The sequence below is a fragment of the Anaerolineales bacterium genome, from assembly GCA_015075625.1.
In the GTDB taxonomy this organism is placed as follows: Bacteria; Chloroflexota; Anaerolineae; order Aggregatilineales; family UBA2796; genus UBA2796.
Window position 1 is genome coordinate 57,672 of sequence record JABTTZ010000003.1, and the last position, 57,671, is coordinate 115,342.

Annotated in this window: 56 protein-coding genes, 1 tRNA gene and 2 pseudogenes (1 of these 59 only partly in view); 35 read left to right on the forward strand and 24 right to left on the reverse strand. The window is 56.0% G+C overall.

Annotated elements, in window-relative coordinates; translation table 11 throughout:
• Positions 1-166: 166 nt before the first annotated feature.
• The 4 genes from HS103_14440 to HS103_14455 form a co-directional block, all read right to left on the reverse strand.
• Positions 167-1,795 carry a M23 family metallopeptidase gene (locus tag HS103_14440; GenBank protein MBE7513998.1) on the reverse strand — a complete coding sequence of 543 codons (1,629 nt, stop codon included), beginning with the start codon at positions 1,793-1,795 and terminating at the stop codon, positions 167-169.
• 183 nt (positions 1,796-1,978) lie between these two features.
• Positions 1,979-2,488 carry an FKBP-type peptidyl-prolyl cis-trans isomerase gene (locus HS103_14445; GenBank protein ID MBE7513999.1) on the reverse strand — a complete coding sequence of 170 codons (510 nt, stop codon included), beginning with the start codon at positions 2,486-2,488 and terminating at the stop codon, positions 1,979-1,981.
• Positions 2,449-3,996 carry a glycosyltransferase family 39 protein gene (locus HS103_14450; protein ID MBE7514000.1) on the reverse strand — a complete coding sequence of 516 codons (1,548 nt, stop codon included), beginning with the start codon at positions 3,994-3,996 and terminating at the stop codon, positions 2,449-2,451. The genes HS103_14445 and HS103_14450 overlap by 40 nt, the downstream gene beginning before the upstream one ends.
• Complete coding sequence (locus HS103_14455) at positions 3,993-5,201, reverse strand: hypothetical protein (protein MBE7514001.1); 1,209 nt, start codon at positions 5,199-5,201, stop codon at positions 3,993-3,995. Before HS103_14455 ends, HS103_14450 begins: the two co-directional genes overlap by 4 nt.
• A 135-nt stretch (positions 5,202-5,336) precedes the next feature.
• On the opposite strand from HS103_14455, the gene HS103_14460 reads away from it, so the two are divergent.
• Together HS103_14460 and HS103_14465 are read left to right on the forward strand one after the other, a co-directional pair.
• Positions 5,337-6,134, forward strand: a complete 798-nt coding sequence (locus HS103_14460; GenBank protein MBE7514002.1) for a metallophosphoesterase — start codon at positions 5,337-5,339, stop codon at positions 6,132-6,134.
• A gap of 51 nt (positions 6,135-6,185) precedes the next feature.
• On the forward strand, positions 6,186-7,571 hold the full coding sequence (locus HS103_14465; protein ID MBE7514003.1) for a hypothetical protein: 1,386 nt from the start codon (positions 6,186-6,188) through the stop codon (positions 7,569-7,571).
• A gap of 89 nt (positions 7,572-7,660) precedes the next feature.
• Here HS103_14465 and hpt read toward each other — a convergent pair whose 3' ends face one another.
• From hpt to HS103_14490, 5 genes are read right to left on the reverse strand one after another with little or no spacing between them, the layout of a single operon-like run.
• The gene (gene hpt, locus HS103_14470; GenBank protein ID MBE7514004.1) at positions 7,661-8,203 is read right to left on the reverse strand and encodes a hypoxanthine phosphoribosyltransferase; all 543 of its coding nucleotides are present in this window, start codon (positions 8,201-8,203) and stop codon (positions 7,661-7,663) included.
• 2 nt (positions 8,204-8,205) lie between these two features.
• The gene (locus HS103_14475; protein MBE7514005.1) at positions 8,206-8,565 is read right to left on the reverse strand and encodes a DUF971 domain-containing protein; all 360 of its coding nucleotides are present in this window, start codon (positions 8,563-8,565) and stop codon (positions 8,206-8,208) included.
• 12 nt (positions 8,566-8,577) lie between these two features.
• Entirely contained in the window at positions 8,578-9,372 is a 795-nt protein-coding gene (locus HS103_14480) for a hypothetical protein (GenBank protein MBE7514006.1), read from the reverse strand.
• A gap of 3 nt (positions 9,373-9,375) precedes the next feature.
• Entirely contained in the window at positions 9,376-9,939 is a 564-nt protein-coding gene (locus tag HS103_14485; GenBank protein ID MBE7514007.1) for a dCTP deaminase, read from the reverse strand.
• A gap of 6 nt (positions 9,940-9,945) precedes the next feature.
• The gene (locus tag HS103_14490; protein ID MBE7514008.1) at positions 9,946-11,709 is read right to left on the reverse strand and encodes an arginine--tRNA ligase; all 1,764 of its coding nucleotides are present in this window, start codon (positions 11,707-11,709) and stop codon (positions 9,946-9,948) included.
• A gap of 83 nt (positions 11,710-11,792) precedes the next feature.
• Between HS103_14490 and HS103_14495 the strand changes: the two genes are divergently transcribed.
• The 10 genes from HS103_14495 (at position 11,793) to HS103_14540 (ending at position 19,420) form a co-directional block, all read left to right on the forward strand.
• Complete coding sequence (locus tag HS103_14495) at positions 11,793-12,308, forward strand: diacylglycerol kinase family protein (GenBank protein ID MBE7514009.1); 516 nt, start codon at positions 11,793-11,795, stop codon at positions 12,306-12,308.
• A gap of 133 nt (positions 12,309-12,441) precedes the next feature.
• On the forward strand, positions 12,442-13,092 hold the full coding sequence (locus HS103_14500) for a translation initiation factor IF-3 (GenBank protein ID MBE7514010.1): 651 nt from the start codon (positions 12,442-12,444) through the stop codon (positions 13,090-13,092).
• Positions 13,093-13,263: 171 nt separating this feature from the next.
• Positions 13,264-13,449, forward strand: a complete 186-nt coding sequence (locus HS103_14505) for a 50S ribosomal protein L35 (GenBank protein MBE7514011.1) — start codon at positions 13,264-13,266, stop codon at positions 13,447-13,449.
• A 55-nt stretch (positions 13,450-13,504) separates the two neighbouring features.
• Positions 13,505-13,858, forward strand: coding sequence for a 50S ribosomal protein L20 (gene rplT / locus HS103_14510; protein MBE7514012.1), 354 nt, complete (start codon positions 13,505-13,507; stop codon positions 13,856-13,858).
• A 59-nt stretch (positions 13,859-13,917) separates the two neighbouring features.
• Positions 13,918-14,685 carry an RNA methyltransferase gene (locus HS103_14515; protein MBE7514013.1) on the forward strand — a complete coding sequence of 256 codons (768 nt, stop codon included), beginning with the start codon at positions 13,918-13,920 and terminating at the stop codon, positions 14,683-14,685.
• A 20-nt stretch (positions 14,686-14,705) separates the two neighbouring features.
• On the forward strand, positions 14,706-15,473 hold the full coding sequence (locus HS103_14520) for an HAD family hydrolase (protein ID MBE7514014.1): 768 nt from the start codon (positions 14,706-14,708) through the stop codon (positions 15,471-15,473).
• 150 nt (positions 15,474-15,623) lie between these two features.
• On the forward strand, positions 15,624-16,307 hold the full coding sequence (locus tag HS103_14525; GenBank protein ID MBE7514015.1) for a PspA/IM30 family protein: 684 nt from the start codon (positions 15,624-15,626) through the stop codon (positions 16,305-16,307).
• Positions 16,308-16,330: 23 nt separating this feature from the next.
• On the forward strand, positions 16,331-17,065 hold the full coding sequence (locus tag HS103_14530) for a (d)CMP kinase (protein MBE7514016.1): 735 nt from the start codon (positions 16,331-16,333) through the stop codon (positions 17,063-17,065).
• Positions 17,062-18,306, forward strand: a complete 1,245-nt coding sequence (locus HS103_14535; GenBank protein MBE7514017.1) for an MBOAT family protein — start codon at positions 17,062-17,064, stop codon at positions 18,304-18,306. Before HS103_14530 ends, HS103_14535 begins: the two co-directional genes overlap by 4 nt.
• Positions 18,299-19,420 (forward strand): hypothetical protein, encoded by a 1,122-nt coding sequence (locus HS103_14540; GenBank protein ID MBE7514018.1) that lies wholly within the window; start codon positions 18,299-18,301, stop codon positions 19,418-19,420. Before HS103_14535 ends, HS103_14540 begins: the two co-directional genes overlap by 8 nt.
• A 30-nt stretch (positions 19,421-19,450) precedes the next feature.
• On the opposite strand, the gene HS103_14545 is transcribed toward HS103_14540, so the two are convergent.
• Positions 19,451-22,753 carry an AAA family ATPase gene (locus HS103_14545; GenBank protein MBE7514019.1) on the reverse strand — a complete coding sequence of 1,101 codons (3,303 nt, stop codon included), beginning with the start codon at positions 22,751-22,753 and terminating at the stop codon, positions 19,451-19,453.
• Positions 22,754-22,875: 122 nt separating this feature from the next.
• On the opposite strand from HS103_14545, the gene HS103_14550 reads away from it, so the two are divergent.
• The 4 genes from HS103_14550 to hisF all read left to right on the forward strand — a co-directional run bounded on the left by HS103_14550 (position 22,876) and on the right by hisF (position 28,047).
• Positions 22,876-24,321, forward strand: coding sequence for an FAD-dependent oxidoreductase (locus HS103_14550; protein ID MBE7514020.1), 1,446 nt, complete (start codon positions 22,876-22,878; stop codon positions 24,319-24,321).
• 118 nt (positions 24,322-24,439) lie between these two features.
• Positions 24,440-25,087: a molybdopterin-dependent oxidoreductase gene (locus tag HS103_14555; GenBank protein ID MBE7514021.1), complete on the forward strand. Its 648-nt coding sequence runs from the start codon at positions 24,440-24,442 to the stop codon at positions 25,085-25,087.
• A 29-nt stretch (positions 25,088-25,116) separates the two neighbouring features.
• Positions 25,117-27,018 (forward strand): hypothetical protein, encoded by a 1,902-nt coding sequence (locus tag HS103_14560; protein MBE7514022.1) that lies wholly within the window; start codon positions 25,117-25,119, stop codon positions 27,016-27,018.
• A gap of 273 nt (positions 27,019-27,291) precedes the next feature.
• A complete protein-coding gene (hisF, locus tag HS103_14565) occupies positions 27,292-28,047 on the forward strand; it encodes an imidazole glycerol phosphate synthase subunit HisF (protein ID MBE7514023.1) in 756 nt (251 codons plus the stop codon).
• On the opposite strand, the gene HS103_14570 is transcribed toward hisF, so the two are convergent.
• Positions 28,044-29,009 (reverse strand): MBL fold metallo-hydrolase, encoded by a 966-nt coding sequence (locus HS103_14570; protein ID MBE7514024.1) that lies wholly within the window; start codon positions 29,007-29,009, stop codon positions 28,044-28,046. The two genes, hisF and HS103_14570, sit on opposite strands and share 4 nt — an antisense overlap.
• Here HS103_14570 and HS103_14575 point away from each other — a divergent pair.
• The 3 genes from HS103_14575 (at position 29,008) to HS103_14585 (ending at position 31,565) form a co-directional block, all read left to right on the forward strand.
• A complete protein-coding gene (locus HS103_14575; protein ID MBE7514025.1) occupies positions 29,008-30,303 on the forward strand; it encodes a cytochrome P450 in 1,296 nt (431 codons plus the stop codon). The genes HS103_14570 and HS103_14575 overlap by 2 nt on opposite strands.
• A 294-nt stretch (positions 30,304-30,597) precedes the next feature.
• Positions 30,598-31,215 (forward strand): hypothetical protein, encoded by a 618-nt coding sequence (locus tag HS103_14580; protein MBE7514026.1) that lies wholly within the window; start codon positions 30,598-30,600, stop codon positions 31,213-31,215.
• Positions 31,216-31,253: 38 nt separating this feature from the next.
• The gene (locus HS103_14585; protein ID MBE7514027.1) at positions 31,254-31,565 is read left to right on the forward strand and encodes a hypothetical protein; all 312 of its coding nucleotides are present in this window, start codon (positions 31,254-31,256) and stop codon (positions 31,563-31,565) included.
• A 118-nt stretch (positions 31,566-31,683) separates the two neighbouring features.
• Here HS103_14585 and HS103_14590 read toward each other — a convergent pair whose 3' ends face one another.
• Entirely contained in the window at positions 31,684-32,475 is a 792-nt protein-coding gene (locus HS103_14590) for an SDR family oxidoreductase (protein ID MBE7514028.1), read from the reverse strand.
• Positions 32,476-32,591: 116 nt separating this feature from the next.
• Here HS103_14590 and HS103_14595 point away from each other — a divergent pair.
• From HS103_14595 to HS103_14605, 3 genes are all read left to right on the forward strand, one after another.
• A tRNA-Gln gene (locus HS103_14595) sits at positions 32,592-32,663 on the forward strand.
• Between the two features lie 128 nt (positions 32,664-32,791).
• Positions 32,792-33,241: a cupin domain-containing protein gene (locus HS103_14600; protein ID MBE7514029.1), complete on the forward strand. Its 450-nt coding sequence runs from the start codon at positions 32,792-32,794 to the stop codon at positions 33,239-33,241.
• A gap of 24 nt (positions 33,242-33,265) precedes the next feature.
• Complete coding sequence (locus HS103_14605) at positions 33,266-34,288, forward strand: Ldh family oxidoreductase (GenBank protein MBE7514030.1); 1,023 nt, start codon at positions 33,266-33,268, stop codon at positions 34,286-34,288.
• A gap of 11 nt (positions 34,289-34,299) precedes the next feature.
• Here the strand turns inward: HS103_14605 and HS103_14610 are convergent, their stop codons facing one another.
• Together HS103_14610 and HS103_14615 are read right to left on the reverse strand one after the other, a co-directional pair.
• A complete protein-coding gene (locus HS103_14610; protein ID MBE7514031.1) occupies positions 34,300-35,373 on the reverse strand; it encodes a hypothetical protein in 1,074 nt (357 codons plus the stop codon).
• A 36-nt stretch (positions 35,374-35,409) separates the two neighbouring features.
• Complete coding sequence (locus HS103_14615) at positions 35,410-35,955, reverse strand: cytochrome c maturation protein CcmE (GenBank protein ID MBE7514032.1); 546 nt, start codon at positions 35,953-35,955, stop codon at positions 35,410-35,412.
• Positions 35,956-36,468: 513 nt separating this feature from the next.
• On the opposite strand from HS103_14615, the gene HS103_14620 reads away from it, so the two are divergent.
• From HS103_14620 to HS103_14635, 4 genes are all read left to right on the forward strand, one after another.
• Positions 36,469-36,765: a WXG100 family type VII secretion target gene (locus HS103_14620; GenBank protein ID MBE7514033.1), complete on the forward strand. Its 297-nt coding sequence runs from the start codon at positions 36,469-36,471 to the stop codon at positions 36,763-36,765.
• 64 nt (positions 36,766-36,829) lie between these two features.
• The gene (locus HS103_14625) at positions 36,830-37,129 is read left to right on the forward strand and encodes a WXG100 family type VII secretion target (GenBank protein ID MBE7514034.1); all 300 of its coding nucleotides are present in this window, start codon (positions 36,830-36,832) and stop codon (positions 37,127-37,129) included.
• 61 nt (positions 37,130-37,190) lie between these two features.
• Positions 37,191-37,514 (forward strand): WXG100 family type VII secretion target, encoded by a 324-nt coding sequence (locus HS103_14630; protein MBE7514035.1) that lies wholly within the window; start codon positions 37,191-37,193, stop codon positions 37,512-37,514.
• A gap of 70 nt (positions 37,515-37,584) precedes the next feature.
• Positions 37,585-37,878 (forward strand): hypothetical protein, encoded by a 294-nt coding sequence (locus HS103_14635; GenBank protein ID MBE7514036.1) that lies wholly within the window; start codon positions 37,585-37,587, stop codon positions 37,876-37,878.
• Between the two features lie 368 nt (positions 37,879-38,246).
• Here the strand turns inward: HS103_14635 and HS103_14640 are convergent, their stop codons facing one another.
• Positions 38,247-39,476, reverse strand: a complete 1,230-nt coding sequence (locus tag HS103_14640; protein ID MBE7514037.1) for an NAD(P)-binding domain-containing protein — start codon at positions 39,474-39,476, stop codon at positions 38,247-38,249.
• Positions 39,477-39,726: 250 nt separating this feature from the next.
• A complete protein-coding gene (locus HS103_14645) occupies positions 39,727-41,406 on the reverse strand; it encodes a M23 family metallopeptidase (protein MBE7514038.1) in 1,680 nt (559 codons plus the stop codon).
• Between the two features lie 177 nt (positions 41,407-41,583).
• Between HS103_14645 and HS103_14650 the strand changes: the two genes are divergently transcribed.
• The gene (locus tag HS103_14650) at positions 41,584-42,273 is read left to right on the forward strand and encodes an aquaporin (protein MBE7514039.1); all 690 of its coding nucleotides are present in this window, start codon (positions 41,584-41,586) and stop codon (positions 42,271-42,273) included.
• Positions 42,274-42,439: 166 nt separating this feature from the next.
• On the opposite strand, the gene HS103_14655 is transcribed toward HS103_14650, so the two are convergent.
• Together HS103_14655 and HS103_14660 are read right to left on the reverse strand one after the other, a co-directional pair.
• Positions 42,440-42,586, reverse strand: a complete 147-nt coding sequence (locus HS103_14655) for a pilus assembly protein (protein MBE7514040.1) — start codon at positions 42,584-42,586, stop codon at positions 42,440-42,442.
• Positions 42,587-42,740: 154 nt separating this feature from the next.
• Entirely contained in the window at positions 42,741-43,526 is a 786-nt protein-coding gene (locus tag HS103_14660) for a type III pantothenate kinase (protein MBE7514041.1), read from the reverse strand.
• Positions 43,527-43,787: 261 nt separating this feature from the next.
• Here HS103_14660 and HS103_14665 point away from each other — a divergent pair, with 261 nt between their 5' ends.
• Entirely contained in the window at positions 43,788-44,270 is a 483-nt protein-coding gene (locus HS103_14665) for a type II toxin-antitoxin system death-on-curing family toxin (GenBank protein ID MBE7514042.1), read from the forward strand.
• Entirely contained in the window at positions 44,251-44,640 is a 390-nt protein-coding gene (locus tag HS103_14670; GenBank protein MBE7514043.1) for a type II toxin-antitoxin system death-on-curing family toxin, read from the forward strand. The genes HS103_14665 and HS103_14670 overlap by 20 nt, the downstream gene beginning before the upstream one ends.
• A gap of 28 nt (positions 44,641-44,668) precedes the next feature.
• Here the strand turns inward: HS103_14670 and HS103_14675 are convergent, their stop codons facing one another.
• Both HS103_14675 and HS103_14680 read right to left on the reverse strand, forming a co-directional pair.
• Entirely contained in the window at positions 44,669-45,421 is a 753-nt protein-coding gene (locus tag HS103_14675; protein ID MBE7514044.1) for a hypothetical protein, read from the reverse strand.
• Between the two features lie 13 nt (positions 45,422-45,434).
• Positions 45,435-46,631, reverse strand: coding sequence for a protein kinase (locus HS103_14680; protein ID MBE7514045.1), 1,197 nt, complete (start codon positions 46,629-46,631; stop codon positions 45,435-45,437).
• A gap of 186 nt (positions 46,632-46,817) precedes the next feature.
• Between HS103_14680 and HS103_14685 the strand changes: the two genes are divergently transcribed.
• On the forward strand, positions 46,818-48,335 hold the full coding sequence (locus tag HS103_14685; GenBank protein MBE7514046.1) for a radical SAM protein: 1,518 nt from the start codon (positions 46,818-46,820) through the stop codon (positions 48,333-48,335).
• A gap of 166 nt (positions 48,336-48,501) precedes the next feature.
• Positions 48,502-48,645: a hypothetical protein gene (locus tag HS103_14690; protein ID MBE7514047.1), complete on the forward strand. Its 144-nt coding sequence runs from the start codon at positions 48,502-48,504 to the stop codon at positions 48,643-48,645.
• Between the two features lie 570 nt (positions 48,646-49,215).
• Here HS103_14690 and HS103_14695 read toward each other — a convergent pair.
• The gene (locus HS103_14695; protein ID MBE7514048.1) at positions 49,216-49,947 is read right to left on the reverse strand and encodes a response regulator transcription factor; all 732 of its coding nucleotides are present in this window, start codon (positions 49,945-49,947) and stop codon (positions 49,216-49,218) included.
• 309 nt (positions 49,948-50,256) lie between these two features.
• Here HS103_14695 and HS103_14700 point away from each other — a divergent pair, with 309 nt between their 5' ends.
• The 4 genes from HS103_14700 to HS103_14715 all read left to right on the forward strand — a co-directional run bounded on the left by HS103_14700 (position 50,257) and on the right by HS103_14715 (position 55,346).
• Positions 50,257-51,399, forward strand: a complete 1,143-nt coding sequence (locus HS103_14700) for an ABC transporter ATP-binding protein (GenBank protein MBE7514049.1) — start codon at positions 50,257-50,259, stop codon at positions 51,397-51,399.
• Between the two features lie 72 nt (positions 51,400-51,471).
• On the forward strand, positions 51,472-52,773 hold the full coding sequence (locus HS103_14705; GenBank protein ID MBE7514050.1) for an ABC transporter permease: 1,302 nt from the start codon (positions 51,472-51,474) through the stop codon (positions 52,771-52,773).
• Position 52,774: 1 nt separating this feature from the next.
• Positions 52,775-53,641 (forward strand): ABC transporter permease, encoded by an 867-nt coding sequence (locus tag HS103_14710; protein ID MBE7514051.1) that lies wholly within the window; start codon positions 52,775-52,777, stop codon positions 53,639-53,641.
• 7 nt (positions 53,642-53,648) lie between these two features.
• Entirely contained in the window at positions 53,649-55,346 is a 1,698-nt protein-coding gene (locus HS103_14715) for an NERD domain-containing protein (GenBank protein MBE7514052.1), read from the forward strand.
• A 531-nt stretch (positions 55,347-55,877) separates the two neighbouring features.
• Here the strand turns inward: HS103_14715 and HS103_14720 are convergent.
• From HS103_14720 to HS103_14730, 3 genes and pseudogenes are all read right to left on the reverse strand, one after another.
• Positions 55,878-56,000: pseudogene (locus tag HS103_14720) on the reverse strand (type III secretion system needle length determinant).
• 927 nt (positions 56,001-56,927) lie between these two features.
• Positions 56,928-57,263, reverse strand: a pseudogene (locus HS103_14725) (hypothetical protein).
• 200 nt (positions 57,264-57,463) lie between these two features.
• Positions 57,464-57,671, reverse strand: the 3' portion of a protein-coding gene (locus HS103_14730; GenBank protein ID MBE7514053.1) for a hypothetical protein. The gene runs 98 nt beyond the window's last position; the window shows 208 of its 306 coding nt (coding positions 99-306); its start codon lies beyond the right edge, outside the window; its stop codon occupies positions 57,464-57,466.

A 57,671-nucleotide genomic window follows, 5' to 3' on the forward strand; every position in this document is an offset into this window, starting at 1 on the left:
CGGTGACACCAGCCGAGGGAGTATTTTTCCATCCAACAATCCGCCATGAAGCCCCTAACGCTCAGCTAGGTTGTGTTGACAATTCTCTTAGGCTGCCCTCTTTGCGGACACGCCTTTCAGCCCCGCCCCTTCACTGGTTTTACAGTGTCAACACACTCTCGGCGGTCTAAACGCGCACATTGTTTTCTACCCACCCCGCCTCGCGCCATTCGCCCGCCCCTTGCAGCAGCCACGCCATGACGGGCAGCCCCACTGCCGCGCAGCGCCGATAGACATTTGCCAACTTCGTCCCGTTGTTCACAATGCCATCGGCGGGACCGCCCTCCGTGATAATGATTGAACGTCCTTGCGCCATCTGCCGCCAACGATCTGGCTTCAGGTCAATATCGTTGCCATCGCCCACGAAATAGGCGTGAACACCCACCCAGTCACTTGCGCCAATGGCTTCCACGCAGCCCGCCGCAAAGCGAAACTCATCCATCCGTAGGTTTTGCACATCGCCGCCAGGGGAGAGCGCCGGAAAGCCGATTTTCACATTAGGGAGTTCGGCGCGGTATGCCTGAAGCACCTGCATATACCAACGGCTGAACGTCGTCCCATCTTGCCATGCCGTTTTCCAGCCCTCGCGGGTGACGTTCGGCTCGTTATGGACGGCAACAACCAACGGCGACCCGCCAAGCGCCGCCTGATATTCCTTCAAGATCGGCAAAGTCCGCGTCACAAAATCCTGCGGGTTGCCCGTCACCGCCCCGTGATGAGCCGCACGGATGATGAAATGCTTGATTCCGGCATCGCGGAAGCGGGGGATGGCGAACTGCGCTTGCCCCCCTTCATAGGCGGCGATCAAGACGGATTCCGGTTTGTTGTGGCGGATCAGATCGATCTCTTGATCGGTGGGCGACCACCCTCCCGCGCTGGCATGGACGCCACGCGGGGCAACCGTCACGGTGAAGGCGGCAGCGGGCGGCGTGACCGGTGGGGTGACTGGCACTTGCGGCGGGGTGGGCTGCTGCGGCGGAAGCGGTGAAATTACAATCGGACTCGGTGTCGTGTTGGAGGGCGCAGAGGGGAGTATCTCGGTGAATGCCTCAGCGATCCAACCGCCGCTGGTCAATTCCCGCCACATAAAGCCCTCGGCGTTCAGCCGTGCGCCCGCCCGCACCTCGATGATTGTGCGGAAGGGCAAACTGTGGAGGATTTTTCCGCCCAGGCTTGGGCGGGCGCGGACATTCAAGCCAGAGGCACTGATGATCCGCAAAAATTCAGGCAAGATGCCTGTTCCAGCGGGCGTGCCGATGGGTGTCCCATCGGTGGGTTCAAAGGAAACCGTCTCGTTGAACCAATCCGTTGGGTTGATGTACTCCATCAGCAGGCGGGCTTTGTTCTTGTTGGGCCAATCAAGGGCATTGTTCGTCCGCATAACGTCGAAATGGAGATGCGGTGCGGTGGAACGTCCCGTGTTGCCCAGCGTGCCGATCACATCCCCTGCCCGTACCTGCTGCCCCTTGCTGACGCGAATCTCAGCGAGATGCCCATAGCGGCTGAATAAATTCGTCTTATGCTGAATCAAAATTAAGTTTCCAAAGCCGTTGTTGCCAGCAAACTCTGCCCATTTGACAACACCATCTTCAACGGCATGGATCGGTTCGCCACCCTGCCGCGATTTGGCAAGGTCATGTCCGGTATGCCATGCGCCAAACTGCTGGAAATAACTTTCATCGACATATTGGGTGGTGATAAACCACCCCGTGCCGGGGTAACCGGCTTTTCCGGTCACAGGGGAGACTTTTGCCATAGCCCACGCTCCATCTCTGAACACACGAGGAATCAAACCAAACACAAACTGCGTTCATCCTACACCCGTTTTCGATTCGATGCTGTGCGGTTGGGCTACGGGTTGCCTATGAGGGATAGAGTGCCTATGGGCATAGGGCGGGCGACCACATCGACAGGTCGCCCCTATGAAGATAGAGAGGGGTTACTTGATGGCGATCAGTTCGACCTCAAAGATCAAGGTGGCGTTGGGGGGAATTACCCCGCCCGCACCCCGCGCCCCGTAGCCAAGCGCCGCCGGAATGGTCAGTTGGCGCTTTCCCCCCACTTTCATCGACATAACGCCTTCATCCCATCCCTTGATCACCTGCCCAACGCCAATACGGAAGGAAAAAGGCTCCTTGCGATCTTTGGAGCTATCAAATTTGGTGCCGTTTTCCAGCGTTCCGGTGTAGTGAACAACGATGGTCTGCCCCGATTGCGGCATTGCCCCCGTCCCTTCAACGAGATCGACATAGCGCAAGCCAGAGACAGTCGTGATTGTTTTTTGCTCAGACAAGGGAGAATTCTCCTTAGGATATTCACCGTGCGGGGTACTCACGACGGTGATCGGGTTAGCCCGAACAATTGTCGCCAACTTAGGGCGGCGGCGCAATAGGGTTATATCACACCCCTTTAAGGCACAATGCGATATAGGCGATACCCTTCTGCCCATATCACAATTTGCAAAAATGGCGGGATGTCCTCCCCCCGCCACAAAGCAACCAATGGCACAGTATGGGCGGGATCGATCAGGACATGAGTCACCCCATAACGTGCGGCAATTTCCGCGATCCGCTCTGGTGGCGCGTTGGGAATAACCACTGCCGAAATGCCGCGAAAGTAGTAGAGGGCGGCGGGATCGTTAAGCATGACCACTGCTCCCGGCGGCACATCCAGCCAGCCATAGGCGCTCTCCCCGCCCCATGCGGCTGCTTTGCCCGCCGCCGTTGTATAGCTGAGGTACGCCAGCCAAACGAGCGCCGCCCCACTGAAAACCGCCTGTGCCTGCCGCACGCGCCAGCGCCGCCACTTTGCCAGCCGAGCAATCACCCCCTCCAAGCCAATGACGCCGAGCGCCGCCCAAAAGGGGACGAGCGCCGCCGCTGAGTGAAACAGTCCGCCGCGCATCCCCGAAAAAGGAAAGACGAGCGTCATCAGAAGGTGGAGGGCGGGCATGTAGAGCAGAAATCCGGCGAGGAGCGGATCACGCCGCTGCCGCCATAAGCCGATCACCATGAGCGGTGCAATGAGGATTCCCCCCTCAACGGCGAGGAACGTCTGCGCGTTCAGCGCTAACGCCTCGCCCCGCCCGCGAAGGATCGCCCCTAGACCTTGTGCGAAAAAGGCGCTTGCCTCAATGCGCGGCGGGTAGTTGAACAGATCGTCATACGTCCGCGCAAAGGCGAGATCAAGCCCACCAGCGGGAAGAATTGTCCCGGAGATGCTCAGATTGCGGGCAAACCAGGGCGTCATAATCAGAAGGTAGGAAGCAACGCCGATTATTGCCCCGCGCCATGCCCGCCCCGTCCGCCAACGTCCCCAAAGTGCGGCAATGACAAGCGCCGCCACAACGAATAGCCCATCGTTACGGGTGAGGTGTGCTAAGCCGCAGCAGACGCCCGCCCCCGCCCACGCCAGCGTTTTTTCGTGCGCCCGCCCGATCCCGCAGCCAATGAGCGCCAGCGCCGCAAAAACAGCAAAGGGAGCGAAGGTGGCGGTGGTGAACCAATAGGGAAGAAAATAGCCGCTAAGGAGTGTAACCAGCCCGCTGAGCCACCCAGTGCGGCGCGTCCCTCCCAAACGCCCGCCAAGCCACGCGCCAATGAGGGCAAGGGCGATATAGAGCGCCACAAAACCGACCTGCGCCGCTTTGAAGCCAATCCCAAAGATCGCCATCCCCACCGCCGCCACAAACGAAGGCATCGGCAGCCAATAGAGGTGGCTTGGGGCGGGGAGCGTCGTTGGATTGCCCAAGTATGTCCAAAGAACGGCGTCGGTCAGCCCTTGCCCGCCAACGAGCCGCGCCGCCGCATTGTAGTAATAATAGGCATCGGTGTAGCCCGGATTGTGCAAGGGCGCGGCGGCAGCCACCCCGATGATGAGGGCAAGGGCAGCCAGAATCAGGTAATCGCGCCGGATAAGGTGGGGGGCGTTAGGTGTGGTCATGGTGTGGGCGCTCACGGCGACTCCTGACGTAGAATCCCGAACAAAACAACGGCGAAGGCGATCAGGACACCTGTCCGCGCCAAAATCGCCATGCCAAAGAGAGGGCGGTAGGCGGCGCTGATCATTCCCTCAGCGTCCGCGCCGATGATGAAGATCAGCGGGTATTCGGCAAAACTAAAGAGGGTCAGGGCAAGGGCGAGGATCACCCCGCTGCGGGTGGGAATGGTCAGTAGGATGAGTGGAATCACGAGCGCCTGCCATTGGGTACTCCACCCTGCCGACCACAGGTAGAGAAGCGTCACCGTGATGGCGACGAAGGCAACCAGTCCGCGCTCATTGCGCCGCTGTGAGAAGGCATAAACGGCAGCGCCAATCCCGCCAAAGAATACCAACCGAAATAATGGTGGGATGCGCGGCGGGCTACCGCGTCCATCCTGAATGGCGGCGGGATCACGGCGATCACCGTTGAATGTCCCGCTCATGAAATTCCCATCGATCAACGCCCACACGGTTTGGAAAGAGGGTTTGACAAACTGTGCGGTGAGCGAAGGGACACCATAGATTGGGGCAAAGACTAAGATCGCCCCTAAGCCAAACCCCGTCAGGCTGAGGGCAATTCCCGTTGTGCGGAGTGCCAAGCGCGGGGGGCAAACGCGCCACACCGCCACCAACGCCGCCAATGGGACAAGTTTTGTCAGCGCTCCAAGCGCGATCAGGATGCCCGCTGGCGCATCCCGCTTGGCGATCAGAAGGCGCAGCGAGCCAAGCAAGAAAAACGTCACCACCCCCTCGAAATTCCAAAAACCGAGGATTAGCGGGGCAGGCATGAGGGCGTATGTCCAGGCAAGAGTATCCCCCACCGGAATGCCATAAAGCGCCTTCCCAATCCCCCGCACAAGGAGGATATTTCCTACATCAAAGGCGATCAAGACAAGAGCTAACAGATTCGCATACGAACTAAACCGCCGATCGGAGAGCGCATAAATACCCCCAGATATGAGGGGAATGAGGGGGGGGTATTCGTACCAATAATCGTGATAAGGTAAGAGTCCTTGTTGGGTGTTTTCAGCAATCCCAAAATGGTAGGCAAAATCGCCGTTGACAGTGATCCCCCGCTCAAGAACGCCCCTTGGCGTTTGGACAAACTGCGGTGGATGGGCAATGAGAAGCGTCACCCGCAGGGCAACAACGAGATAAAGCAAGGTGCGTAGATCAGGCATGGGGGGGAAACCTGAAGTGAAGGCGCGGGGGCGCAGGGTGTGTCATACTTACCAGTATAGCATGAGGGTTACAGGCGTGAACGAAGCTATTGAGAAGGCAGTGAGTTTCGTGATAGGAGCGGCGCACAGGAATCCATGATCCGGTTTATCCATATCACCGATACGCATGTGAGAGGGGCAGCGGGGTTTGAACTCTATGGGCGAAACGCTTTCGCTTACCTCGAAACCCTTGTCGATCATCTAAACAGACACACGTTTCCGATTGATTTCGTCCTCCATACCGGGGATGTCGTTGATGATCGCAGCGAGGCGGCTTACCATCTAGCGAAAACAGCCCTCTCCAAACTGCGTTACCCAATTTACTACGTGGCGGGCAACCATGATGACCCCGCAGCGCTACGCCGTGTGCTGCTGAATAACTCATCAGAGAACGATCTCGGCGGGCGGTTCGATTACAGCTTCAGTTTAAAGGGAATCACCTTTGCCGTCTTTGATTCACGCGGGGAACGCGACCCCGCTGGTTGGCTAAGTGAGGAGCAGTTGGCGGCATTGCGCACCCTTTGCACGGCGGATGGCCCGCCGCTGGTTATTGTCCTCCACCATCCGCCGCTGCCACTTGATTCGCAGTGGATCGATCATGGTGCGGCACTGGCGCTGATGCTGGTGGAAAACCACGCAGCGTTTCGGGCGGCAATCGCCCCGGCGCGGGGACGGCTGCGCGGGGTATTTTTTGGTCATATTCACCGCGCATATCAGGCATATCACGAGGGGATTCTCTACGCCAGTGCCGCCTCTGCCCTCGCCCAGTTGGAAAGCTACCCGGAACAGCCCTACCCCAACACCGCACCGGATGAGCCAGCGGGATATAGTATTGTTACGATGACGGGAGAGACAACCATCCTTCGTCATATTTTTTTGCGCCTCCCTTCATAGGGACTGTGTTCACTGGCGATCATACGCCATCTCAAAAAGGAATGCCGCACTATGTTCGAGCAGTATGTCCAGCAATTGAACCACCCAAACGCTGATAAGCGCCGAGAAGCGATTTTGTGGTTGGGAAAAAGCGGCGATCCCCGCGCTCTAAAACCGCTTGCCACCGCCTACAAAACAGACCCCGTGAACGATCTCCGCGAACTGGCGTTGAAGGCGGGGCGTTACATCCAGAAGGTGAACCAAGAGCGTGGCAGCGCGGCGCTCCCTCCCAGTGATCCGCCCACACCAAGCGCCGACAGCGAGTCTCACCTTCCCGATATTTTGAAGGCGTACACGCAGCCAGCGATGGGTGGAAGTTACGGGGAAACGCCGCCGCCACCTGTGTCAACGACACATACCAATACTAATGAAGGCAACTCGAACCTGCCTGACATCTTACGGGCGTACACCAAGCCACAGGGATCATCAGGATCGGCGGGGATGGCGCTTGCCGCCCCTAGTGGTGAAGGGCAACGCGAGCGAGCCACAGGTGGGGCGGGTGGTGGAAGCGGCGGCGGGGCAAAGGCGATCCCGGAGATTGATCTCTCGAATGCCAAAGCGGTGAACAGCGCACGGGTGAATCAGGCGAAAAGTCGCCTAAATTCTGCCTTTACCCATATGACACAGGGCAAAAAAGATGAAGCTGTTCTTGAGCTTGCCCGTGCGCTTATGATAAACCCTGGTCTAGTCGATGATCCTGGGGCGCAGGGCTTGGCAACTTCGCTCAGCGGGATGGGCGGAAAAGCCGCTTTCCAAGAGGTGCTGCGCATGGCGAACGCTGTACCACCGAAAACGACTGCCCCTTCCCATGACCGCGAATTCTGGGACATGATCCTTTCGGGGGTCATCTTGTTGATCGTGATCGCCCTGTTCAGCATTGTGTTCTTTTATGGCTCATACGTCATCCAAGCCTATGTAGAGGCGCTGGTTTATAACCAACCCCTGCCAAATATCAGAAGCCTGTTTGTCGTATTCCCCCTGAATATGGTTTTGCCGTGGGTGCTGCGGCTTGGCGCACTGACGCTTGGTTCAACCTTCTTCCAATTCACCATTGTCTATGCTGTTGCCACCCTAATGATGGGCGGGACAGGATCGATGATCCGCCATTTGCGCGTGAGCATGAACGTCGCCGTGATTGGCTACATCTCTATCATGATTGGCTTTGCCATCTTGATCGGCGCTGTGACAGGCTATGTACCAACCTCACTGGCAAATGTAGGGTTGCTTATGCTTGTTGGAAGTGGGTTGGGGACATTTATTCTGCAAGCCTTCCTCTTAGGGCGCGTCCACGAGTTTGGGGCGATTAAGGGGGCATATTCGGTGATTTTGGGGAGCATAGGGGCGGGGATCATTGCTGGACTGCTTGGGATGTTCCGTCCTCAGGAGATACGCTTTTAACCAATACGGCGCGTCTGGTTGCTGCGGGGAAATCCCTTGCAGGCTTCACCGGGGTGCTGCTCTCAGCCCGACGCTTTCGCGTCGGGCGATCAACCCGTCTTTGCCACCGCAATATAGGGCAAGTTCCGGTACAGCTCGTCCAAATCCAACCCGTAGCCAAAGACGAATGTGTCGGGGATATTGAACCCGATATAATCGACAGGAATATCAATTTTGCGGCGTTCGGGCTTGTTCAGCAAGGCGCAGATTTTCAGGCTGGCGGGAAGGCGATCCAACAAGAGTTTCCGAATGTAGGCGAGGGTGATCCCGCTGTCGATGATGTCCTCGACAATCAGCAAATGCCGTCCCTCAATACTCTGCTTCAAGTCCATATCAATGCGCACCACACCAGAGTTCGTCCGCGCCCCCGTCCCATAGGAGGACACCGCCATAAAATCAATGGCATGGGGGATATGGATGCAGCGCATGAGATCGGCAAGGAACAGGACACTCCCCTTGAGAACACTCACCAACAACAGCCCATTCACCCCCCGATAATCGACGTTGATTTGGCGTCCCAACTCGGCAATGCGGGTTTGAAGGCGGTCTTCATCGATCAGAATTGATTGAACGGGCGGGTGTGATTCAGTCACGGCTACTCCCCAGTTGGCGAGGTTGGCGAGGCGCTTTCGGGCGGGCAAAGGCGGCGCAGATACTCAAAGGTATACATACCGGTGTGGTGTCCATCATCCCAAAAGGGCTGAAGAGCGTAATTGCCAACAAGTTCGAGTTTTTCCATTGTGTAGGATCGGGCAGGGGTGAGGGCAAGAATGTGGTCGGGGTCGGTATGCCGCCCCATGTTCTCATGCCCGCCGCGACACTCCACACAGGGACACGCCTCGCGGAGGTTTGCCAGCGGGTAATGACAGGTTGCCCCATCTGCCCAGGTGATGATCAGTTCGCCGGTCGTCTTGTTTAGCGTGACGCCTGTCGGTTTGGGTGTCATGGGGTTCATCGGAAAACGCCTTTACTGCGGTCTCGCACCGAGGATAATCACATTGTCAAAGCCCACCGACGCGCCCAAATCGCCCGCCACCATACCCACGCCAATTTTGCCTTCCTCAAAGGTTGCCTCTGCCAATTGATCGCGGGTGCGCCCGCCGTTGCTGAGGCACTCGCCGCTGGTCAGGCTGCGCCATGTAGAGCGTCTGTCGTTCCCTTTGGGGCAAACAGGGAGTTGGATGCCGTTCACGTAGAATTCAAAGGTGTAGCGGCGGGCAATGATCTGAATCAGGTTTGTGGCGTTTGGCTCGGTGTGGATGGCGGGATTGATCTGCCACTGGCTGAGAGGGATTTCATCCTCGCCCTGCGCCTTCATCCCCACAAGGTAGGCGCCATCGCTGCGAATCTTGAAGGTGTAATAGTTATCGGCGTTTTGATAGCGAAAGAGGACGCCGATCTGGTCTGCTGGACTGCTGATCGTCCGCCACTCCGTTTGAACGGTCAGATCAAAATCCCTGATTTGCTGGTTCAGCAGGGAAAATGCGCCGGCGTTACTGCTATCGCTGGTAATGACCAACACCCCATCGCTGATCTCGGCGCGGATTTGCCCCGGAAAGGTAGACCAATGCTCATTGAAGGCGTCAAAGGTCGTCACGTAGATCAGCGCTCGCGGAGGGTAATCGGGGGCGCTGTCGGCGGCGCGAAGGGCAACCAAGCCCAGATTGAGCAGCCCCAAGACAAAGATCGCCCCCATGAGAACAAGCGTCAACAAACCAAAGGGACGTTTCGCCATACGGCGGATAGTGCGGATGAGGAACATAGGTTAGGACTCGCTCACTTTGGGGAGGACGATCCCCTGTTGGTTTTGATATTTTCCGGCGCGGTCAGCGTAGCTCACCTCACACCCCTCATCCGCTTCAAAAAAGAGGACTTGGGCAATGCCCTCCCACGCATAGATGCGGGCGGGAAGCGGCGTTGTGTTGGAGATTTCGAGGGTGACGTACCCCTGCCATTCAGGCTCGAAGGGAGTCACGTTTACGATCAATCCACAACGTGCATATGTACTTTTCCCTAAACAAATTGTTAATACGCTGCGCGGGATGCGAAAGTATTCGACGCTGCGGGCAAGGACGAACGAATTCGGCGGGATCACACAAATATCCCCTGTGTAATCAACAAAGGAGGAAGGGGCAAAGTTCTTCGGATCAACAACGGCAGAATGAACATTCGTGAAGATTTTGAATTCGTCTGTCACGCGCATGTCATAGCCATACGAGCTTAGCCCATAACTGATCACACCCTTTTCCTGCGTCCGTTCGGCAAAGGGGTTGATCATATCTTGTTCATGCGCCATGCGGCGAATCCAATGATCGGGTTTGAGTCCCATGTGTTGTTATTCCTCCCCTTCAGGGGTTGGAGCTGTCTGGTTTTTCGTCTCGCGGCGTTCCATAACCTCTGGGGCAGACATGCCCATGAGCGACAACAGACGAGCGAAGACGACCTTCACAGCGGCATAAAAGCGCAGCCGCGCCTTTTGAACAGCGGAGGAGAGGTCTTCCTGTTCGGAGAGAACGCGGACATTATCGTAAAGGGGATGGAACGCTCCGGCGAGTTCGAGGGCAAAAAATGCCACCCGCTGCGGCGCCATCTCTGAGATCGCAATGGCGATCCGTTCGGGAATCTCAATCACTTTGCGCAGAAAGGCGCGTTCCTCCGCGCCGAGGTGATTCAGGTCTGCACCTTCGATGGTGAGTCCCTTTTCGGCGGCTTTGCGAAGGATTCCGGCGCAGCGCACGTGGGCGCTCTGGATGCGGTAAACGGCGTTCTCGTCGCCTTGCGAACGCGCCAAGTCCAGATCAAAGTTCATGCTTGTGTTTGGGCTTTGCGCCAACATAAAGTAGCGCACAGCGTCAGCGCCAACATCGTCAAGCAGTTCGTCTAATTCGACAAAATCGCCGCGCCGTGTGGACATCCGGCGCGTTTCGCCCCCCTCCACAAGTTCCACCATCTGGTGGATGATCGTGCGCACCACAGAGGGATCATAGCCAAGTGCCCGCACGCCGAGAAGAACCTGCGGGGCGGTGGCGGCGTGATCTGCCCCAAAAACATCTACGATCAGGTCAAAGCCGCGATCCAGCTTGTTTTTGTGGTAGGCAATATCGGGAAGACGGTAGGTTGGCTCGCCCGTCCGTTTGACAATGACGCGATCTTTTTCATCGCCCAAAGCGCTTGATTTGAAGAACACCGCGCCATCCTGCTCGTAAGCGTAGCCGCGTTCGCGCAGCGCCTCAATCGTCTCTTGAACAGCGCCCTCCGTGTAGAGGCTGCTCTCGTTGAAAAACGAGTTATGGCGGATGTTCACACGGTGCATACTGTGTTTGATGCGCTCAATAATCGCCCGCGCCCCGAATTGGCGGAAGTCATCCAGGGGGGCATCGCGCAGAGAATCCCCTTTGAGGGCAAGAAGAGCGGCGGCAAGCATCCGAATGTAAAGCCCCTTGTAGCCCCCCTCAGGGTAAACAATCGGCTCACCGAGAAGTTCAAGGTAGCGGGCGCGAATGCTCTCACCGAGTTTGTTCATCTGCTGACCAGCATCGTTGAAGTAATATTCGCGGGTGACGCTGTACCCCTGTGTCTCCAGCAGATTGGCAAGGGTATCCCCCAGAACACCACCCCGAATACGGTGGACGCTGAGGGGTCCGGTGGGGTTGGCGCTGACATACTCTACTTGGGCGGTTTTTCCCGCCCCGTCGCTGGTGGTGAAGGCGCGTTCGCCCGCTCCCAAAAGGTAATCGACTTGGGCAGCCACCCACACCTCGGAGAGCCGAAGATTAACAAACCCCGGTGGGGCAACCTCTGCCGCGCTGACGAGTTCGGAAGGCGGGAGGTGGGCGACGATGATCGTGGCAATCTCTAAGGGAGGCTTTCCCGCTAGTTTTGTCACCTGTAGGGCAACGGCGGAGGCATAATCGCCCATCTCTGGGCGCTTCGGGCGCTCGATGCGCACATCGGGAATGGCAAATGAGGGCAACACGCCGGCGGTTTGGGCGGCGATGATTCCCGCCCGAATTAGCGTAGATAGTTGGTGCGGAAGAAGGCTCACGGTGTTCAGCGGACTCCTAGTGACGGTGCGGAGTGCGATTGTAGCAGGCTTCACAAAGAGGATCAACCAAAAATGAAGAAAAAGGGGAGAAATGGGCAATCGCCGCTATACTTGATGGTGAAAAGGTGCGCTAAAAAATGACAGCCATGCTCGACAACATAAATCCAGACTCTCCGTCGCCCCGTCCCACCCGTCCTCTGCTCCGTTGGCATCCCGATACGCTAGAGACGCTTGGCACACAACCGGAACACTATAGTCCAATGACCAGCACCAGCCGCCTAAAAAGCCTCCGCTATGCGCTGGCGGGGTGGCTGTATATGCTGAAGTACCAAAAAAACACCCGTATTCAGGCGGTGGTATCAATCATCGTGTTTGGGGCAGGGCTGTGGCTGGCGCTGCCGCCTTTTGAGTGGGCAATCCTCATTTTGATCATCACTATCAACTGGATGGCGGAATTTGTCAACGCCGCCATTGAAGCGGCGGTAAACCTTGCCAGCCCTGACCTGCACCCTATGGCGCGGGTGGGGAAGGACGTTGGGGCGGCGGCGGTACTGCTGACCTCTGTTGCGGCGGTGATCATCGGAGCGCTCATTTTGGGTCCGCCGCTGCTGGCAAAACTTGAGCCGCTGATCATTGATCTGCTGCGGCGCTGAGCGAAAGAGAATAAGTCACCCTCCGGCAACCGATCACAATTGACTCCGCCTGTCTCTTGTGCTAGGATAATCTTTCAATCATGTTTAAGGTTTGCGATTCAGTGGCGCACGGCGCTTGAGAAGGTAGGTTCGTATCAGTACGGAAGAATATCGCGTTAACGAACAAATTCGGGGTGTGCAGCGTGTGCGCCTGATCGTCACCGGCGCGGATGGCGCGAATGAGAACGTTGGGTTGGTGACATTCCGTGAGGCAATGACCATTGCCCAAGAACGCGGATTGGATTTGGTAGAAGTTGCCCCGAACGCGGACCCGCCTGTGTGCCGTGTCATGGATTACAGCAAATTTCTTTACGAACAGTCAAAGAAGCAACGCGAGGCACGCAAGGCGCAAAAAGTCATTGAGGTCAAGGAAATTCGCCTTCAGATGAAGACGAATGACTATCACCTCGGCTTTAAATTGCGCGATGCGCGGCGGTGGCTTGGGGAAGGGATGAAGGTAAAGGTGAAGCTCGTCTTTCACGGGCGGGAGATCACCTATGCCGATATTGCTCGTAACCAGATGAACGAGATCGTCAAGGAACTTTCCGATGTTGCCATTGTGGAACAGTATCCGACGATGGAAGGGCGGGCGATGTTCATGCTATTTGCCCCTAACGCCAATGCCGAAAAAGCGGAAAAAGCTGAACGGGCTGAGAAAGTGGCGAAGAAATCTGCCGAAGCTGCTGGCGCGAAACAACCAGCAATGCCGCCCACCGAAGGGGATAGCAAACCGCCCAAAGCTTAACCTGCTCCACGTTGCTGTTTAGGCAAAGGCAATGGGTGAGGTCAAGACAAACCGTAAGTCGTCTATGTACACACCGCATGGGTCTACCTGCGGTGTTGCCATGCTAGGAGAGAGAAGACCGTGACGAAGTTCAAGCTGAAAACGCATAAGGCGACGGCAAAGCGCTTTCGCATGACGGGTTCTGGGAAACTCGTCCGCACGAAGGGTGGCAAAAGCCATTTGCGCCGTCGCACCACTAAACGCACGAAACGCTTGTTCCAGCGGATGTTGGAGGTTTCCAACAAGGCGGAACGCCGTCGTGTCCGTCGTCTTGCCCCTTATTTGGGCAAGCACAAAGCAAACCCGCCGCGTGGCTGATCGCTAAGCCGGCACCCTACCCTGTTACTGAGTATAAGACGAGAGAGAATAGCCAATGGCGCGTACAAAAGGCGGTTACGTTACCCGCCGCAGTCATAAGAAAATTTTGAAGTTGACCAAAGGGCAGTGGGGCAGCAAACATTTGCTATTCCGCCGCGCCAACGAAGCGATGATGCAAAGCCTGTGGTATGCCTACCGTGACCGCCGCCAGCGCCGCCGCCAGCTGCGCCGCCTGTGGATCGCCCGCATCAACGCGGCAGCACGACTCTACGGCACAAGCTACAGCCGGCTGATCAACGCCTTGAAGAAGGCGGACATCATCCTTGACCGGAAGATTCTTGCCGACCTTGCTGTGCGTGATATTGACACCTTTCAGAAGATTGTCAGCGCCGCGCTGAAATCCGCCTAAAAGCCTCCACCGCGCCGCCTCTCCACAAGAGGGTTGGCGTTTCGGGGGAAATGGGTCACATGATCAGCAGCCCGCACAACGAGCGCCTCAAGTATATTCGCGCCCTCCAAAGCAAGCCGCGCCTCCGTCGGGAGGATGGACGGGCTGTTTTGGAGGGTGTTCGTTTGATTAGCGATGCGTTGGCGGCGGGCATTCGCCCCGAATTTGTCGTCTACAGCGCAGAGGCAACCCAAGAAGGCAAGGGAGGGGCGGCACTCTTGAACACCCTCAACGCCCACCATGTGCTATGCCTTGAGACCACAGCGGCGCTTCTTACCCAAGCAGCGGAGACGACCACCCCACAAGGGGTCATTGCCGTTGTCCCGCTGCCGCACCTTGCCCTGCCGCACCCCTTACGCCGCGCTCTGATTTTGGATGCCATAAGCGACCCAGGCAACCTCGGTACAATCTTGCGAACGGCGGCGGCGGCGGGCGTGGATGCCGTCTTTTTGGCGCCGGGCTGCGCTGATCCTTACAGCGGCAAGGCACTGCGGGCAGGGATGGGGGCGCATTTTCGTATTCCAGCAAGCCCCACCGGATGGGCGATGATTCAGGAAACATGTGGGGGATTGACGGTTTACCTTGCCGATGCCGAAGGAGAACGATCCTACCGAGCGGTGGATTGGGCGCAGCCTCATGGCGTGATCATTGGCGGCGAGGCACGCGGCGCGGGTGACGCGGCACGGGCGCTGGCGACAGGGCGCATCCGCATCCCAATGGCGAACGATGCGGAGTCCCTCAATGCAGCGGCAGCGGCGGCAGTCATTTTATTCGCCGCGCAGGGCTGATCAGGCTATAATAGGCGCTTATGAGTTCTCTAAAAGCTGTCCTTTTTGATATGGATGACACGCTTCTCGATTGGTCGCGGCGAAGCGGCGATTGGGCAAGCCATGAACGCGCCCACCTTCAGCACGTCTTTGATTACGTTGTGGAGACCATCCAGCCCATTTTTTCCCCCGTCGCAGACTTTTTCGATGAGGTGCGGCGTATTTCTCGGCAGGCGTGGTTGGACGCCGAATACACCTATCACGCCCCTCACTATGGGGAGGCGCTGCTCATGGCGTTTGATCTGATGGGCGTCCCCCGCGCCAAATTGGATATCAATGTCTGTCTGCGGCGCTATGATTGGCAGGTTGCCTCCGGTGTCACCTGTTTCCCCGATGTGCCAGAGGCGCTGGCAGCCCTACAACAGCAAGGAATTGCGATGGGTGTGGTGACGAATGCCAGTGTTCCGATGTGGATGCGTGATCAGGAATTGGCAGCTTTCAACCTCCTCAATTACTTTGGAGCGTGCCGCTTCGCCGCCGCCGATGTGGGCTTCATCAAGCCGCACCAAGCCATTTTCCGCGCAGCCCTCGATTGTTTAGGCGTTTCTCCCTCAGAGGTCGTCTTTGTGGGCGATAACCCCGTTGCTGATGTTGCCGGAGCGCAAAAGATGGGAATGCGTGCAGTCTTGCGTCTTTTGGATCACCGTCCGCCGATGGTGGCGCTAGGGGAGATCGTCCCCGATGGAGAGATCAAGACGCTTCTCGATCTGCTGCCGCTGTTCGATGACTGGTATCCAGGGTGGCGGTAGTCCGTCCTTCAGCGTCAGCCAGAGTTCTTGAGGGGATGCTTGATTCTTTCCTCGGAATCGTTTCCCCTGCCAACCTATGTTACAATGCTCTGCGGTGAGATCATTTTGGTTTGGGTAAGCTAGAGATATAGACAGGGAAAGGGCAAATCTGTGGCGCAGTCAATTCTTGAAAAAATCCAAATCGCCATCTCCGCTAGCCTTCACAGCATTGTGGATAAGGCGCTTGAATCGAATTCGATCAAAGTCATGGATGAATACATCCGCCGCGCCGAGCGCGACCTTGATCAGTTGGAGACGGCAATTGTCACCGTTGGTGGGAGCGTTCGCACGCTGAAGCGGAAACACGAAGAAATTGCCGCCCAAGCCGAAAAGCTGGATCGGGATATTGATACCCTTCTGACGCGGGGACAGGCAGATATTGCGGCGAAGATGCAGGCAAAGCTGAACACGCAGCAGCAGCTTGCCCAAAGCTACTACGAACAATGGCAGGGGCAAGAGTCAGAATATAAGAAGATGCTCGACGCCAAACTGAAGATGGAATCGAAACTTGGCACGGCGCGGCAAGAACGCGAACACCTTGCCGAACTGATGAAACTTGCCGAGGCAAAGGCGCAGACAACAAAAACCATTAAGAGCCTTGCCGATATTCAAGGGATTGGCGATACAGACATTAAGCGTGTTGCCGATGCTATTCGTGAGCGGCTCGATCAGGAAGACGCTAAGCTCGAACTTGCTGGCACGCGCCTTTCCGAACAGGTGGAAGATGTCCTTGAAAGTACGGTGGTCGATCAGCAGCTTGAGGAACGCAAGAAGCGCCTCGGCTTGACCTCTTAGGTCACCACTGCAATGAGTCTGCTATGAGTGCACCGCGCACGATTGCGCTTGATGGACCCGCCGGCGCGGGCAAAACGTCGGTGGCATCCGCTGTTGCCCGCCGCTTGGGATACGTGTTTGTGGATACGGGGGCATTTTACCGTGCCGTAACCTTTGCCGCCCTCCGCGAGGGTGTCATTGAGGACGGCGCGGCGGCGATCACAGCGCTTGCCCAACGCCTCCATTTGGAGATCAGACCCGCTCTCGAGGATACCCAGACACCGTACCGCATCTTCTGTGATGGAGAGGATATCACCGCCGCCCTCGGTGAAAAACGGGTGGAAGCCCGCGTCTCTACTGTCGCTGCGATTCCCGCTGTCCGTGTGGCGTTGGATGCTGCTTACCGCATAATTGCCGCTGCCCACGAAAAAGTGATCATGGCAGGACGCGATATTGGGACGGTTGTCCTTCCCGACGCTGATCTGAAGATTTACCTTGACGCCTCGCTCGATGTCCGTGCTCAGCGGCGCTTTCGACAATCCACTTCGGTACAGTCTGCTTCTGCCACAGAGGGGCGGACAGCAACCATTGACGACACGAAACATGCTATCGCCGGACGGGATAAGCTGGACTCGGAACGCGCTGTCGCGCCGCTCCGTCCGGCGGAAGACGCCCATCACATCCTCACCGATGCGCTCAGCACAGAAGACGTGATCGCCCATGTGATTGCCGTTATTCAAGCATGGGCGCCGAAAACGGCGGATGACAGCCGCCCGTGACACTTGGCGGGCTTGTGCTGATGGCTGGCGCGGCGTTGGCTACCCGCCTTGCCGTTGGTCTAGGGGCGGCGCGGCGACGTGATTTGCTCTGCCTTCTGAGCCTTGTCGCACTCTACGCCCTCCAAACGGATGCCCCGCCCACCGCAGCGCTGATCACGGCGATCAGCATCGGGCTGATTGGTGCGGTGTGGTGGATCGCCCTACGGACGACGATCACCCCCACCCCATCCCCCACCGAGGACGAAGCAGCGCAGATGCGTTTGGCATTGGCGCTCATGGTCGGGATTGTCGCCATTTTCATTGTCCTCAAACTCCCTGCCTTGTGGCGGGCGCTGAGCGCCCTCAGCAGCGGTAAAAGCGCCGCCCTCATTGCGTGGATCGGCTTTTCCTACATCGCCTTCCGGCTGCTTCATGTCTTGCTCGATTTTCGGGCGCGGCGCATGGCTGCCGTCCCCCCACGTGATTTTTTGACCTATGTCTTATTCTTTCCAACGCTTCCGGCGGGACCGATTGCCCGTATTGAATCCTTCACAAAGGCGTTGGATGCCCCATTGGAACGCGATCAGCTTGCCGAAGGGGCGCGGCGGATCGCCGTGGGCTTGCTGAAGAAATTTGTTTTTGCGGATACCTTAGCCCTGATCGCCTTGAATCCGACGCTTGCCGCGCAGACGGAACACACACTCGCTTTATGGGTGATGCTTTACGCCTACGCCCTTCGCCTTTTCTTCGATTTCTCCGGCTATGTTGATATTGCCATTGGAATTGGTCTGTGGGCGGGCGTTCGCCTGCCGGAAAACTTTGCTGCACCGTACCTCAGGACGACGATTACCGCCTTTTGGAATGCATGGCATATCACGCTTTCTACATGGTTTCGCCTCTACTTTTTCACCCCGCTTAGCCGCACCCTCTTACAAGGCGGCGTAAAGGCGCGACTACTGGTGATCTTCATCGCTCAAGTCAGCACAATGATCGTCATTGGTTTGTGGCACGGAATCGCCCTCAATTTCGTCTTGTGGGGGGCGTGGCATGGCGTGGGGCTATGGGCGCACAAGGTGATTGTGGATCGGACGCGGGGCTGGACTGCTTATGTCAGTGAACGCCCGCTGCTGAAAGGGATGATCGCCTTTGCTGGGTGGGCGCTGACCTTCCAATTCGTCGTCGTTGGGTGGGTCTTTTTTGCCCTTCCCGATGGGGCGTTAATCTTAAAAACATTGCGCGGCTTGGTGGGGATTCATGGCTAAACCACTCTGGGGGGCGCTGCGGGTGGGACTGAAGGTGGCGATTCTGTTCGCCCTTTTTAATCTTCTTTATGTTCTGGTTCAGCCCTTGAGCCTGTTAAATCGTCTGACGGTCTATAACCTCTATGTACCCGGGCGGGCACGCCTGCCCTTCAGCGAATTTCCGGCGGAGTCCTACAATCTGACGCTGACGACACTTGATCACATGATCGCCTCGCACGAGATCGCCCGCCTAAAAGGGGCGGATGAATTTCGGGTGGCGCACCTCGGTGATTCTTCTGTGTGGGGCTACCTCTTGAAACCCTCCGAAACACAGGCGGCGTGCCTGACGGCGCTTCAGCAGAAAAGCGCCGATGGACGGATGATTCACGTTTACAACCTCGGCTACCCAACGCTCACCGTCGTCAAGGATTTGCTGATTCTGCGGCGGGCGCTTAACCAGCAGCCCGATTTGATCCTATGGTCAACCTCCCTTGCCTCGCTTTATCCAGGCGATCAACTTGATTTTCCGATCATTCGTGGGCAGTATGCAGAGGTGGCGCGGCTGATTGCCGACTATGATTTCCATTTTGGGGAATGGGCAACCCTTACGCCCCCCTCGGTATGGGATCAGACCTTTTTCGGGCAGCGGCGGGCGCTGGCAGATTGGCTGCGTTACGAACTTTACGGGGTGGCGTGGGCGGGGACGGGGATCGATCACACGATCTCGAAGGTTGTCCCCCCACACCCAACGAGTTTTCCCCCCGATGAAAATGTCCTCTCAGTGAATGTCATTTCCCTTCAAGAGGCAGGGCGTTTCAGCGCAGAGGATTTAGCGTGGCGCGTGATTCAAGCGGGGATTGACGAGGCGGCGGCGCGGGGCGTACCGGTGATCCTCGTCAACGAGCCGATCTACCGCCACCCCGACCATCCCACCCGCTACAACACCTATTACCCGCGTTGGGCGTATGACAGCTACCGTGAGACGATGACGGCGCTGGCGGAAAAGCAGGGGTGGCGCTATGCTGATTTGTGGGATGCTGCCCCCGCCGATCACTTCACCGACACCGATTTTCATTTGAGGGTGGGGGCAAACTGTGCCTATGCTCAGGAACATCTCGCCCCGCTGATTCATTAGATCACCCTGACAAAACCACCCACAAACCGCTTAGATGATCCGTGCCAAGCGCTGCTGCACGGCTGCCAATTCTGCCTTTAGCCCATGCTTTTCAAAGAGTTCTGCGGCGTGTGTCCACTGACTCTTTGCCCCGTTTAGGTCGCCACGTTGGTGAAGCGCCGCACCCCACAGTGTGCGCGTCCGCGCCAATTCTGGTGGGGAGATGTTCCCCTCAAGCAGTTCGACGGCGCGGCTCATGTGGGTATCAGACTCAGCCCATTCACTACGTTGGGCGCAAACACGCCCCAACGTCCGGCGGGCAATTGCCTCGCTTGTGGGGTTACCAATTTTTTCGGCAATTTGAAGAATCGCGGTGGCAAGCCCTGCGGCTTGGTCAAACTCCCCCGCATTTGCCAAAACCTCGGAGATGAGCGCCCCAAAAATATCATCCATGATGATCGGTCCACCCCCCAACTCCGCTTTGAGGGCACTGCGTTGGGCAACGACGGTCAGGGCGTCTTTATGATTTCCACGCTGGCTGTGAGCAATTGCCTGATAGCCAAGCGCCATATATTCAAAGACTTTGTTGCCCATCTTCGCCGCCGCCGCCGCCGAATGTTGGCTTTGGTTGACCATCTCGTCAATATCGTTCGTTTGGTAGTACACCCAACAGGCCGGTCCGTGCGATGATGCCAACAAACTGTGATCATTCATTTGGATTGCCCGTTGGATTGCCGCCTGAACGCTTTGCTTCGCCTCTTCAAATTCGCCCATAGAGGCAAGGGCAACACCATAGAACGAGCTTGCCGAAACCCATTCCCGCCAATTCCCCAGTTTTTCAAAGAGCATCCGCGCTTGTTGCAGAAGCGGTTTGCCCTTCGCGTGCTGCCCTCGGAAGGTGGTGGCAACCCCAATGGCGTTGGAGGGGATAGCGATCATCTCTGGATCGTTCAGTTCCTTTGCCCCTGCCAAAACTTGTTGAAACTGCCCCAACGCTTGAAGAAGTTCGTTTTTATACATGAACGCCCGCCCGCGCCAATAGGCGATGGTCAGTTCACGACGACGATCCCCTTCAGGAAGGCTTTTTAGAAGGGTTTCTGCCTCCTCCAAACGGGTGAGTTGGGTGGCGGGAGGGTCAGCGGCGATGGATGCCTGTACAAGCGTCAGAAGGGCGTCGATCCGTTCACGGCGGGCTGCTTCACTATCGGGGAGGGTTGCCAAAACCTCCAACGCCCGCGCCAAATGCTTACGGGCATCCAGATAGGCATTCAAACTGAGGGCATAATTGCCAGCGGCAATGGCGTAATGGGCTTCCTTTACCGCCTCGCCCGCCATACTCCAGTGATGGGCAAGCGCTGCCGAAAATGCCTTCCCTTCAGGGTATGTTTCTTCCAGCGCCCCCGCAATCACGCGGTGTAGACCGGGGCGTATGTCCTCTGGAAGGTCAACCAAAACAGCCGAGCGCAGTTTGTCATGGACGAACCGCCATAGTTTATCTTGGCGCTCCAACACAGCGGCAGCGGCACAGCGCGTCAGCCACCCTTCGTCTGCTTGCTTGGCAGTAGCGTGTTCTAGTACGACGAGATCAAGATCGCGCCCTAAGACCGCCGCCAAACGGAGGATGGCAAGATCGGCTTCGGTGATGAACGTCAGGCGGCGCTGAAGAATCTGTTGTATGCCTCCGGTGATGACGGTTATAGGCAATTCAGCGGTGCTGATTTTGTTCAAACTTCCGGCATGTTCGGCAAGGGCGCGGACAACCTCTACCACAAAGAAGGCATTTCCTTCTGTTTCCTGCCTCAAAAGGTTGACGAGATTGGGGCTGTTCCCCGCTGAACCAAGTATTGATTGGCTGAGCATGGCAATTTCCGGGGATGCCAACCGTTGGAGCGTGAGCGTTGCCACGTCGGGATAGCGCGTCCCTAAGGCGGGCATTTCATCATCACGGTATGTGCCGATGACCAAGACTGGCAGATGGGATAAGGCGGGGATAATTTTTCCCAATAGTTCAAGGCTGGCTTCGTCTGCCCAGTGAAGGTCTTCCAATTTGATTAAAAGAGGGCGGCGTTGGCGGCTGAGAAGGGCGGTGATCACGCCTACCAACCGCTCTTGGGCGGCTTTCGCGTCCAGCGGGGGCGGATCGCTTACGGGGCGCTCTAGATAATCGCCAATATCGGGGAGGAGCATTTTGATCGTTGAGGCTTCCTCATCAGAAATATCGGTGAGAATCACCAACCAGCGCAGGACATCCCGCCATACTTGGTAGGGAGAGCTTCCATCTTGAACTGCTTGCCCCCGTGCCACGTTCAAGCCCTTGACCAACGCCAACGTGCGTATCTCAGCGATCAGACGGGATTTACCAATGCCGCTCTCGCCGCCAATCAGCACCGCTCCACCTAGCCCCTGCCCAGTTTGTTTGAGGCGTGCTTCTAAAATCTCCATCTCGGTTTGCCGTCCAACAAAGCGTGCTGCTTGGAGAAAACTCTCCCGAATAGCGACGGTTTCTTGGACAAGCGGCTTCCCCGTAATCTGATTGATCGCCTCTAGCGATTCATTGAGATCGGCAAAGCGTTGGTCAGGTTGTTTCGCTAAAAGTTTTGTCAAAATGTGTTGGAGAGGGGGCGTCAGTTCGGGATGATCCATCGTTGGCATGACATTCATAGTGTCATGGAGAAAGTGCGAGAGGTCGTTCGTATTGAACGGATGCCGCCCGACAAGCAGTTGATAGGCGATCACCCCAACGGCATACTGATCAGAGGCAGGGACGACATTTCCCTGACGGAACATTTCCGGCGCCATATACGCCAGTGTTCCAGAGGCGTTGTCTTTGGCTGTGGGCTGATCCGCCTCCATCGAAAGACCGAAATCCAACACCTTCACGTTGTTGCTCACAACCATGACATTGGTAGGCTTCAGATCACGGTGGATGATTCCCCGCCGGTGCAGGTAGATCAACGCCAGAATAAGTTCCCCAATCAGACACAGTTTCACCTCGAAAGGGCGCTCGGTGCCGTAGTGGATAATCGTCTGCGCCTCGGTGAGCAAGTCCATCGTGAAGAAAGGCTGTGCCTGAGCATCAAAGCCGTAATCCAAGACGCGGATGATGTGTGGGTGTTGAAGGGTTGCCAAAAGTTGAAATTCGCGTGCCAGCGCTAAGCGCAGGGTTTGGGTATCCGTGCTTTGCGAATCGAAGGAGGACGACCCCATATCGAGTTGAAGAAGTCGCTTAAGCGCCACCATACTTCCCGTTAGGCGATCTTGGGCGCGGTAGACAACCCCCATCCCGCCGGAACCAATCTCCTCTCCTAAACGATAGCGCGTATTGATAAACAAGGTTGGCGTTATAGTCGTCATAAGGCGGCTCACTTTGTATCGATGTATATCAATGGAGGTGACGCAGATCGAACCAAAACCGTCTCTAGAGTATATACTATTTCTTCGTTGAGCTAAGCCATTCACCATGAGAGGGAGTTTTTATGCCAGATATCACGATCATTGGGGCAGGGTTAGCGGGAATGGTTGCCGGTCTGCGGCTGCTCCAACGTGGTTGTACGGTGACCATTTACGACTCGGACGTCCGCACCGGCGGGAAAGCTGGTTCAATTTTAAAAGATGGACGCTATGAAGATCACGGCTACCATGTGTTTCCGGCTTGGTACTTGAATGTTTGGAGCTTAATCAATGAACTGGGCATTTATGATAACTTTGACCGTACCGTAGGCTTTCGTCGTTTGGGGCGGGGGGATCGACAAAACCCGCAATACATGCCTTTTTTCACGCCTTCCGTGCTGCTGCTCTATTCGATCCTCGATCTGATCAGTCGGGGGGATTCGTACCTCGGTGATGAGAGCATCTACGGCTTTTTGCACTCCCGCACGTACTACACAGATGATCTCGCCTTTCAGTATCAAGACCTCATTCTAAAGGCACTCTCCGACCCTAGCTACGAAGTCTCCGCGCTGACGATGCGCGATGTGTACCGTCAGCAACTGCGCTACCCCAACCCGGCGTGGAGTTGTACTAAGGGCAACCTTCAAGAGTTTTGGGTCAAGCCCATCGAAGACGCCGTGCGCAAACTTGGCGGGACAATCCATCTTCAAAAGACCCTGACACAGATCAACTTTGAGGGAAACAGCGTCAAAAGCATCGCCATTCGGGATAACGAGGGGACAGAAACGACGCTCCCCGTTGAGCGCTTACTGATGACCGTTCCCCCAGAGCAGTTTTCGCGCTTGGTGAACGACGCCATGTTCCGCACCGACCCCGAACTACTCGAAGTGGAGTATCTGAAATCAGGACCGCAGGCGTCCTTGAATGTTTATCTAAACAAGAAAATCCCCGGCATTCCGCGCCACCACATTAGCCTTATTCATTCAAAATATGCTCAGACGTTTATCGACATCTCCCAAATTTGGGAGGGGCTAAACGACGGAAATACCGTCCTCCAGAGCCTTGCCTCAGACATTACAACCCTGCTTCCGCTCAGCAAGGGGCTGATTGAGGAAGAAATCTTGAACGAACTTATGGCATATCTCCCCTTTGATAAAAGCAATGTGGTACGCACCGTCTTACAAACGAACGCCGATTCGCCTCTGTTCAAAAACGATGTTGGGTCGGAACTTTACCGCCCGCACACCCGCACAAAAATCCCGAACCTCTACATGGCGGGGGATTGGTGCATCTCCCATGTGAATCTTGCCTCGATGGAAAATGCGGTGACAACGGGGCTGATGGCGGCGGAAGCCATACGCTTTGACCTAAAAATCGACAAGCCGGTGACGATTTTGATGCCCAAGCTCTATCCGCAGTGGGCGCTGGCGGTGCTGCGCTTTGTCTTGACGCCAGTGGCATGGATAGCAAAGGTGGTTGATACGGTGCAATCGCTCTTCCAGCGGGGGAAAAAGGCAGCCCCTGTTGCCTGATGCTGACTGACAATTCAGGGTGTGTCTGTTATGAGAGAAACACCCTGGGTCGCCCATACACCACAACAAACTTTGCTATAATTTCAAGGAAGTTTGTTTTGTATAGGATGTTCTCATCATGAGTTTCCTACTCCGTCGTGAAAAGGAAGAGCAGGTCAAGAATCAAGGGCGGCTGCCCCCCGGTCAATCCCTCACACAGAAGTTCCCCGTCCTACATTACGGCGGCGTACCCATGTATGAAACCCTTGCCCGCTGGACATTCCGCATCTTTGGCTTGGTGGAACAAGAAAAAACGTGGTCGTGGGAAGAATTCAACAAACTCCCCCGCCACCAAGTGACCCTCGACATTCACTGCGTAACCAGTTGGAGCAAGTTTGATTGTCTGTGGGAGGGCATCCATGTCAAGACGCTCGTTGAGGCGGGCTTGATCAAGGTGAAACCAGAGGCAAAATTTGTTATTCAACACTGCGAGTTTGGCTACACGACGAATACCCCGCTAGAAGCTGTCTTCAGCGAGAATTTTTTGCTTGCCACCCATTTTGATGGCAAACCGCTTGACCCCGAACATGGCTACCCCTTGCGCGGGCTGATGGGAGCGGTGGCAACGCAAAAAACAGACACAGATCTTTACCTCTGGAAGGGCGGAAAGTGGCTGCGGGGGCTGGAATTTACGGCGACAGATCGCCCAGGCTTTTGGGAGATGGCGGGGTACTCGAACACTGCCAATGTGTGGCGGGAAGAACGTTATTGGCATAACCGCCGCTAAGCGCGGGCAGTAACTAAAAAGGAGAGGCAATGAGGGTAAGATCACAGCACCTTGCTTGGCTTGTGGCGCTTGTCCTCATTGGGGCGGTCTTGCGCTTTTATGGTATTGGGCGCGAACCGTTGCGCGGAGACGAGGCGTTCGCCGTTCGTTATTGGGCGTCCTCATCAACCTTCCTCTTGAATGATAAAACGGGTTTGGCATGGCGCGAGCCGCACCCCCTCGGTACGTTTTTCTTGTTTGGGGCATGGAAGGCACTGGTAGGCGAGAGCGAAATAGCCATGCGCCTTCTGCCCGCCTTGCTCAACCTGCTTGGGATTCCCGCCCTCTATGTCATAGGGCAAAGGTGTGACCGTCGAACTGCTTCCGATAATGTAATTTATCAGCAAAAAGACCATCCGCCTCTCAAGCCTTTCTCGGTTGGGCGTTTTGCTGCCCTTTTGTGGGCGATCAATCCCTTTCTCATTTGGCACAGCCAAGACGTGCGCAACTACGCGATTTGGGCGGGGTTGGCGGCGGTTTCCCTATGGACGATGGTACGCCTTTTCCGCCCAAATCCGTCTCGTTGGGATTGGGCCGCCTTTGCTGTGGTGAACACCGCCGCCCTCTATGTCTTTTTCCTCCATGGCTTTTTGATCCTCGCCTATATGGTATTCATTCTGGTGCAGCAGCGGGAGCGCCTCCAAATTTGGGTGGTTGTTGTCGGTGGGATGAGCATCGCCTGTTTCCCCTTGTTCTATCAAGCGGTGCGTTTGGCAGGGAGCGGCTATCAAGGGGCGCTCACCCCCGCCGAGGGCGGGAAATTAGCCCAGTTTGCCAGCATTTTGCTTTGGGGAGAGACTCTCCCTCTCGCCCTGCGCCCCTTTGCCATCCTCGCCTCTCTTTTTATTGGTGGGCTGTGCCTAGCGGCGGCGATCACGATGGGGGGAGGACGCTCAGCAGAGAGGAGAACGCTAGGGCTGTGCAGCGCTCTAATTGGTATTCCCCTCGTTCTGTTGATTGTGGCGGCGGGACGCTTGGCGGTTTTTGACGCTCGCTATCTCATTGGCTCACTTCCTGCTCTGTTGATGATTGTTGTTTTGGGAGCGGAGGCGCTCCCACGCCTGCTTGGGCAAGGGGTGATTGCCCTCTGTGTGGGCATATCTTTGGCGGGAATTGTTGGCTACCACGCGCCGGATTATCACAAAGCGCCAGATTGGTACGGACTTCGAGACTATCTGCTGAGGAACGCCAATACGGGTGGAACGCTGCTGATGGTTTCCCTCGATCCGGCAACGGGTGTTCTTGACCCCGCCCTTGATTATTATGTGCGCCATATTCATACCCTTCCTTTTCCGCTACCCGGAGCAGATATGCCAGGCTTGATCAGGGAACGCTTGGAACATGGGCGAGTGTGGTTCATCCCTAGTGGGGAGGGCAGTGCCGAGGCAGAAGCGGTGCTGCGGGGGCGAGGTGTTCTGATCAGCGACGACAGGGCGGGGCGCTCCTTCCTTGTGCGGCAGTACCGCGCCCCGACGCTGATTTGGGATGAGCCGGATAAACGCCTAAGCGCCGCTTGGGTCAATGGTGCACGTTTGAACGGCTATGGGCTGACGGGGATTCCCAACACGGGAGGTGCGCTAACGCTGATCCTCTATTGGGAGACTCCTCCTCCTGCTGGCGTCACAACCTTTGTCCATCTGCTGACCGATCCAAGCCGGCCACCCACTGCCCAAGCCGACAAACCCAGTGACGGAACGCCCCGTGACCTCTATCGGCTTGATCTGACAAAGACAGCCCCTGCGGAATATGGTCTCGTCATTGGGCTGTATGATCCGCTCACAAACACCCGCATCCCTCTCAGCGATGGCACAACAGGGCTGCGCTTGGAGACTGTTTCCGTTGATCCAGAAGGGACTCCCTTTATAGTAAAGATAATACGGATAGTAAACTAGGGTCTGTTGACGGTTTGGGGTTAGAACCCCTAACCTCCCCTGCCCCCTTTCCCCGTACACAGGGAAAGGGGGCAGGGCGCGTCCCTACGGGCGTGCGGGCGGAATGGCGGGTTAGAATGTCAACACACTCTAGTTCCCGGACACGCCTTTTAGCGGCGGGATCATGAGCGAGCTTAGCCATTTTGACAGCCGAAATTCATTATTCAGCGGTGCATTATGAACAACGACTCAGTACAATCTACGCCCTAGTGAGCGTGGAGACTCTGAGACTTTATGCTGGCAAAACGGATTATCCCTTGTCTGGATGTGAATGGTGGGCGCGTGGTGAAAGGCGTTAATTTCATCAATCTACAGGATGCTGGCGACCCTGTTGAACACGCCCAAGCCTATGACCGCGAAGGGGCAGATGAACTTGTTTTGCTCGATATTACCGCCTCTCACGAGGGGCGCGAGACGCTTCTTGATGTGGTGCGGCGCGTTGCCGATTCTGTGTTTATACCGTTTTGCGTAGGGGGGGGCTTGCGCAGCGTGGAGGATATTCGGGCAACGCTCCTCGCCGGGGCAGATAAAGTCTCGTTGAATTCCAGCGCGGTGCGCACACCAACCTTGATCACCGAGGGGGCGCGGTACTTCGGCAGCCAGTGTATCGTTGTTGCCATAGACCCCAAATGGGCAGGTGATCATTGGGAGGTCTATATCAATGGTGGGCGTGTCCCCACAGGGCTGGATGCGCTTGAGTGGGCAAAACAGGTTGAAGCATTGGGCGCGGGCGAGATTTTGTTGACGAGTATGGATCGGGATGGGACGCGAGAGGGGTATAACATCCCACTCACTCGCGCCATTGCCGAATCCGTTTCCATTCCGGTGATAGCCAGCGGGGGCGCCGGGTCAAAAGATCATTTTGCCACTGCCTTCAGCGAGGGAAAAGCAGACGCCGCCCTTGCCGCCAGCCTCTTTCACTACCGCGATCTGACCATTGCCGAGGTCAAGGCATATCTTGCCGCGAAGGGTATTCCTGTACGCGCCTAAACGGTGAGGATCAAGGTGTCGTAGGCAAACATAACCTCCGGTATGATCCCCTGTCGTGCCGCATTGATCCGCCGTGCCACCTCCTGATACTCGGTGAGGTGAAGGCGGTCTGTCTCGTTCAGGTGAACGAACACTACACGTTCGGCATCAAGGCAGCGTAATAGGTCTAAAACCTGCCCATGTGTTATTTCTCGTTTCAAAAGCGGGTGATTCAGCGGGATGCGGCGCTCGCCCGTAAGTGGGTGGAGATCAAAGACCCCTGCCGGTATAAATACGAGGTCAAGATGTCCTAAATCCGGCGGGGGCAACCACCCGAACACCTCATCGATCAGAATCAACACTCGTTTGGGGCGTTCGTCTGTCCATTCCAAAAGAAAACCACAGGCGATCTCCTCAGCGAGTTGGAGCGGGGTTACTTTTACACCCTGAATGATCACTGACTCATGGGTAGGGATGATGGCAACCGTGATCACCCCTGCCGCCACTGCGTAATCGCACTTTGTTTTGAGGGCGTGGTATTCCTCGAAGGTTGCTGCGACATTGACGGGAAGGTAGACGGTTGTTGGGTTGACGACGGGTGGAAATTCATAAAGCGACTCAGGATTTGAGTTCCAATTTCCCTCCCACACGCGAAACCCCGCCGTATGATCGGGATGCCAATGGCTGTAAAAGACAGAATCAACGCGGAGGATGCCTGCGCGGTTAAGCTGCACAGCGATTTCTTCTGGGGTGTCGATCAACAGCTTCAGATCGTGAATGAATAGGGAAGGACCATAACGCGTGTAGGGTGCGCCTTTTTGCCGTGCTTCAACACAGATGGGGCAAGGGCAAAACGGGCGCGGAACGCCCCATGCCCCGCCTGCCCCCAAAACTTCGATTCGCATTCCGCTTGGCTTGCTCCATTCATACAAAAGGTACAATGCAGTGTAATTGTACACATCCATAAGGTGATAGGCGCTCATGCCCCCCATCCCAACGCCCAACCCACACACCGCTCGCCGCGCCCTACGTGCTATTCTTGAGGCGCGGTCACCTCTTGCGGGCTTAGCTGTTTTCGCCCGCGATCTCGGCAATGTTTACCGGATCACCTTGCCCGGTTTTAATCCGGTAATGGTGGCGGGGGCAGAGGCGTGCCGTTGGGTTCTGGTGGAGGCACGTGAGGATTTACGCTGGAACTCTCCCGGCGATCCTATTGCTGTACTGCTGCGGGAGGGATTACTTGTTGCGGATGGTGAGATTCATGACACAATGCGGGCGCGGATGAACCCTGCTCTGCACAAGACAGCGCTCACCAGTTACCTTGAGACGATGATACACCACACCGATCGGATCGCCGCTGGGTGGTCACCGGAAACACCGGCTGACATGCTCACCGATATGCGGCGGCTGGCAATGCTCATCCTCATGGAGACGATGTTTCAAGTGGACGCCACCGCAGAGCTTGGGGCATTGTGGCGGGCGCTGCTGAAAACATTGCAGTTCATCTCGCCGGGGCTGTGGGTGATCAGCGGGCGGCTGCCCCGTCCGGGCTATGCCGGAGCGCTGAGGCAGATGGATGACTACCTCTACCGCTTAATCGCCCTACGGCGGCTGCTCCCCGAACAGCCGAACGATCTTTTGGGGCTGCTGTTGGCAACACCGGGAATCACGGATGGCCATATCCGCGATCAAATGTTGACAATGATCATCGCCGGACATGATACCAGCACCGGCTTGCTCAGTTGGGTACTCTACCTCCTCGGCAAACACCCTGATATTCAGGCGCGGGCGCGGGCAGAGGTAGCGGCGGTCTTGGGCGATGCCCCGCCAACGATGGAGAGCCTCGGCAGGTTGAAATTCGTGGGGCATGTCATTGATGAAACGCTCCGCCTTTACCCACCTGCCCATTTGGGATCGCGCATTGCCGCCCGCGATTTGGAATTCAATGGCTACACTATTCCGGCGGGGGTGCGCGTGACTTATTCTATTTATGTCACCCACCGTCACCCCGATCATTGGGAGAATCCCCTTTGCTTTGATCCAGATCGTTTTTTGCCTGAACGGTCACGAGGACGAGCGCCCTACAGCTTTTTGCCCTTTGGCGGCGGGGCGCGAAACTGCATTGGAGCAGCCTTCGCCCAAGTGGAGGCAAAGGTCATCCTTACGCGGCTACTAAGCCGCTACCGGTTTGTCTTGCTACGGGAAGCTGTTCACGAACACATGGCGGTGACGATTGAGCCGCGTCCGGGGGTCTTTATGAGGGTGGAGCGCCTTTGACTGAGAAGCGGGTACCAGAATAGGAGTCATGCTGGTGAGGATGGTCTGGGGTGGGCAGTGGTTGCTGTTGGCAGGACAACCTACCGTACCATCGCCCCATAAGGGCAGCGAGAAGCAATCGCAAAGTCGTGGCATATGGTGTTCAACCGGTGCAGGCGAATGGTTGACAGGTCTGCTCATCATGCTATACTCGCGAATGGGATAGCGTGAGGTGATCACTGGGCAAAACAACTCAGCCCATATTTCTTGTAAGAAGCTGATTGCAGCCCAATCAGCGAGAGTGCTGCAATCACTATGAATCGACTCTTCGATAAACTGCGTCGGATCATTGAAAAGCCCGCCCTAACCCCCATCGTTGATGCGCCACCCGCCCCTGCCCTTAGCAATTTTGACGCCCGCGCCGAGGTGCTATGCAAACACGCCGAACAAGCCGCTGCCTATGAAACTGATTTGATGGAACACCTAGAGCGCGTCGAGGGACAGCTTGCCCAATTGCAAGTGGGAATGGAGGCCGCCCTGGATGCCGGAGCAGACCAGCAGGCTTATGAAATTTTGCGGCTGGCAGCACGCTTTCGCCCTCAGAAAGACCTTTTGCACAATGAGATCACCGCCTTTGGGTTGGTTGCCGGGGCGCTCATCCAGCGGGTGGATGCGCTTGTTGATAATCTTGACGAGGCGCGGACATTGGCGGCGGATGGTTCGCTGAACCCTGTCGCCACAAAGCTGTTGGATACGGCGATCACGCGCCTGACGCGCTATTTTGTCCTCTTAGAGCGCGTTGCCCAGACGCGCCGCCGCGCTTTACCAGATCGCTTAGCGGAATCCCTTCTGACGGTGATCGATGACCGCCAGTTGGATTTTGAATTGGCACGATATGTCATGGCACGGCGGCGGGCGTTGGGGTCGGGGTGATACACGTTAGCGGATTACGGTTGCAAGAAGGAGGTATCATGGGAACACTTTGGGTTCATTCACAATATCGGTATGAGAAAAATCGCCCGTTTAGTGAAAGCCTTTCGGGAGATAGCGTTCATGTGGATTCGGTGATAAGGCTGATTGATAGCGCCTTTTTTTCACTCCCCAATGCCGTCCAACAAAACGCATCGGCACAACGGGCTGTAGAAAAACTCAAAAGCCGAATTAGCCGATTAAGAGGCACATCTGCGACGGGCAGCGGAATGGGGCGCAATTGGCTTTCAGAGGATATGGCAGACGGGTGGCATATTGACATTGAATTATCTGGCACAGTCGCGTTCACGTGAGGGGCTAGGGGAGCGGCCATCTAAGAGAGGTTAGAGAATCCACACCTGCGGCGCAGCGCCTAAACCCAGAACACGTGTTGGTGGGGCGGCTATCCCTGCTCCACCAATGTAACCCACATTATTTATCCAAAAACCGCGCCAAAATCCCTCGGTAGCGGTTGATCATGGCAACTTCGGTCAGGCGGGGGTAGATGTCGTTCAGCCGAGAGAACACAACCGGCAAAAGCCCGCCCATGATGTGAATCTTTTTCTTTTTCGCCACTGCGTTCAAAAGCGCCGCCGCCACCTTCTCTACCGGAACAACAGGTTGCCCCAATTTCCGCCACATGGGATGGAAGGGCTTTTCTGCCTCGGTTTCCGCCGGACTTGGCGAGAAAAACAAGACGGTGACACCCGTTCCGCGATACTCGCGGTTGACCGCCTCGCTGAAGGACATGATGCCGGCACGGGTGGCAACATCGGCGCTGAAGAAAGGGAATGCCAAGCGCCCATCGGCATAGCCGCCCATATGGGCGATGACACCCCCACCAGCGCGGCGCATGTCCGGCGCAAAGGTGCGGGTGACAAGGATTGCCCCTAGAAGATTTGTATTGAGCGTGCGCTGGATTTCCTCATCGGTCAGCAGTTCAAGCCGCTTACGAGGGCTGAATCCGGTGGCGTTGACGACAACATCAATCTGCCCCTCTGTTTTCACAACCTGATCGCGCAGGCTATTCAGACCTTCGCCATTGGTGAGATCAACGGTAGCGACACTGCCCCCTATTTCCTTTGCCAAATCAATAAGGGTGGTGGGCGTTCGGGCGGCAAGCGTTAGCCGCGCCCCCTCTGCTGCAAACGCCCGCGCATAAGCACCGCCCAATCCTCCTGATGCCCCAATAATGATGACTTTTTTTCCCTCAAAGCGTTTCATAATGTCCCTCCCACAACTGCGTGACACGCTAGGTATAGGCTGATTCGGCACTTAACGCGAGTCGGAAATCTGGCATTGTCGAACCCACAGAAGCTATGCTAAAATGATGCGCAGATTGGGGAGTGGCCAAGCGGCAAGGCAGTGGACTTTGGATCCATTATTCGCAGGTTCGAATCCTGCCTCCCCAGCAGATAAACCCTGAAGAATTCCTTCGGGGTTTTTTCTTGCCTGTGCCAAGCCAATGGCGCTCACTTCTCAAAATGGCTGAAACCTGCTATCCTCATAAAATCTTCGAGAAAAGGGACGCATTCCTGACATGACGATACAGAACACACCCAAAAGCGGCGTAATGAAGTTGGATGGTGCCCATACGGGCGTTCGCGTGGTGCGCAGTTCCGAACACGAGCGCGAGTACACACACGGGTTTACCCGTACATGGGGCATTACCAGTGAGACAACGGGAACAACCGCGCTCAGCATGGCGTATGGAAAGCTCCCCTCTGGCTCAAAGGCGCAAGCCCATTACCACCCTTTTGATACAGCAATTTACACCATTGCCGGACGCGCCCTCCTTCGTTTTGGTAAAGACCTCGAATACACAGTAGATACAAAGGCGGGGGATTTTGTCTACATCCCGGCTTTTGTTGTCCATGCGCCAGAATCCTATGGGGATGTTGAATTAGAATTCGTCGTCGCACGGACTGCCCCCGACGATGTGTATTTCCTCGCTGGTGAGGGTCCTCTTTACGAAGGAGAAGGGAATTAGTAAGGGAGGCGCATCGTCAAAGAGATGACCACGATCACAATCCCCATTGAGGATGCCCGTCAGGTTGCCATTCGCATTGGGGTGAGGCATGGTTTGATGCCCCCCGAAGCAACCCTTGTAGCAGAGGATTACCTTTCCGCTGAACTGAGTGGGATTCGCACACACGGGCTGCTAAAACTGATTGTTCTTCCCGCCGCCCTCCAAAAACGCCTCGGCGCCCCGCTGCCCTTGTGGGAACATGAGGCATTGATGATGCTCGATGGACAGCGAGAGATTGGTCCATTGGCAGCGCGGATGTGTGTTGATCGTGCTATAACAAAGGCAAAGACACACGGAATAGCCTTTGTCGGCGTGCGTAACATAAGCCGCTACGGACGGCTTGCCCCCTATGGTGAGCGTCTAGCGCGGGCGGGGTGTATTGGGATTATTGCCAATCAGGGCGGACTCGCCATTGCCCCGCCAGCGGGCATCACCCCCGTTTTAGGGGCAAATCCGTTGTGCCTTGCCTTTCCCCGTCCCAACGGTGAGCCTTTGGTGATTGATCTATCCACCTCGAACGCCGTCTGGAGCGAGGTGATTCTCGCTGATGTCGAAGGGCGTGAACTTCCCCCAAACTACTTTATGGATGCGGCGGGGGTGATGACCACCATGCCAAGCGCCGCCTATAGCGTAGACTCCTTTGCCGGAGGGCGAGGGTTTGCCCTTGCTCTGGCGTTGGAAGTCCTTTGTGGGGCGCTGCTTGGCGCACGGCTAGGGCGTGCCGTTCGCGATGAATATGATCTCGGTTATGTGTTTATCGCCCTTCACGCCGAGGCGTTTTGGGCGCATGGCGAGGATATAGGAAGTGGGGCAACAGCTTTTGCCGCTACAATTGCCACCCTTGCCGAGGACATTCACCACGCCACGATGCGCGATCCTCACCTGCGGGGGCGGCTGCCCGGGGAGCGTTCCGCGGCGACCTACCGAACCGCACAGGAATCCGGCATCCTAACCATTCATCCCCGCTTATGGGAGCGTTTAACTCATCTTGCCGAAGGGAATGCCTAAGCCCCCCCTGCTTACTGATGGCGACGCTGGAAGGTAAGCCGGAACAAGGCGACAATGAAGGCAAGCCCAATGAGGATGGTCACCACCAGAAGTATGACGGCGAACACCCCTGGTTCACTGCGGCTGCTTGCCCCATTGAGCGGTGTGCGCGGTACATTTCCCGCCAAAAGTGTATACACTAGCCGTCCGCCAGATGGAATCACCCCCTCTAGGGTGAATTCGGTATAGGGACGGTTGGGATTCAGCGTTGTGTTGGGGGCAGTCGCGAAGGAACGGTGTTCGGGGGCGGTGGAGAGGGTGATTTTTGCGTCATTGGGGATCAAGATCGTTACATCCTCTGTCTGGTACGGTTGATCTTGATCGACAATTGCCCCCACTTCATAGGAAAGCTGATAGGAAACGATCACCTCGTGGGCTTGTCCGGGAATGACCGGGCGTGTGTCTTGGACGATAGGGGCAAAAGATTCCCCCCCAACAGAAAAGCGCCCCGCCTCGTCAAAGGCGACCCCCACTGCCCCAATTGGAAGGGGGGCAATGACGGAAACTGCTTGCCCCGTTTTCGTCGTCGTTTTACTCAGGTAAAGACGATCTCCGCTGGCGCGGTAGAGGAATGTTGCCAAGAATTGGACAACGCCGCCCGGTTTCGGATCAAGGACATAGCGAGAGCGCAGTAAGGTAATCACACTTGGATCATCGGTAGCAGCGTAGACTGTCAGGGGAATTGTGTACTCGATTCGTTCGCCGTTTAGCTCGATTAGAGGACTACTTTGGGGGACACCCTCAAAAACAACGGTGATGAACAGGGCATCACCGGGCTGGATGATGATACCCTCAAGGCGGTAATTGCCGTCCGCTTGGGTTGCTGTCTCGTATTCGGCGCGGTAGCGGGAATCGCTAGGGCGGGCAAGACGCACCGTCACAGGCAGTCCGGCGGGGATGCTCACCCCGGCAGTGCCGCTGGTGATCTGCCCCTGAACGCGAATGGCGAATGTTGTGGGGGCTTGGGCAGCTATTCCTTTGAGGGGAATAAAACTCAAAAGAAGCACCAGCCCCCAATAGTGGAGGCGGGTAGATTTAGATAGCAAGGAAAATCATACTCCGTGTGGGGGGTGAACGGCGTTCTAGCCAATCCGCTTTTCTGCCTGTTTGGGAACATCGCTCTGGTATTTGGAAGGGCATTTTAGCTGAAGCTCGTCCACATAAAACAGCCCATCCGTCCCCATTTTACCGGTCATAATCGCCTGTGCCTCATGTTGGAGAAGGTCGGGGACGGGTTGGTTGCGGACGACCACCTGAAGGCGCGTGGCGGAACGATCATTCACGGCAACGGTGAGTGCTTGGGCAAGCCCGCCAAGTTTTTCTAATTCTTGAGCATTGTCGGTGATATGGGCGACAGTGAAGGTGATCGTTTGCGTATCGGCGTCAAAATGGATTGTATCACCGAGGACAGCACCAGTGATTTTCACCGTTTTGCCGACGAGTTCGTTATTGCCAACCACCTCGTTCACGGTGATGAAAAACCGCCCACCGAGGAGCGTCCCTACAAGGATGAGGGCAACCACCGCCAAAATTGCCGCAAACCCAACGCCAGAAACAAGGGTACGAAGGTTTGTTTCGCTCTTTTTAGGGATAGCAACCGATGCCTTTTCCCATGTTGTGTTGGTCATAAACAGAAACTCCTGTCAATCATGACCATAGTTCTAGCGCAAAGGAACGCTAAAAGCAACGATCTCTCATCGAACTGAGTGAGGTAGACGTTACGCAGTTGCCCTCATTGCCTACCTACCTCCCGGTGGGAGAAGGGGGAATCCATTTTTTGAGGGGGAAGCCCCCTCAAATGTCCTCTTTCGATGAATACAGAGTAAACACGTTCAACCGCATACATCCTAGTCCTTAATTAACCTTCGTCACTTTCTCTCTTAGAAACAGTTTCAATGTGTTCTTCACGTGTTTAATTTACGGATGGATGTTTGGCGCTTCTGGCTTTTTGAGGCAAAGCCAGCGACTTTCCTAAATGTTGGATCGCAAGGTCATAAAAATTGTATAAATCACGCCCTTCTGGTTGATTAATCGAAAGGCGATTCGTTGACTCACCCCCCAACCTCCCGTAAACTGTTCGTATGTCTTGAACGCTCAACAAGACAACCAAACATCAAAATGAGCGGGAGGAAGAAAACACTATGGCAGGGAAAATCCAGTGCGATTACGACCAGATGGGCAAGGTGGCGGATACCTTTAGCAAAGAATCTGGTCAGACGCAGCAGCTTTTCCAGCAATTGTCCAAGATCGCGGGCGATCTCGCTGGTGGTGGCTGGGTCGGTGAAGGAAACGATAAGTTTCAGACAGAATTCAACGATATTGTGAAGAAGGCGATGGACAAACTTGTCCGCGTCCTCGAAGATGCGGCAAGCGCCAGCAAGCGTATTTCCGACGCCCTCAAGCAGGCGGAAGACGAATCGGGCGGGTTGTTCGCCTAAGGGTCTTAACACCGCTTAGATATATCACTAGAAACGCAATCAGAATCAGTGGAGGAAATCAATCATGTCTGTTGATGTGCAAATCGACTATGAGATGGCAGATGAGGCAGTGAAGTTGTTTGCCAATGGGCAGCAGCAGCTTAACGAAACGCTTCAGGCAATGGAGCAGTTGGCGAACACGATGGAGCAGGGTGCGCTCCTCGGTGATGGTGGCGATATGTTCGCCCAAGCCCTGCGCAGCCGTCTTGGGCCCCGTCTGCGTAAATTGGCAGCGAAACTGGGCGAGATTTCAAAGGATATTAAGGCAGCCAGCGCCGACATCCGTGCCGCAGACACGAAGGGCAAGCAAGGCTTCAAGAGCTAAGTTCGCCTCAATTAACAGCACAGCGAAAGCGACAATCACAGGGAGCTAAGGAGAAGCAATCATGTCGGTATTTACCTTCGTTGCAAACGAAATCGTTGAACAAATCAACACCTATAAGGGTCAGGGCGAGCAATGTGATCGCGTGGTTTCCCAGATCAAGACCGGCGTTCAACCCATTCAGGGTGGCGCGTGGAAGGGTCAGGGCGCCCGTGCCTACATCGGCGTGATCATCGGGCAGGTCATCCCCCACATCATCGAATTGATCGCCGCCATCACCGGCTTCGGGGGCAACCTCGGCAAGGCGCTCAATATCATGAACCAGGCGGATAAGATGGTCAGCGGCATTGTTGGGCAAGTCAGCGACATGTTCGATCAGGTGTTCTAGGCTTTAACCGCCTAAAACCACAGCGAATTCACACTCAATTTAGAACAATTCCCACAGGAGGACTACGGTCATGGCTGATGTCTCGATGGACTATGGTATCTGCGAGAAAATGGCGAACATTCACGGTGTTTCGTCCGATGTGTTGAAGGGTGTTTCGAAGGCGCTCAAGATCGCCTCGGACATTTTGAAAGCGACTGCGATGTTTGGGATGGTCGGGAATCTGGCGCTTGCCTACTACCTCGACAACATTCGTCCGAAGGTCGATCAACTCGCCGAAGACAATGCCGAATTGAAAAAAGACGTTCTAGGTGCGATTGCCGCGCTGCGTGACGGGGATAACACCGGTTCACAGCGGTTCGTCTAAACCACTAACCTTTATTATTGCGCGGGGCGTCCCACCGGGTTACGCCCCACGTCACAACCAAATACCCCATTATGGGGGCGGTGCAGAACCGCCCTTTTTGTTTTTTACCGTTTGGAGCTTTAGCCCGCAAGAACCGCACACAGCCGAATGCAGCGCCCCTGCCTATGCCGAAAGGCAGCGCAAGGCGCAAGCGCATTGTAGAATCTGTACGACTTGTACCTTAGTCATTTGTCAGGAGAATGTCTAAAAGAACCCCTATCCCCCGTCCCCTTTCCCCGTACACAGGAAAAGGGGCGAAATGCTGCGGGCAAGGGGGTGAGGGTTGTCTCTTTCTGTAGTTACCTTCTTGATGAACTACAAGCAGCGGGTCACGAAGTACGCTTGACCAGATGCTCGGCAATGTACTCGGCATCTTCTGCCACGCCCCAAAATAGGTTCGACTTGGACTTATGCAGCCACATCAGCCCAATGAAGTATAATCCGGGGTGTTCTGTAATTCCCCGCTGGTGGATTGGATAACCAAAGGCATCGAAAATAGGGTACTTGATCCAGCTAAAGTCACAGCGATACCCACCTGCCCATAGGATGGTTCTGATGCCTACCTTATCTAAATCTAGCTCAGTAATTACCTCGGAGTCATAGCGTGTGAGCAAATCCGGGGTAAATTGGTCTTGCACTGCTTGCAGATTGTTCTGATCGATATAGGTATCGACTGCCTTCTTGAACTGCGCTTCTGCTTTATCAGAGACGGCAAGGTTTTCCATTAAATCTCCGGCAATCGCTAATGTTGTTCCATCCGCCCCTTGTAAGTGACCCAAGAGGGTCACACCATCTGATGCAAATCGATGCAGATTCAGGGATCGTCCCCCATCTTTCCCTGTTAACTGAGGATTAGGATCAAAGCGCTTAGACGGTGAAGTGAGGGTGTTCACTGTCTGATCAAACATTCCTAGAGCATTAACCCACCAGAACGCGTCTTTACCACGATAACGGCGTGGAATTCTTCCCACTTTGCTGGTGCAAAGATAGACAGTGCGCCCACTTTTGTAAAGTTCCTCGGCAATCTGGCAGCCAGACTGCCCGCTGCCCACAACCAGGATTGCGCCGTCCGGCAGCGATGTTGGATTGCGGTATTGGCTAGTATGGATTTGGTGAATATGGGATGCAATCTGTGAGGCATAGGCAGGAATACGAGGTTTGGGAAAAGCACCTGTGGCGACCACAACATTTGCTGCTCGGTAGGTGGCTGCATCGGCTTCAATTATGAATTCACCAGCATCATCATGGATACTGGTTACGGTGATACCTGTTCGCACTGGTGGGTTAAACAGACTCGCATACTCCTCAAGGTAGTGTAGAACTCCCTCACGAGTGAGATAGCCATCAGGCTCATCACCTTGATAAGGAAAACCAGGAAGTTGCAACGTCCAATTGGGGCTGACAAGCGTGAATGAATCCCACTTCCCGCTACGCCATGCTTCCCCAATACGATCTTTTTCGAGGATAACATGTGGATGTTTGTGCTGTGTCAGACAGTAGCTAACTGCCAATCCAAATTGCCCTGCTCCTATGATCACAGTGTCGATCTGTTCGGACATCGGTAAAATCCTCGTCGCTATTTTATGGGATACTGGTCACTATGAGGCTACTTTACAATCAACACTAGTTCATAAATCGAACTGGTTAATTGACGGGTTGCCAAGTGTAATACGCGCCCTTCCAAAATGGTTTGAGTGGCTCACTCCCTAATGGACTTCCTTAGCGACGAATTATGCCACTCATCATAGCTCACCACACACCACAGGCAATTCACTTCGAACAAACCTTAAAAGACTTTCATACAGGAGACTACGGCAGTGTGATCACCCACAGCGCCGAATCGTCGGCATTCCAATAGACCACCCTTCCCCCATCAGGAGAAACCGTCCACTGATCATTCAAGACACGAATCCGTTTCACGGCGGGGTTTGTCAGCGCCCGAACAATTCCCGTCGTGACGCTGAATGCCATCAAGACTCCCTGATTTTCCCCTTCATAGGGCAAAAACAAGACGGTTTCGCTGTCCCGCCAGCGGTATGACCCAATAAAGGGAAGTTTCACGGCTGGCGCCCCCCCTCGCGCGGCTATGCCATACACGCCGCTGGCGTTGGCGTCGTCTTGGAAGGGTGCATAAAAGAGCAAGACAGCGCCACCGGGGGCAATCTGCACACTGCGTAAATCGCGGATGGTGATGATCGCTTCCATCTTTTTGGTGGCAAGGGTGAACACGTTCAAGGTGCGCCGGTTCGTGCGCTCTATCGGCTCAATCACCAACAGGCGCTCATCGTCTAACCAGGCTACGCTGCCGCCGTTTTGCGTGCGTAAAAGGGTGCGCCCTTCACCATCAGAACGGCTGATCCACACCTCGGTGAGCGGTGGAATCCCACCGGGAATGTTATCGGCGGGGAAACGCTGCCAGAGCAAGCGGCTGCCCGATGGCGAAAAAGCTGGAATCGCCCCGCCTGTGGCAAGCGGCGTTTCTTGCTTATCGGCAAGGCGGATCATGCTTGTCCGTTCAGTGATGTAGACAAGTTCGAGTGTTCCATCGGGCGAGGTTTGGCGGTAGCGCCCGTCCTTGATTGGGCGTGGTGTGGTGTCCCCTGTCACATTGACGGCGATCAGGTTTGCCAGTTGGCCGTCCACCCCATCGTAGAAGGTTATGGCGGAGCTATCCGCCGTCCACCGCGCATGGGCGCAGCAGCCCCCTTGTGTCACTTGCCGAAAGATGGCAGGGCTTTCGCTGAAGGGTTTGGCATTGAAGGCTGGCGGGGTGTATGGTGAGGGGGCAACACGGGTAAGTGGCGGATTCGGGTAGCGGTATTCGTTCAGCGGCGTTTCGTTGAAATCGACATCGGGCTGATCAAGGAAGGTTTGCCAGCGGCGGGGAAAGAGCAAATCTTGAGTAAACCCGCCAAACCCCTGATAACCCAAATTAGAGAGCGCCACCCAATCTGCTTCAATATAGTTCACCGGATTATGGGCAATCTGATAATTTCCGCTGCGCACCTCAAGGTGGAGATGTGGGCGAGAGACACAGGTGCTGTCAGGATCGCCGGAATAGGCGATCACTTGCCCTTTGCGCACTGCCTGCCCACGAGTGAGATCAGGTTTGGCGTTCAGATGTCCATAGACAGAAGTGATTCCCAGATCACGGTGAAAAATCGTCAGGTTGTGGGGGTCTAAGCCAAAACTGAAATTATCAACCTGATCGACCTCCCCATCGCCAATGGCGACGACGGGTGTTCCGCAAGGCGTCCAGAAATCGATCCCAAAATGGAGGTTGCGCCCGCCAGCGTACCAGTAACGCCCATAATTGAACGCCCCAATCGTGTTTCCATAGGGTTGGCTCAGCAGCCATGTCGTGACCCCTGGCGGGGTGGTAAAAGGTAGGCTGAAGGGTTTCCCCGGCGGGGGCGTTTGCGCCCCACTGGTAAACGATGGCAAGACGAAGACGAGGAGGAGACAGGCGAACCAAAAACGACGAGCCATGCGACGGCAAATCCTTGTTTGTGGATAGCATCGGAAAGTATAGAGGGACGCCCTCCCCATGCAAAATTTCGTAAAGAGCAGAGTGGGGGTAACCCATGTGAGGTGGACGATCAAAAAGAATAACCCCTATAATCGACAATGGACAGAGGGCTAACATAAATACGGGAGTTTTTGATTGTGAGAAATACACTGATCGGTCAGGGCATTGCCGAGTTCATTGGCACATTTATGCTCATTTTTGTTGGGGCGGGGGCAGTGACGGTCTTTTCGAGAGGAGGGATCGATGCAGCCCTCGTTGTTGCGGCGTTAGCACATGGGCTGATCCTGATTGCCATCATCGCCACTTTTGGCAGTATTTCCGGCGCGGCGGTCAATCCGGCGATCACCTTTGGGCTGCTGCTCGGCGGGAAAATCAACGGATTGAAGGCACTTGTTTTTTGGGCAGCGCAGTTTGCCGGGGGTATTTTGGGGGCATTTGTAATCACCCTAGCGATCCCTGACATTGCCCGCGTAAACGGTGTTCAGCAGATTGGGCAAACCGTTCCCACCGCCAATATCACAACGCTCCAAATTCTCCTCATCGAAGGATTATTAACCTTCTTCCTCACCAGCACTGTTTACCAAACGGCAATCTACGGGCGCGGACCCGTCCCGGCAGGGGTTGCCATCGGGTTTACATTGGCAGCGTGTATCCTCCTCGGCGGAGCGATTACTGGCGCTTCGCTCAATCCGGCACGGACACTCGGACCTGGATTGATCAGCGGCGATATGAATCAGATTGGCATTTATCTGGCAGCACAGTTCATTGGTGGCGCAGTGGCGGGTGTGCTGCATGGGTACATCTTTGGTTTTAGCAGCGGGAAGTAACCCGATCCCTTCCATTACGCAGTTGCCCTTAGCCACTCATGTAGAGGGGGTGAGGGCTTGTGTCTAAAGGTCATTTCTTCAGAAGTTTGAGGGGAGGTTGAGGCCGGTGGGAGAAATGACAACGCCCGCTTTCGCGGGCGTCGCCATAAGTGCAGGATACGAAGGATTAGAGGGCGCGAACGATGTTCGAGAACACGTTAGCAATCGCCGGACCCAACAGCGCCAAGATGATGATCACAACGATGGCGACCAACACGAGGATGAGGGCGTATTCGACGAGACCCTGACCTTCTTCACGAGGAAGATACAACATGATGACTACCCCTTTCAAGGATGAACATAAACTGTAGTCAAGGTAAAGAATAACATGGATTTGCAAAAAGCCAAGATCACAAAGATCAAACAGAGCCAGATGTGTAGAAGGTCTAACATTGGCGAATTTTGTAAAGGTTTTTTGATGATTTTCATCACGATTCGTTCAATTCAGCAATAATGCGTAGCCCATCAAGAGTCAGTTGGGGAGCGACGATCTCAATCATCGTCGAATATTTGCTGACGAGCGCAGCCAAACCGCCTGTAGCAACCACCTTTGCCCCTGCGCCAGCGGGAAATGCTGCCCGAATCCGCCGCGTGAGTCCATCAATCATATCGACATAACCGAGGAACAGCCCACTTTGAATGGCATGTGTTGTGTTTCGTCCGATGGCGGAGGGTGGTGGTTCGAGCGTCACTTTGTAGAGTTGGGAGGTTTTGCCCACCAGAGCATCCAGAGCAATGCCAATTCCTGGCGCAATGCTCCCCCCAATATAGCGTCCCTCTGTGAGGACATCAAAGGTGGTTGCTGTCCCAAAATCAATGACAATCACCGATCCACCATAGAGAATGTGCGCCGCCGCCGCATTGACCAAGCGATCCGCACCAACCTGTTCAGGGCTGTCCACATCAACGCCGATTCCTAAGGGGATTTTCACAGTCACCACCAATGGTTCAAGGTGCATGTAGCGTTCTGAAAGTTCGGTGAAGGCAAGCGTCAGTGGTGGGACGACGCTGGCGATTACAACCCGCCGAATATCGGCAAAGGTGAGGTCAGAATCCCGCAAAAAACTGCGGACAAGGGCAGCATATTCATCGGGCATTTTGTTGTGGACGGTGCGCACTCGCCAATCATGTCGCCATGTGCCATCTTGCCACAGCCCCATCGTGACGTTCGTATTCCCAATATCAATAGCAAGAAGGGTTGAGGGGAGGGGCATAGTGACACTCTCGATTGTAAGGTTGAAATGGTTTGGAAAAGTCACTCAAGTGTATCGAATTATTCTAGCAGTCCACCAAAGAGGTAAATAGTAGGTTCACCCAACCCTCTAGCGCCCTCTCCCACAAAGGGGTTGAGGGAGAACGCATCCTCCCTTTTTCCTTGCCTGTGGGGGTAGGAAGATGGGGTTCTTTTAGAAAGTACTGAGGTGCGGTACTACTCTCACTGTCCGCACTTCTTGCCGCTATGCTATGATCGTCCTATGCGTTACCTAACACTCTCTGAAGCCATTTATATCAATGGGCGGGTGCTGGCGAATCCCCAAATTATGAGCGGCAAACAAGGCGTGCGCGATGTGATCTTGCTAGATGCGGCGGTAATGCGTCCAGCATCTAGCGCGTTTGGGGCGGACGCCTACCCCACCCTGCGGGAAAAAGTGGCTGCCCTTTTTCATTCCATCGTGCGCAACCATCCCTTTGCCGATGGCAATAAACGGACGGCAACCGTCGTCTCTATTTTTATGTTTGCGGTGAATGGTGAGCGCATCGTGTGGAATCAAGTTGAGGCGCTGCCTTATATCCTTGCCGCCGCCCAACATCAACGGGAGATCGCTGATCTTGCCGCGTGGTTTCCGCTGACACCCTGTCCACCGGCAGGCGAACCCGATGCCGAGGCAGACATGCGGCATATTGACCAGATTTGCCTTGAACAGGAATGGCTGCTCAATGAACTCCGAGATCGCTGAGACGATTCGCTACCTAAGCGCGGCAGAGGTCGTCGCTATCAATGAGGCGGTGACGGGCGGGGCGGGCTTGCGTGATTTGCGTTTGTTTGATTCGGCACTTCGTCGTCCGGCGCTTGTCTTGTTTGGGGAGGTTCAATTTCCAACGCTCATCGATAAAGCCGCCGCCTATATGGAATCCTTCGCCTACCACCACCTCTTTTTTGATGGGAACAAGCGGACGGCAGTACAAGCAGTAGCGCTTTTTCTTCGTCACAACGGGCGGACGTTTCACTATGAGGCAGGGCGCGATCAGCCTTTTGTGTTAGAGATTGCACAAGGCTGGCACGATAAAGCGGCAATTGCGGCGTGGTTGGCGCAGCGCGTGGACTGATATGGACGGATAAACGATGTGCCGGTTGCTAGGTGAGATATGCCACCACTGCGGCTCGTACCGCCTGATCCATCGCTTCCTCAACAGCAGCGACACGCTCTTTTGAAACGCCCTTCCAGACAAGTCCCATGTCTTCCGCTACTGCCCGTGCCAAGACCTCAGCGCCGACTCCGGCTGCTTTTCCTAAAACCTCAGTTGTGCGGCTGTGTGCGCCGGGTAGAAGCTGCGCAGCAATGGTATCGCGCCAGACGGTTAAATCGACATCGCTCATGAAAGGCAGCCACCCATGTGGTGCGGCATTGCTAAGCGCCTCCTGAGTTCTCTCGGTGAGCGCCACCCGATCTTGTTCGTCAAGGTGGGTCAGCAAGAGATGAAACGCCCACATCGATTCGCTTTGATTACGCCAAATGGTTGGAATGGCATTCACAAAGTGTGGGAATAACATCGTCTCGCACCAGACCTGATCCATGGTCAAATGCCCGACATAGCCAGCGACAAAGGCACGTTGCTGCGGATCGTGGAGCGCCTCCCGTTTTAGCGATGGGTAGCGGGCAAACATGACCTCCACAGGGGGCGGCATCAGCACCGCCGCATACTCGTAGAAATGCGTCTCGGAGCGCCGTATTTGGGACGTGACACGCGCATCGGCGGCAACACTGCCGAGGAGGAACGCGCCCCACATATCGGGGGTGTTCGTGAGGGTGGCGCGAACGGAAAGCGGAAGTGTCAGATCACGATGAAGGCGCTCCGCCAGCGCCAAGTGCATGAACGGTGTGGGCATGGCGGAAGCACGATCAGCGTGAATTAATGAGGAGGATGATCACAATGAGCAGGATAACAATCAAGCCGCCCATCCCGATCAAGACGATGCGGTTATTCATTGCCCCCATAATCCCCCCCGTAGAGGCGGGCTGCGCCGGACGCGGTTGGGGCATTCCGGCTCGGGCGCTATTGCTTGCTTGCGGTTGTGGCATTTGCTGCGGCATTGCTGATTGCTGCGGCTGTGGCTGTGAGGGCGCATGTGGAACGTCCATGGGGCGGCTTGGCGTCTGGCGTGCTCGTGCTACGGAATCATCCGCCACAGCAGCTCTCGGCGCTTGTTCAGGGGGGAGCGGAATATTGGACATTCCTCGTGCCGTTGTCGAACCGCGCACAGGCAGCCCTAAGACCATCCGCAGGTTTTGGACAAACTCCGTCGCCGTGCGGAAGCGATCATTGCGGTTCTTTGCCAATGCCCGGTTGAAAACGACCTCCACCCCATCGGGGAGATCGGGGCGTGCCGCCCGAATCGAGGGAATCGGATCATTAATGTGGCGCATCATCAGGCGGGCGGGGGCTTTTTCCACATAGACAGGCTGACCAGTAACCATTTCAAAGAGAATCACCGCCAGCGAGTAAATATCCGTCTCAGCGCTAGGATCTTCCCCGCGCCACGCCTCCGGCGCCATGTAAATGGGGCTGCCGACGACCATCCCCTGTGCCGTCAGTTTTGTTTCTCCTAAGCGGCGGGCAATGCCAAAATCGGTCAGGAAACAATTGCGCTGCTCATCAAGCAAAATGTTCGCTGGTTTGAGGTCGCGGTGAATGACCCCGCGTGAATGGGCGAGGTCAAGCGCACTGGCGATTTGTCCGGCAATGCGAGCGATCTCGCGCATCTCCAGACGTTCGCCCGATTTAATCAGATCACCCAGATTACCGCCCGTCTTGAGCGCCATGACAAGGTAGAGGATGCCCCCTTCTTGCCCATAATCATACACGGGGATAATGTGCGCATGTTCGAGCGCCGCAATCGCCTCCGCCTCGCGCTGAAACCGCGTGATGAACTGATCTGAATCAGCAAGATCGGCGTTGATGACTTTCAGTGCCACCTCGCGGGAGGTATTCACCTGACGGGCGCGGTAGACCGTCCCCATACCACCACCGCCCAATACGCCATCAATCACATATTTGCTGATGGTACGCCCTAACAAGGGATCATTTGGTCTGTCCACGTTTTGTGTCCTGTTTGAACCGCTGCCAGATGGTCACCTACCTTATAAACCATTTATTATACCCTACACAAACGAGGATATTCTAGGCAAGTTTATATTGGCGGAGAAACATCCTTCCAAACACACCCACGATTTGCCCTTTCTGGGTATAGTAGGTGGGAAGAAGACGGGCAAAGGGTGCAGCATATGATTCATACAATTTCCCCGGCGGTACGCGCCACAACCGATGGAACGCCTGATATTTTGCTGGTGAACCCCCTCATTGTGGTGACCGACCCTGTTGAAGAACGCCTGATGACGCCCTATTTCCCGCTTGGCTTGCTCTACCTCGCCGCCGTTCTGCGGGAGAATGCCTATAGCGTGGCGATGTACGACGGCGCGTTCCAGCCCAATTACGCCAGTTTCGAGGCGGCGATGATCCGCCTGAAACCAAAGGTAGTCGGCATTACGGCGCTAATCACCACCCGCCGTAACGCACTGGCATTAGCTGAGATTGCCAAAAAACACGGAGCGTTCGTCATCTTTGGCGGACCCGACCCGACAGGCAAACCAGACGCCTATTTGAAACACAAAAACGCCGATGGTGGGCGCATTGTTGATCTGATCGTCTGGGACGAAGGGGAAAACACCCTGATCGAGGTGATGAATCACCTGACGGGGCGGAACGGCGCAGACCTACTGAGTCTTCAGCAGATCAAGGGACTGCGCTACCTTGCCGATGATGAATCCCTCATCAGCACGCCGCGCCGCCCTCCGATTGACGACCTTGACAGCCTGCCCTTCCCCGCTCGTGATCTGATCGACGTGGACGCCTATCGCGTTAATTGGAGCGCCCGACACGGCTATTGGAGTCTGAGCCTGATCAACACACGGGGCTGCCCCTACGCCTGTACATGGTGTCAGAAGGGGATTTTCGGGCGCTCTTACCGCTCTCGTTCAGCGGCGAATGTGGCGGAGGAAATGCGCCTGATCAAAGATCACTACAAGCCCGATCAGGTGCGCGTTGTGGATGATATTACGGGTGTGGATCGGGAATGGGTCTTTGAATGGCGTGATGAGGTTGCCAAGCGCGACGCGGCGATTCCCTTTGAGTGCCTCAGCCGCGTCAACCTTGTTGATGTGCCGATGTTGACGGCGTTGAAAGATATTGGCTGCCAAAAGATTTACTTTGGGGCGGAGAGCGGATCGCAAAAAGTGCTGAATGCGATGAAGAAGGGGTCAAAAGTAGAGCAAATCTATCGGGCGGCGGAAGCCTGCCGTCAGGTGGGGATTCACGTTTACTACTTCATGATGGTTGGCTATCCGGGCGAGGATATGGACGATTTGTATCAATCGGTGAAACTGCTGACGGAGACCGTCCCTGACAGTTTCAGCACGACAATTGCCTACCCACTGCCGGGGACGGAGTTTTACCAGCAAGTGCGGGATCGGATCATGCACGACGGCGACGATTGGGCGTTCACCGCCGAAAATCGCCTGTTATTCCAACGAGGCAAGTACAATACAGAATTCTACCGGTGGGTGCAGCGCTGGTTTAACAAGGAATGGGAAGTGGCGCGGGCGCGTTCGGGGCGGGCGCCCGTCTCCGGGCTGCGCTATCTGCGCAGCCTGATGGGGTTACACCTCAGTCGGGGGATGGTGCGGCTGATCGCTCGTCTACCCGGGGGAACAACGATTGAGTTCACCCCAGCGCCGGGGAGGTAGGGTGGTTTGCGGCGTGCCGCCGAATATTCCCATGCGGACACGGTGTGACCCACAATACGGACACGGCGTGCCGTGTCCCTAAAGTTTGGCATATATTGCAGGAGAGAGTCTTTGGCGTTAGGTTCAAGTTGGAAACAAGAAGCCGACCACAAAGACTTAGAGGGGAATGATGGCACGAACAAAAGAACTCATTAAGCAGGTGCTGAAACTATGGGAAGCACACGGCGAGAGTTTCGGTCAGCAGCGGGTGTATGTGCGGGTGCTGGCTTTGTTTGTGGGGAGTTGTTTGCCTATATCAGCCATCGGGTAACCGACCGGCTGAGAGGGCTAGGTTTAGTGAAGGACGATTGGAGCAGTTGGTATCGGGTGCTGGAACGGGCGCTTGACGAAAAAGCAACTAAGGATTATGAAGCGGGGGGGACCTATGTCCAATGGTTACGGCAGAACTTGAACCGGCTCGGTCTCGGTCAACGCCCGTTGTTGGCTTTAGCCGATGGCAGCTTCGATAAGGTCGAGTTCTGGAATCACTTACCGGCTCAGACGTGGACCCTCGTGCGCACCGCCTTCTCCCTGTTTTGTCCCCGTCACCCACCTTTTGGTCTAAAATTGAGCCTCTTTTCGACCCTTTTTACTCCTCATTCACCTCCCCTCCTTTTCCTTCCCCCTAAAAAGTGCCAACTTCAGGGACGCGCCCCAGGGGACGTCCGCCTATGCCTGACTCCGCGCTAATGCACGGGCATGAAATCAGGGTTTTAGAAGCGTTCTCAAACCTCCCCTTGTGGGAGAGGGGACTAGGGGGTAAGGGTACATTTTAAGTCCCGAAGGGGGGTCACTCGTTGCCCGCTGCTTCAGCAGTGGGCAAACGACATAAGGTCGCCTGTTACAGTGCGCCCGCGCCGCCCACTGAGGGTTCCTCCCGATGAACCAGACGGTAACCAACGCCCGGCTCATTGAGGATATAAAAGGGGTTTGTCGGGTCGCGCTCAATTTTTTGGCGCAGCCGCCAAATCGTCGCCCGCAGGATATGAACATCCTCCGAATATTCCGCCCCCCACACATGCGCCAACAAATAATCGTGGGTCAGGACGCGATTCGTGTTCTCCGCCATCGTCACCAAAAGGCGGTACTCCGTTGGCGTCAGGTGAACCTCGCTGGCATCGACCTTCACCAACCGAGCGGCATAATCAATGAGCAAGCCGTTGTTGGAATAGACTGTCGCCCGTTCAACGGGCGCATCGTTTTGACGGTAGCGGCGCATCACAGCGACGATGCGGGCTTGCAGTTCCCGCGTCCCAAAGGGTTTCGTCAGGTAATCATCGGCGCCCAACATCAGCGCCTTCACTTTGTCGTCCTCGGCGTCATTCGCCGTCAGGATGATGATGGGCATGTCATGTTGGCGGCGGATATTCTCCAAGACTTCCAAGCCATGCATCCTCGGTAAGCGCAGATCGAGCAAGACGAGATCGGGGCGGTTTTCCCCCACCAGTTCAAGTGCTTTCACCCCATCAGGGGCAACCAACACCTCATAGCCCATCGTTTGCAAACTGCTCCGCAGATAGCGGGAAACTCGTGGTTCATCTTCCACAACCAAAATGAGTAAGGTATCACGCATAATTTTTCCCCTGCCCTGGATGCTTGTTGCAAACATGCCTTCTCCCCTCAGTATATGTCAAGCTAGGGAAATCTGCACACCGCTTCCATACGGTCTGCTGCCTTGTGAGCCTCCCAAAGGAACGGCGGGGCGCCCTTCGTTGGGGGGATGTTTTCCGCGATCCCACGCCGGAATACGGGCATAATCCGTGTGTAAGAAATATCACCGCTTGTCACAAAAATATGACGTTCAGATCACCCTGATTTCTTGTATGATCAGCGCTTATGATGATCACCGAAAACGTAGTGAGATTCCACTCCCCAACCCAACATGTCCTATGCGATTGAACTGGTTCAGGTAACCAAATCGTTTGGAAATTACGTCGCTGTCGATAACGTCTCCTTGCAGATCAAAGACGGCGAGTTTTTTTCTCTGTTGGGTCCTAGCGGGTGTGGCAAGACAACCTCCCTGCGGATGATCGCCGGATTTGAAATGCCCACCAGCGGCGAGATTCACCTGCACGGGCAATCCGTTGGCGACCTCCCCCCCTTCAAGCGCCCCATCAACACCGTCTTTCAAAATTACGCCCTCTTTCCGCACCTCAGCGTTGCCCAAAATGTGGGCTTTGGCTTGGAGATGCGCCACATCCCTAAACCAGAGATCACCGCACGGGTGGGCGAAGCACTGGCGATGGTGCGCATGGCTGAATTTGCCAACCGCCGCCCGAATCAACTCTCTGGCGGGCAGCAGCAGCGCGTGGCGCTGGCACGGGCGTTGGTCAACCGCCCAGAGGTGCTGCTTTTGGACGAGCCGCTAGGGGCGCTTGATCTCAAGCTCCGCAAGCAGATGCAGCTTGAGCTAAAGGCGATGCAAGCAGAAATCGGGATCACCTTTATTTATGTCACCCACGATCAGGAAGAAGCCCTGACGATGAGTGACCGGATCGCCGTAATGCATCGCGGTAAAGTGCTGCAATGCGCCTCCCCCCGTGAGATTTACGAGCGTCCGCTCTCTCGCTATGTTGCCGATTTTATTGGCGAGACGAACTTTCTAGAGGGCGTTTTGACCGCGAACGGCGACCTTGCCGAAGTGACCGTAGGCGATGCTGTGCGCGTTATTGCCGCCCCCACCACGGACACCACCGCCGGACAGAAAGTGACTGTCGCTATACGCCCAGAGAAAATCAACGTCGTTTGGCTGCGTGACAGCGAGGGAAACCCGCTTGATCCAGAGGCGAAAGCGGCGCAAATCATGGCAGAGGAAGGTTGTGTCTCGGCGCGGGCGGCGATCAAAGAGTCGATCTACATCGGCACGGACACTCGTTACGTTGTGCGGCTGACGGGGAGCGCCGAAGGGACGGAAATGGTGGCGCGGATGCAGAATTTCGGCACTCGCTACGATCAATACATCCCTAAAGGCGAAGCCGTTCTTGTTTATTGGACGCCCGAAAATGCCCGTATTTTGTTGGATTAGCCTGCTTTTAGCCGAGTGCTTTAGCACTGGAAAGACGAACGCATACAGCGGAGGTGACTAGAACCGACAAGGATGATCAGCACAGCAGCAGCACCTACAGATTCAAGGCAAGACGCCGGGGCGCATTACCGTTTGCGCTTTGACCGTGCCGCCGGATGGGTGGCACTCCTGAACGCCCTCCTGTGGACGGCACTTCTGCTGCGCGGGACAGTCTTCGGCAGTTGGCTGCTCGCCGTGCGGGAAGGTGTTTCCCTCCTCCCTATCGAGGCGTCGCTCCAAGCACTAGGGATGAGCCGAGGGGCGTTCCTCATTGGGGCGGGGCTACTCGCCTTTGCCGCTGCCGATGGGGTGCTTGGTGTTGGGCTGCTGCGAGGGCATCGCTTGGCGCGTCCCGCTGCCTTCCTGCGGGCGGCGGCTGGCTTGGGCGGTTGCCTCGCCTATTACCTGCTGACACAGGATTTTGTCACGGCGCTTGTCCTTGCCTCGCTGCAAGGGTTGATCCTCGCTTTCCTCTCGCGCAGTGCGGGTTTGATCATTGCCTATCCAGGGATCACCTTTGTGATCGTCTTTTTCCTTGTGCCGCTGCTGAGCATCTTCGCCTTCAGTCTAGGGCGGGGGACGGCGCTAGGCACAGTGGATGTGAGCAGCCCCAATTTCGACAATTTTCTGCGCATTGTCTCACCCGTTGGCAGAAGTGGTCTGGTCTACATTGATACCATCCTGCGAACGGTCTGGATCGCCTTCCTAAACACAGCGATCTGCCTGATCATCGCCTACCCCTTTGCCTTTTGGATGGCACAACAGCCGGAAAAGCGGCGGAACATCCTCATGGTGCTGGTGATGATTCCTTTTTGGACAAACCTCTTGATTCGCACCTATGCGTGGCTGGTAATCCTTCGCAAAGATGGCTTGCTCAACAACTTGTTGATTGATGTTTTTGGCGTGATCGATAAACCGCTCGAACTGACGAATACCCCCGTCGCGCTCTTGCTTGGGTTGGTTTACGGCTACCTCCCTTTTATGATCCTCCCTCTCTACACAACGATAGAGCGGCTGGACAAGCGCTACATCGAAGCGGCGTCCGATCTTTACGCCCGCCCCACCCAAACACTCTGGCGGGTGATCTTCCCGCTGACGATGCCGGGTATTGTGGCGGGCTGCATTTTGGTGTTCATCCCTTCGGTGGGGACATATGTCGTGACAAACGTCCTCGGCGGCGGCAAGATTTACCTGATTGGCAATCTGCTGGAGCAACAATTCATGACCAGCAACGGCGATAAAGCGTTCGGGGCGGCGTTTGGCGTTGTCCTCACGCTCCTCATGCTGGCGGCAACGATGATCTACTTCAGGCTTGGGCGGAAGGAAGCATACTGACATGGCACAAACTCACCTTAGCACCCGTGTTGCGCCAAATGCGCTGCCTCGCCTGCACCTGCCCCGCCTGCGCTTGGGGCGCTTGGCGCTGCCAACGGTGGGCATACTGGGCTTTGCCTTTCTCTATATCCCCATCTTCGTCCTGATCGTCTTTTCCTTCAACAGTGGCTCACGGATGGGGCAGTGGGAAGGCTTTAGCCTGAAGTGGTACGAAAGCGTCTTTCAAGATCGGCGCATCATGGCATCCTTCGAGGTCTCTTTGTGGGTTGCCCTCCTCTCGACGGTGATCAGCACCCTTTTGGGGACAATGGTCGCGCTGGCACTAGATCGCTTCAGATTTCGCGGGCGGACAACCTTCGACGGTATTCTTTACCTGCCGGTGATCATCCCCGATATTGTCATGGCGTTGGCGCTGCTGCTGTTCTTTAGCTCGGTGGAGATGAAACTGAGCCGCTGGACGATCCTCTTGGGGCATATCGCCTTCAGCGTGTCCTATGTGTGCGTTGTGGTGCGGGCGCGGCTGGCGACGATGGATCGCCGTTTAGAAGAAGCCGCTGCCGATCTCTACGCATCGCCCTTCGCCGCCTTCCGGCGGGTGACTCTCCCCTTGCTAATGCCCGGAATCATCGCTGGCGCACTCATGGCGTTCACCCTCTCCATTGATGAATTCGTGATCACGTCCTTTATCGGCGGGCAAGGCGATACAACCATCCCCGTGCGGATTTTCTCCATGCTCCGCTTTGGCTTGAAACCAGAGATCAACGCGCTGGCGGTGATCATCCTGATGATGTCCTCTGTGTTGGTCGTTTTTTCATTAGTCATGCAAAATAGAGGGCTAAAGGTACAGGCAAATTACATGGGGCAGTAGAACCCTTATGGCGGAGATGATCCCCACCGAATGTCACCCCGACACGGCGAGTTATGCGGAGAAAACGCTCTTTCCCATCTTTCAGAAAGGGCTGGACTCAACGTTCATCGTCTTTCATGGAGCGGCACTGCAAGCGGTGAACACCGCACAAGGGGGGGTGAATGACCGCGAGATCGACTTTCTGATCGCCCATCCTCAACACGGACTGTTGGCGCTTGAAGTGAAGGGTGGGCAGATTAGGGTGGAACGCGGGCAGTGGCGGCAAAACGGCAACCCGATGCGGAAAACCCCGATCAAGCAGGTGAAACAAGCCACCTATGACCTCCACGCCCACCTGAAAAAAGCCCCCCAAACAAAATCCTTCCACTACCCGCTGTGGTATGGGGTCGCCTTCCCCGATGTCGATGTGGAGGGCGATCTGGGGACGGATGCCCCTCGTGTGATCATCCTTGACAAGCGCGATTGCCGCTCCGATGCCCTCCAAGAGACCCTTGTGGCGATATACCAGCATTACGTAAAAACGGAGGACACCTCCCCCGGCGAAGCGGGGATCGCTGCCCTCGTGAGCCTTCTTGCGCCAAGCTATACACTCCGTTCCCTGTTAACAAAGGATTTCGAGGATGAGGCAGCGCGGATCAAGGTTCTGACAGAAGAACAATATGAGGTGTTGGAAGAACACCTTGCCAAAAACACGAATTACCTGATCACCGGCGTTGCCGGGTCGGGCAAGACGATGCTGGCGATGGAACATGCCTCCCGTTTGGCAAAGGCGGGCAAGCGCGTCCTGTTCACCTGTTTCAACCGCGCCCTCATGGAATGGCTGCGCCACACCTACCCAAGCGAGGCAGCCATCCAGATCACAAATTTTCATGATCTGTGCGCCACCTTTCCACCCAAATATGGCATTCCTGTTCCCAACCATTCAGAGGCAATGGAGAAAGCGGGGATCAGCCAACAGGATTATTTTCAAGGAATTTTGCCGCAAAAGCTGAGCGATGCCGCCGAAAAAATGCCCGATGCGGATCGCTTTGATGCCATTCTGGTTGATGAGGGGCAGGATTTTCGACAGACGTATTGGACGCCGCTGATGATGCTTTTGAAAGACCGCAGCGCCAGCCATTTTTACATTTTTTGCGACGACAGCCAGACCCTTTATGGACGGCACACCTTCCCTTTTGAAGCGCCCACCTACCACCTGAAGAAAAATCTGCGTAACACGCGCCCCATTGGGGAGCGCGTCGGAAAGTTCCACCGAGGGAAGGGGGACTATCGGGCGGCGGGACCGGATTCGGTGAATGTTGTCCAAATCCGTGAGGGGAAGGATCAACGCGCCCTCCTTGCCGATGCTCTCGCCACCCTAAAACGGGAGCAGATTCCCGCCCACCATATTGTCTTGCTCACCCCGCTGCGCGGGCAAAGCCAATGGAAAGAGGGCGAGACGGTAGGCGGCTTCACCCTCCGCTGGCGTGGCGCAGAGGGACTGCCCACCGCAGAGGGGGTGGAGACGATCTCCGTCCAGACAATCCAGAGCTTCAAAGGGCTGGAACGCCCCGTCGTGATCGTCTCTGAACTGCGCCGCGCCATTCATATGTACAAAGAACCAGAAACCTACGAAAACCTTGTCTATGTGGCGCTCTCGCGGGCAAAACATTACCTCATCGTGATCGGCGGACTGCCCGCGTGGACGAATAATCCGCCCCTCTGATTCGGACACCCTTTCTGACTCGTCCTTATGGAGCGGGTGCGGAGTAAAGATGCCCTGCGATTAATACGGTTGATTCTGTTGAAACTCAATCACAGTGACATTCTCATCGCAGCCAGAGCGCGTTTGGACACTCACCTTGTCGGAGATGGGCGCACCTGTTGAGCCGATTAACTGGACAGTGTAATCCTCTACGATGGGGATCGGATTCACAAAGGTATTGAAACTCCCATCACCAAGCGTTGCCGTTTTGCCAACAACCTCAATCGTATCGATGCGCGGTTGGACAGAGGTAATCCGCACGGCAAGCGGTTTACTTCCCACATTGAAGGGCTGCCCATCCAGATTCAAAATGACCCCGGCAATGCTCTGCCAGCGGCAGGCTTCCGTCCCGCTGTGCGGTTGGTAGCGAATAGCCCCAACGGTGAAGGGGAACGGCGCGGGGGTAAAACGCGGCGTCACGGTGGGGGGCAGGGCAAGCGTGGCAGATGATTCCGTCGCGGGGGGTTCGTCGGTTGCCCCTCCGCCCACCACAGGGGTATTCGTGACCGTTGGAGTGGCGGTGGGGGTGATTGTCGGGGTTTCGGTGGGCGTTGCCGTCGGGATCGTCGGCGTTGGCGGTTCAGGGGTGAAGCTCGCCGTTGGTGTCAGCGTTGGGGGGAAAGTTGCCAAGACGAGGATCGGTGGGTAGGTTGCCACAGGGAGGGGGTTCAACGGCGAACGCGGGTTGGCGATCAGCAGAATGGTGTAGGCGATCACCCCCACCGTCAGCAGCAAAAATATCGCCGTGATCATATCGGCACAACCGCCCCCACGCCGAACGGGAGCGCTGTATTCAGCATATTCCGGGGCAGCCACGTCTGGCGCTGGGCGCCGCCGTCGGCGTGAGGGAAGTGGCGCTACCGGAACGTCGGGCGGATCAATGATCTCGAAGGGCGGCTGTTCTTCAGCGGGAGACTCATCATCGCCCTCATCGGCTGCTGTGGGCAGGGGGGGGCGACGGCGGCGGGAACGGCGGGACCGCGCAGCACTGTCCTGTTCGGCGTCGTCAAAGGCGCTGCGTGGCTCGTTTGGCTCGGACGGGTGTGGCGGCTTGCGGCGTGTGCCAGCAGGCAGCGGCAGTTTCTCAGAGAGATCGTCGTAATCGTCTCCCCCATCAGCAGGGGGAAGGGTTGGGTTAGTCGTCATAAAAGCCCCTTAGAATGGGCGTAGCTGAACAAAATGAACACGCGCCACATTTGTATCACACGTTCCGCGAAAATCAACGAGGATACGGGGCGTCAGGATGCCCCCCTCGGCAGAGCGCAGTTCAACGGCATATTGCCCCCGCATGGCGCGGCGTCCCACCGGCACAACCCACCCCAAAAAGGTATCGGTATCAATGGGGACGCTCATAGAGAATCCTTCCGCTCCGGTGATCAGCACATAAACACCTGTGTCGGTGGTCAGCCGTTCCCCTTGTAAGCCATAGACAAGCCCGCTCAGGGCTTGGTAACGGCAGCCCTCTACCCCATCATGCGGGGTAAAGAGCGGCGCATCGGGCGCCGGGGCAAAGGGGAAGGCATAGGTGGGCGTGGGGCTTGGCGGCGTTGTCGTCGGTGTTGGGGAAGGACCGGGCGTGTGGCTGGCGGTGGGCGTGGGGCGGAAAATACTGCGCGTGGGGGCGGGTGTGCGGGTGGGACGCGGCGTGTTTGTCAGGGTGGGTGTCTCAGTGGGGAGCGGTGTCTCGGTGGGCGTTGGCGTCTCGGTGATCGTTGGTGCGCCGGGGGGGAGCAGCGTTTCGGTAAAGGTGGGGAGCAGTGTCACCGGAAGATTCGTCGGCGTGATCGTATTCGTGGGCGTATCTGTCGGGGTGGCAGTGGGGGTTTCAGTGGGTGTGGCAGAGGGGGTGTGGCTGGCGGTAGGCGTCACGGTAGGCAGGGCAAGGACGACAATCGACGTAGGAGTCTGCGGGGCAAACAGGGCGGGGGGGGGAATCACCTTCCCCACCACCAGCGCCGTCCCTACCGCTACTACTGCGGTCAGGCTGAGCAGGATCAGCGTGATCAGATTCAGGCAGCCCGTCCAGCAGCCGCTTCGCTTTCGCATTGACGTGCTTCCCGAAATACGGATAGAGCCACTCAGCCGTTCGGCGTCCCCGTCCCACTGGGCGCACCTTCCTCAACGGGTGTGCGCGAAGGCGTCGCCGTCTCGGTGGGGGTGAAAGTTGCCGTTGGGGGTAGCGTGGCGCTAGGGGTAGCGGTGGGTGTCTCGGTGGGCAAGACCACCGTCGCCGGAATGGTCGAATTGTAGGGCGCAAAGAGCGCCGGCGGCTTGATCACATTGACC

Coding starts and splice junctions, on each gene's coding strand:
- HS103_14615 (MBE7514032.1), bottom strand. CDS start 35,955: ATGACCAACACAACATGGGAAAAGGCATCGGTTGCTATCCCTAAAAAG.
- HS103_14715 (MBE7514052.1), top strand. CDS start 53,649: ATGGCGGAGATGATCCCCACCGAATGTCACCCCGACACGGCGAGTTAT.
- HS103_14655 (MBE7514040.1), bottom strand. CDS start 42,586: ATGTTGTATCTTCCTCGTGAAGAAGGTCAGGGTCTCGTCGAATACGCC.
- HS103_14495 (MBE7514009.1), top strand. CDS start 11,793: ATGACAGCCATGCTCGACAACATAAATCCAGACTCTCCGTCGCCCCGT.
- HS103_14625 (MBE7514034.1), top strand. CDS start 36,830: ATGTCTGTTGATGTGCAAATCGACTATGAGATGGCAGATGAGGCAGTG.
- HS103_14520 (MBE7514014.1), top strand. CDS start 14,706: ATGAGTTCTCTAAAAGCTGTCCTTTTTGATATGGATGACACGCTTCTC.
- HS103_14695 (MBE7514048.1), bottom strand. CDS start 49,947: ATGCGTGATACCTTACTCATTTTGGTTGTGGAAGATGAACCACGAGTT.
- HS103_14570 (MBE7514024.1), bottom strand. CDS start 29,009: ATGAGCGCCTATCACCTTATGGATGTGTACAATTACACTGCATTGTAC.
- HS103_14540 (MBE7514018.1), top strand. CDS start 18,299: ATGGCTAAACCACTCTGGGGGGCGCTGCGGGTGGGACTGAAGGTGGCG.
- HS103_14460 (MBE7514002.1), top strand. CDS start 5,337: ATGATCCGGTTTATCCATATCACCGATACGCATGTGAGAGGGGCAGCG.
- HS103_14670 (MBE7514043.1), top strand. CDS start 44,251: ATGAACTCCGAGATCGCTGAGACGATTCGCTACCTAAGCGCGGCAGAG.
- HS103_14515 (MBE7514013.1), top strand. CDS start 13,918: ATGATCAGCAGCCCGCACAACGAGCGCCTCAAGTATATTCGCGCCCTC.
- HS103_14640 (MBE7514037.1), bottom strand. CDS start 39,476: ATGTCCGAACAGATCGACACTGTGATCATAGGAGCAGGGCAATTTGGA.
- HS103_14700 (MBE7514049.1), top strand. CDS start 50,257: ATGTCCTATGCGATTGAACTGGTTCAGGTAACCAAATCGTTTGGAAAT.
- HS103_14465 (MBE7514003.1), top strand. CDS start 6,186: ATGTTCGAGCAGTATGTCCAGCAATTGAACCACCCAAACGCTGATAAG.
- HS103_14445 (MBE7513999.1), bottom strand. CDS start 2,488: ATGGGCAGAAGGGTATCGCCTATATCGCATTGTGCCTTAAAGGGGTGT.
- HS103_14560 (MBE7514022.1), top strand. CDS start 25,117: ATGAGGGTAAGATCACAGCACCTTGCTTGGCTTGTGGCGCTTGTCCTC.
- HS103_14660 (MBE7514041.1), bottom strand. CDS start 43,526: ATGCCCCTCCCCTCAACCCTTCTTGCTATTGATATTGGGAATACGAAC.
- HS103_14620 (MBE7514033.1), top strand. CDS start 36,469: ATGGCAGGGAAAATCCAGTGCGATTACGACCAGATGGGCAAGGTGGCG.
- rplT (MBE7514012.1), top strand. CDS start 13,505: ATGGCGCGTACAAAAGGCGGTTACGTTACCCGCCGCAGTCATAAGAAA.
- HS103_14710 (MBE7514051.1), top strand. CDS start 52,775: ATGGCACAAACTCACCTTAGCACCCGTGTTGCGCCAAATGCGCTGCCT.
- HS103_14580 (MBE7514026.1), top strand. CDS start 30,598: ATGAATCGACTCTTCGATAAACTGCGTCGGATCATTGAAAAGCCCGCC.
- HS103_14455 (MBE7514001.1), bottom strand. CDS start 5,201: ATGCCTGATCTACGCACCTTGCTTTATCTCGTTGTTGCCCTGCGGGTG.
- HS103_14590 (MBE7514028.1), bottom strand. CDS start 32,475: ATGAAACGCTTTGAGGGAAAAAAAGTCATCATTATTGGGGCATCAGGA.
- HS103_14555 (MBE7514021.1), top strand. CDS start 24,440: ATGAGTTTCCTACTCCGTCGTGAAAAGGAAGAGCAGGTCAAGAATCAA.
- HS103_14575 (MBE7514025.1), top strand. CDS start 29,008: ATGCCCCCCATCCCAACGCCCAACCCACACACCGCTCGCCGCGCCCTA.
- HS103_14685 (MBE7514046.1), top strand. CDS start 46,818: ATGATTCATACAATTTCCCCGGCGGTACGCGCCACAACCGATGGAACG.
- HS103_14475 (MBE7514005.1), bottom strand. CDS start 8,565: ATGAACCCCATGACACCCAAACCGACAGGCGTCACGCTAAACAAGACG.
- HS103_14690 (MBE7514047.1), top strand. CDS start 48,502: ATGATGGCACGAACAAAAGAACTCATTAAGCAGGTGCTGAAACTATGG.
- hisF (MBE7514023.1), top strand. CDS start 27,292: ATGCTGGCAAAACGGATTATCCCTTGTCTGGATGTGAATGGTGGGCGC.
- HS103_14635 (MBE7514036.1), top strand. CDS start 37,585: ATGGCTGATGTCTCGATGGACTATGGTATCTGCGAGAAAATGGCGAAC.
- HS103_14480 (MBE7514006.1), bottom strand. CDS start 9,372: ATGTTCCTCATCCGCACTATCCGCCGTATGGCGAAACGTCCCTTTGGT.
- HS103_14665 (MBE7514042.1), top strand. CDS start 43,788: ATGCGTTACCTAACACTCTCTGAAGCCATTTATATCAATGGGCGGGTG.
- HS103_14440 (MBE7513998.1), bottom strand. CDS start 1,795: ATGGCAAAAGTCTCCCCTGTGACCGGAAAAGCCGGTTACCCCGGCACG.
- HS103_14605 (MBE7514030.1), top strand. CDS start 33,266: ATGACCACGATCACAATCCCCATTGAGGATGCCCGTCAGGTTGCCATT.
- HS103_14630 (MBE7514035.1), top strand. CDS start 37,191: ATGTCGGTATTTACCTTCGTTGCAAACGAAATCGTTGAACAAATCAAC.
- HS103_14530 (MBE7514016.1), top strand. CDS start 16,331: ATGAGTGCACCGCGCACGATTGCGCTTGATGGACCCGCCGGCGCGGGC.
- HS103_14600 (MBE7514029.1), top strand. CDS start 32,792: ATGACGATACAGAACACACCCAAAAGCGGCGTAATGAAGTTGGATGGT.
- HS103_14645 (MBE7514038.1), bottom strand. CDS start 41,406: ATGGCTCGTCGTTTTTGGTTCGCCTGTCTCCTCCTCGTCTTCGTCTTG.
- HS103_14550 (MBE7514020.1), top strand. CDS start 22,876: ATGCCAGATATCACGATCATTGGGGCAGGGTTAGCGGGAATGGTTGCC.
- HS103_14705 (MBE7514050.1), top strand. CDS start 51,472: ATGATCAGCACAGCAGCAGCACCTACAGATTCAAGGCAAGACGCCGGG.
- HS103_14505 (MBE7514011.1), top strand. CDS start 13,264: ATGACGGGTTCTGGGAAACTCGTCCGCACGAAGGGTGGCAAAAGCCAT.
- HS103_14545 (MBE7514019.1), bottom strand. CDS start 22,753: ATGACGACTATAACGCCAACCTTGTTTATCAATACGCGCTATCGTTTA.
- HS103_14485 (MBE7514007.1), bottom strand. CDS start 9,939: ATGGGACTCAAACCCGATCATTGGATTCGCCGCATGGCGCATGAACAA.
- HS103_14585 (MBE7514027.1), top strand. CDS start 31,254: ATGGGAACACTTTGGGTTCATTCACAATATCGGTATGAGAAAAATCGC.
- HS103_14675 (MBE7514044.1), bottom strand. CDS start 45,421: ATGCCCACACCGTTCATGCACTTGGCGCTGGCGGAGCGCCTTCATCGT.